Annotated in this window: 46 protein-coding genes (1 of these 46 only partly in view); 26 read left to right on the forward strand and 20 right to left on the reverse strand. The window is 69.2% G+C overall.

Annotated features, from left to right (window positions below):
• Positions 1–486: 486 nt before the first annotated feature.
• Both VGU03_RS09465 and VGU03_RS09470 read left to right on the forward strand, forming a co-directional pair.
• Entirely contained in the window at positions 487–1,521 is a 1,035-nt protein-coding gene (locus tag VGU03_RS09465) for an AI-2E family transporter (RefSeq protein WP_327480133.1), read from the forward strand.
• Between the two features lie 194 nt (positions 1,522–1,715).
• Positions 1,716–4,553: a TonB-dependent receptor domain-containing protein gene (locus VGU03_RS09470; RefSeq protein ID WP_327480134.1), complete on the forward strand. Its 2,838-nt coding sequence runs from the start codon at positions 1,716–1,718 to the stop codon at positions 4,551–4,553.
• Positions 4,554–4,605: 52 nt separating this feature from the next.
• Here the strand turns inward: VGU03_RS09470 and VGU03_RS09475 are convergent, their stop codons facing one another.
• Positions 4,606–6,180 carry a tetratricopeptide repeat-containing sulfotransferase family protein gene (locus VGU03_RS09475; RefSeq protein ID WP_327480135.1) on the reverse strand — a complete coding sequence of 525 codons (1,575 nt, stop codon included), beginning with the start codon at positions 6,178–6,180 and terminating at the stop codon, positions 4,606–4,608.
• A 24-nt stretch (positions 6,181–6,204) separates the two neighbouring features.
• Positions 6,205–8,184, reverse strand: coding sequence for a UvrD-helicase domain-containing protein (locus tag VGU03_RS09480; protein ID WP_327480136.1), 1,980 nt, complete (start codon positions 8,182–8,184; stop codon positions 6,205–6,207).
• A gap of 139 nt (positions 8,185–8,323) precedes the next feature.
• Here VGU03_RS09480 and VGU03_RS09485 point away from each other — a divergent pair, with 139 nt between their 5' ends.
• The 3 genes from VGU03_RS09485 (at position 8,324) to VGU03_RS09495 (ending at position 11,153) form a co-directional block, all read left to right on the forward strand.
• Positions 8,324–9,622, forward strand: coding sequence for an NAD(P)/FAD-dependent oxidoreductase (locus VGU03_RS09485; RefSeq protein WP_327480137.1), 1,299 nt, complete (start codon positions 8,324–8,326; stop codon positions 9,620–9,622).
• A 58-nt stretch (positions 9,623–9,680) separates the two neighbouring features.
• On the forward strand, positions 9,681–10,313 hold the full coding sequence (locus VGU03_RS09490; protein WP_327480138.1) for a thymidine kinase: 633 nt from the start codon (positions 9,681–9,683) through the stop codon (positions 10,311–10,313).
• A gap of 78 nt (positions 10,314–10,391) precedes the next feature.
• Positions 10,392–11,153: a hypothetical protein gene (locus VGU03_RS09495; RefSeq protein ID WP_327480139.1), complete on the forward strand. Its 762-nt coding sequence runs from the start codon at positions 10,392–10,394 to the stop codon at positions 11,151–11,153.
• 43 nt (positions 11,154–11,196) lie between these two features.
• On the opposite strand, the gene mutM is transcribed toward VGU03_RS09495, so the two are convergent.
• The 6 genes from mutM to VGU03_RS09525 all read right to left on the reverse strand — a co-directional run bounded on the left by mutM (position 11,197) and on the right by VGU03_RS09525 (position 16,999).
• Complete coding sequence (mutM, locus tag VGU03_RS09500) at positions 11,197–12,024, reverse strand: bifunctional DNA-formamidopyrimidine glycosylase/DNA-(apurinic or apyrimidinic site) lyase (RefSeq protein WP_327480140.1); 828 nt, start codon at positions 12,022–12,024, stop codon at positions 11,197–11,199.
• A gap of 172 nt (positions 12,025–12,196) precedes the next feature.
• Positions 12,197–13,606 (reverse strand): NADP-dependent phosphogluconate dehydrogenase, encoded by a 1,410-nt coding sequence (gene gndA / locus VGU03_RS09505; RefSeq protein ID WP_327480141.1) that lies wholly within the window; start codon positions 13,604–13,606, stop codon positions 12,197–12,199.
• 72 nt (positions 13,607–13,678) lie between these two features.
• On the reverse strand, positions 13,679–14,164 hold the full coding sequence (locus VGU03_RS09510; protein ID WP_327480142.1) for a hypothetical protein: 486 nt from the start codon (positions 14,162–14,164) through the stop codon (positions 13,679–13,681).
• A complete protein-coding gene (locus tag VGU03_RS09515; RefSeq protein ID WP_327480143.1) occupies positions 14,164–15,519 on the reverse strand; it encodes a GldG family protein in 1,356 nt (451 codons plus the stop codon). Before VGU03_RS09515 ends, VGU03_RS09510 begins: the two co-directional genes overlap by 1 nt.
• On the reverse strand, positions 15,519–16,268 hold the full coding sequence (locus tag VGU03_RS09520) for an ABC transporter permease (RefSeq protein WP_327480144.1): 750 nt from the start codon (positions 16,266–16,268) through the stop codon (positions 15,519–15,521). The genes VGU03_RS09515 and VGU03_RS09520 overlap by 1 nt, the downstream gene beginning before the upstream one ends.
• Positions 16,265–16,999, reverse strand: coding sequence for an ABC transporter ATP-binding protein (locus tag VGU03_RS09525; RefSeq protein WP_327480145.1), 735 nt, complete (start codon positions 16,997–16,999; stop codon positions 16,265–16,267). Before VGU03_RS09525 ends, VGU03_RS09520 begins: the two co-directional genes overlap by 4 nt.
• A 134-nt stretch (positions 17,000–17,133) precedes the next feature.
• Between VGU03_RS09525 and VGU03_RS09530 the strand changes: the two genes are divergently transcribed.
• Positions 17,134–18,327, forward strand: coding sequence for a DesA family fatty acid desaturase (locus VGU03_RS09530; RefSeq protein ID WP_327480146.1), 1,194 nt, complete (start codon positions 17,134–17,136; stop codon positions 18,325–18,327).
• A 73-nt stretch (positions 18,328–18,400) separates the two neighbouring features.
• On the opposite strand, the gene VGU03_RS09535 is transcribed toward VGU03_RS09530, so the two are convergent.
• From VGU03_RS09535 to rpmB, 3 genes are all read right to left on the reverse strand, one after another.
• Positions 18,401–18,913, reverse strand: coding sequence for a DUF3016 domain-containing protein (locus tag VGU03_RS09535; RefSeq protein WP_327480147.1), 513 nt, complete (start codon positions 18,911–18,913; stop codon positions 18,401–18,403).
• 300 nt (positions 18,914–19,213) lie between these two features.
• On the reverse strand, positions 19,214–19,381 hold the full coding sequence (gene rpmG, locus VGU03_RS09540; protein ID WP_017463578.1) for a 50S ribosomal protein L33: 168 nt from the start codon (positions 19,379–19,381) through the stop codon (positions 19,214–19,216).
• A gap of 10 nt (positions 19,382–19,391) precedes the next feature.
• The gene (gene rpmB / locus VGU03_RS09545) at positions 19,392–19,628 is read right to left on the reverse strand and encodes a 50S ribosomal protein L28 (RefSeq protein WP_209619039.1); all 237 of its coding nucleotides are present in this window, start codon (positions 19,626–19,628) and stop codon (positions 19,392–19,394) included.
• Between the two features lie 301 nt (positions 19,629–19,929).
• Between rpmB and secB the strand changes: the two genes are divergently transcribed.
• The 3 genes from secB (at position 19,930) to VGU03_RS09560 (ending at position 24,620) form a co-directional block, all read left to right on the forward strand.
• Positions 19,930–20,436, forward strand: coding sequence for a protein-export chaperone SecB (gene secB, locus VGU03_RS09550; RefSeq protein WP_327480148.1), 507 nt, complete (start codon positions 19,930–19,932; stop codon positions 20,434–20,436).
• A 12-nt stretch (positions 20,437–20,448) separates the two neighbouring features.
• Positions 20,449–21,474 carry an NAD(P)H-dependent glycerol-3-phosphate dehydrogenase gene (locus tag VGU03_RS09555; RefSeq protein ID WP_327480149.1) on the forward strand — a complete coding sequence of 342 codons (1,026 nt, stop codon included), beginning with the start codon at positions 20,449–20,451 and terminating at the stop codon, positions 21,472–21,474.
• Positions 21,475–21,596: 122 nt separating this feature from the next.
• Complete coding sequence (locus tag VGU03_RS09560; protein ID WP_327480150.1) at positions 21,597–24,620, forward strand: DEAD/DEAH box helicase; 3,024 nt, start codon at positions 21,597–21,599, stop codon at positions 24,618–24,620.
• A gap of 127 nt (positions 24,621–24,747) precedes the next feature.
• Here VGU03_RS09560 and VGU03_RS09565 read toward each other — a convergent pair whose 3' ends face one another.
• The 3 genes from VGU03_RS09565 to glk are packed head-to-tail and all read right to left on the reverse strand — an operon-like array spanning position 24,748 to position 26,874.
• Positions 24,748–25,431, reverse strand: coding sequence for an HAD family hydrolase (locus VGU03_RS09565; RefSeq protein WP_327480151.1), 684 nt, complete (start codon positions 25,429–25,431; stop codon positions 24,748–24,750).
• Between the two features lie 17 nt (positions 25,432–25,448).
• Complete coding sequence (locus VGU03_RS09570; RefSeq protein WP_327480152.1) at positions 25,449–25,805, reverse strand: hypothetical protein; 357 nt, start codon at positions 25,803–25,805, stop codon at positions 25,449–25,451.
• A 52-nt stretch (positions 25,806–25,857) separates the two neighbouring features.
• The gene (gene glk / locus VGU03_RS09575) at positions 25,858–26,874 is read right to left on the reverse strand and encodes a glucokinase (protein ID WP_327480153.1); all 1,017 of its coding nucleotides are present in this window, start codon (positions 26,872–26,874) and stop codon (positions 25,858–25,860) included.
• A 191-nt stretch (positions 26,875–27,065) separates the two neighbouring features.
• Here glk and hemB point away from each other — a divergent pair, with 191 nt between their 5' ends.
• Entirely contained in the window at positions 27,066–28,058 is a 993-nt protein-coding gene (gene hemB / locus VGU03_RS09580; protein WP_327480154.1) for a porphobilinogen synthase, read from the forward strand.
• Between the two features lie 109 nt (positions 28,059–28,167).
• Complete coding sequence (locus VGU03_RS09585; protein ID WP_327480155.1) at positions 28,168–29,973, forward strand: monovalent cation:proton antiporter-2 (CPA2) family protein; 1,806 nt, start codon at positions 28,168–28,170, stop codon at positions 29,971–29,973.
• Positions 29,974–30,176: 203 nt separating this feature from the next.
• Here VGU03_RS09585 and VGU03_RS09590 read toward each other — a convergent pair whose 3' ends face one another.
• Both VGU03_RS09590 and VGU03_RS09595 read right to left on the reverse strand, forming a co-directional pair.
• Positions 30,177–33,617, reverse strand: a complete 3,441-nt coding sequence (locus VGU03_RS09590; protein WP_327480156.1) for an ankyrin repeat domain-containing protein — start codon at positions 33,615–33,617, stop codon at positions 30,177–30,179.
• A 63-nt stretch (positions 33,618–33,680) separates the two neighbouring features.
• Complete coding sequence (locus tag VGU03_RS09595; RefSeq protein ID WP_327480157.1) at positions 33,681–33,968, reverse strand: YcgL domain-containing protein; 288 nt, start codon at positions 33,966–33,968, stop codon at positions 33,681–33,683.
• A 199-nt stretch (positions 33,969–34,167) separates the two neighbouring features.
• On the opposite strand from VGU03_RS09595, the gene VGU03_RS09600 reads away from it, so the two are divergent.
• Positions 34,168–35,688 (forward strand): OmpP1/FadL family transporter, encoded by a 1,521-nt coding sequence (locus VGU03_RS09600; protein ID WP_327480158.1) that lies wholly within the window; start codon positions 34,168–34,170, stop codon positions 35,686–35,688.
• 55 nt (positions 35,689–35,743) lie between these two features.
• On the opposite strand, the gene VGU03_RS09605 is transcribed toward VGU03_RS09600, so the two are convergent.
• The 3 genes from VGU03_RS09605 to putA form a co-directional block, all read right to left on the reverse strand.
• Positions 35,744–36,076, reverse strand: a complete 333-nt coding sequence (locus VGU03_RS09605; RefSeq protein ID WP_327480159.1) for a hypothetical protein — start codon at positions 36,074–36,076, stop codon at positions 35,744–35,746.
• A gap of 81 nt (positions 36,077–36,157) precedes the next feature.
• Positions 36,158–37,567 carry an aldehyde dehydrogenase family protein gene (locus VGU03_RS09610; protein WP_327480160.1) on the reverse strand — a complete coding sequence of 470 codons (1,410 nt, stop codon included), beginning with the start codon at positions 37,565–37,567 and terminating at the stop codon, positions 36,158–36,160.
• A gap of 97 nt (positions 37,568–37,664) precedes the next feature.
• Entirely contained in the window at positions 37,665–40,820 is a 3,156-nt protein-coding gene (gene putA, locus VGU03_RS09615; RefSeq protein WP_327480161.1) for a bifunctional proline dehydrogenase/L-glutamate gamma-semialdehyde dehydrogenase PutA, read from the reverse strand.
• A 349-nt stretch (positions 40,821–41,169) separates the two neighbouring features.
• Here putA and VGU03_RS09620 point away from each other — a divergent pair, with 349 nt between their 5' ends.
• From VGU03_RS09620 to VGU03_RS09640, 5 genes are all read left to right on the forward strand, one after another.
• Positions 41,170–41,610 (forward strand): DUF2244 domain-containing protein, encoded by a 441-nt coding sequence (locus VGU03_RS09620; protein WP_327480298.1) that lies wholly within the window; start codon positions 41,170–41,172, stop codon positions 41,608–41,610.
• Between the two features lie 20 nt (positions 41,611–41,630).
• Positions 41,631–42,596, forward strand: coding sequence for a cytochrome c oxidase subunit II (gene coxB, locus VGU03_RS09625; protein WP_327480162.1), 966 nt, complete (start codon positions 41,631–41,633; stop codon positions 42,594–42,596).
• A 56-nt stretch (positions 42,597–42,652) separates the two neighbouring features.
• A complete protein-coding gene (gene ctaD / locus VGU03_RS09630) occupies positions 42,653–44,269 on the forward strand; it encodes a cytochrome c oxidase subunit I (RefSeq protein ID WP_327480163.1) in 1,617 nt (538 codons plus the stop codon).
• A complete protein-coding gene (locus VGU03_RS09635) occupies positions 44,232–44,450 on the forward strand; it encodes a hypothetical protein (RefSeq protein WP_327480164.1) in 219 nt (72 codons plus the stop codon). The genes ctaD and VGU03_RS09635 overlap by 38 nt, the downstream gene beginning before the upstream one ends.
• 101 nt (positions 44,451–44,551) lie before the next feature.
• Positions 44,552–45,439, forward strand: a complete 888-nt coding sequence (locus VGU03_RS09640; protein ID WP_327480165.1) for a cytochrome c oxidase subunit 3 — start codon at positions 44,552–44,554, stop codon at positions 45,437–45,439.
• A gap of 134 nt (positions 45,440–45,573) precedes the next feature.
• On the opposite strand, the gene VGU03_RS09645 is transcribed toward VGU03_RS09640, so the two are convergent.
• On the reverse strand, positions 45,574–45,789 hold the full coding sequence (locus tag VGU03_RS09645) for a twin transmembrane helix small protein (RefSeq protein WP_327480166.1): 216 nt from the start codon (positions 45,787–45,789) through the stop codon (positions 45,574–45,576).
• A gap of 59 nt (positions 45,790–45,848) precedes the next feature.
• Here VGU03_RS09645 and VGU03_RS09650 point away from each other — a divergent pair, with 59 nt between their 5' ends.
• The 9 genes from VGU03_RS09650 to VGU03_RS09690 form a co-directional block, all read left to right on the forward strand.
• The gene (locus VGU03_RS09650) at positions 45,849–46,589 is read left to right on the forward strand and encodes an SURF1 family protein (protein ID WP_327480167.1); all 741 of its coding nucleotides are present in this window, start codon (positions 45,849–45,851) and stop codon (positions 46,587–46,589) included.
• Entirely contained in the window at positions 46,586–47,161 is a 576-nt protein-coding gene (locus VGU03_RS09655) for a hypothetical protein (protein ID WP_327480168.1), read from the forward strand. Before VGU03_RS09650 ends, VGU03_RS09655 begins: the two co-directional genes overlap by 4 nt.
• A gap of 86 nt (positions 47,162–47,247) precedes the next feature.
• Positions 47,248–48,402 carry a COX15/CtaA family protein gene (locus tag VGU03_RS09660; RefSeq protein ID WP_327480299.1) on the forward strand — a complete coding sequence of 385 codons (1,155 nt, stop codon included), beginning with the start codon at positions 47,248–47,250 and terminating at the stop codon, positions 48,400–48,402.
• A complete protein-coding gene (gene cyoE, locus VGU03_RS09665; RefSeq protein ID WP_327480169.1) occupies positions 48,399–49,304 on the forward strand; it encodes a heme o synthase in 906 nt (301 codons plus the stop codon). The genes VGU03_RS09660 and cyoE overlap by 4 nt, the downstream gene beginning before the upstream one ends.
• 270 nt (positions 49,305–49,574) lie before the next feature.
• Positions 49,575–49,766, forward strand: a complete 192-nt coding sequence (locus VGU03_RS09670) for a hypothetical protein (protein WP_327480170.1) — start codon at positions 49,575–49,577, stop codon at positions 49,764–49,766.
• Between the two features lie 135 nt (positions 49,767–49,901).
• Positions 49,902–52,553: a magnesium-translocating P-type ATPase gene (gene mgtA, locus VGU03_RS09675; protein WP_327480171.1), complete on the forward strand. Its 2,652-nt coding sequence runs from the start codon at positions 49,902–49,904 to the stop codon at positions 52,551–52,553.
• Between the two features lie 173 nt (positions 52,554–52,726).
• Positions 52,727–53,974, forward strand: a complete 1,248-nt coding sequence (locus VGU03_RS09680; protein WP_327480172.1) for an efflux RND transporter periplasmic adaptor subunit — start codon at positions 52,727–52,729, stop codon at positions 53,972–53,974.
• A complete protein-coding gene (locus VGU03_RS09685; RefSeq protein WP_327480173.1) occupies positions 53,967–57,062 on the forward strand; it encodes a CusA/CzcA family heavy metal efflux RND transporter in 3,096 nt (1,031 codons plus the stop codon). Before VGU03_RS09680 ends, VGU03_RS09685 begins: the two co-directional genes overlap by 8 nt.
• Position 57,063: 1 nt before the next feature.
• Positions 57,064–57,226, forward strand: the 5' portion of a protein-coding gene (locus VGU03_RS09690; protein ID WP_327480174.1) for an efflux transporter outer membrane subunit. It continues 1,334 nt past the right edge of the window; only the first 163 of its 1,497 coding nucleotides appear in the window; it begins with the start codon at positions 57,064–57,066; its stop codon lies off the right edge, out of view.

Genomic DNA, 57,226 nt, shown 5'->3' on the forward strand with positions numbered 1-57,226 from the left:
AGCCGCGCGGGGTAATCCGGCCGAGCCGGAAGGGAAATGGCCTTGCCCGCGGTTTGGAGGTCAGCAGGTTTCGGCGAGAGAAAGCTTAGTAGCTCTTCGTACCTAAGGCAATACTTGATATTTATATATGTAACCATTTGATTTTAATGGATGCGTAAAGCGTCTAGCTTCGCATTGCGACGCACGTCGCGGGGCGCCCGCCAGTCGTTGTCGAACAGCGCCTGCTCCCAACCTGCCGTAGGCGGGATTGGGCAGGACGAATCAGCGCACCCCGATCCAGTCCAGGTAAGGCTGGACCAGCCACGAAATCGCCCAGCTGGTCGCCCAACTGCATCAGCGCAAAGGCATGTTCCTTGGTTGGAGGTCGTCCGACAGGATCGGCCGGCTTACGACAGGCCGGTAGCAGGCCCGCCTCGTTGCCGGCCGGCTGGCGAACGGCGTGGCCTGCTGCGAGACTGGGCTCCCGTGCTTCCCCCGAGCTCCGGCATGCTTTCCGATCCTTCCCTCCTGCGTGAGCCCTCGCGCGCCGTGCGCCTGGCCAGTTACGTGCTGACAGGCATCGCCCTGCTGCTGGTGCTCAAGCTGCACCTGCTCTCGGCGCTGCTGGCCGGACTGCTGGTGTACGAACTGGTGCAGACGATCAGCCCGCTGCTGGAGCGGCGCCTGTCCGGCAGCCGTGCCCGCGTCGTCGTGGTGGCGTTGCTCGGCGCCGTGGTAGTCGCCCTGCTGATCCTGCTGGCGCTGGGCGCGATCAGCTTCTTCCGCAGCGAAATCGGTAACCCGCAGGACCTGTGGCGCCTGCAGCTGATGCCGCTGGTGGAAAAGGCGCGCGAGCAACTGCCCGCCGCACTGGTGGGCTCGCTGCCGGACAGCGTCGACGAACTGCGCGTGATGGCCGGTGAACTGACCCGCAAGCATGCGGCCAGCCTGCAGCTGGCCGGCAAGGACACCGCCCGCGGCTTCGCGCACATCATCATCGGGCTGGTGCTGGGCGCGATCGTCGCGCTCAGCCGCAGCGCCCGGCCACCGCACCAGGTCGGCCCGTTGGCGGCGGCGCTGGGCCAGCGCTGCCTGCGCCTGGCCGAGGCCTTCCACAACATCGTGTTCGCACAGATCAAGGTTTCCCTGATCAACACGACGTTCACCGCGATCTTCCTGATCGGCGTGCTGCCACTCCTGGGGATCCACGTGCCGCTGGCCAAGACACTGGTGGCGCTGACTTTCGTGATCGGCCTGCTGCCGGTGATCGGCAACCTGATCTCCAACACCGCCGTGACCATCGCCGGCCTGTCGGTGTCCCTGGGCGTGGGCATCGCGGCGCTGGTCTTCCTCATCCTGATCCACAAGCTCGAGTACTTCCTCAACGCCCGCATCGTCGGCACCCAGATCCGCGCGCGCGCGTGGGAACTGCTCATCGCCATGCTGGTGATGGAAGCGGCCTTCGGCCTGGCCGGCCTGGTCGCCGCGCCGGTCTACTACGCCTACCTCAAGAGCGAGCTGGAAGGCGAAGCGCTGCTGTGAAGCTGCAAAGCTGGTGCGCCTGGATAGCTGTTGCGGCAGGAAATTTGATTTCGGTCACGGATTGCTGTACCTATTCGTTTAGTTCGCGTTAAAGGAAGCTGCGTGGCAGGGAAGCGCAGGTCCCGCCGTTCGTACCGCTGGGGAGCGGTGGCAGCCGAACTGATTTCACATTCGACACTTTGGGGAAAAATCACATGCTTAAGACCAAACTCGCGGCCGCTGTGCTGGTCGCGTTGAGCGTCGGTCCGTCCGCCGCGTTCGCTTACGGCCAGACTGCTGCCGCCCAGCAGGACACCACCCAGTCCAGCAGCGCCGAGCAGAAGGCGAAAAAGCTTGAAACGGTCACAGTCACCGGCTCGCTAATCCCGCAGACCGAAATCGAAACCGCCACACCGATCGTCACGATCACGGCACAGGACATGAAGGTCCGCGGCTTTACCACGGTGGCCGAGGCCTTGCAGCAGTCCTCCTTCGCCACGGGCAGCGTGCAGGGCACTTCCACGTCGGGATCATTCACCCAGGGCGCGCAGACGCTCAGCATGTTCGGCCTGCCGGTGGGCTTCGTGAAGTACCTCGTCGACGGACGCCCGATGGGTAACTTCCCGGCGCTCTACAACGGCAGCGACACCTTCAACAATCTCAGCGGCATCCCGATGGAAATGGTCGACCACATCGACGTCCTGCCGGGTGGGCAGTCGTCGCTGTACGGCTCCGACGCGATCGCCGGCGTGGTCAACATCGTGCTCAAGAAGCACGTGGACGCACCGACCATCGACGTGCGCTACGGCTGGCATTCCGGCGGCGGCGGCGCAGATCGGCGCATCAGCTTCGCGGACAGCTTCGGCGCTGGCAAATTCAACCTGCTGGTGGGCGGGCAGTTCGAGAGCACCCAGCCGATCTGGACCGGTGATCGCAGCCTGACCCGCCAGTACTTCACCCAGGGCACCAGTGCCCCGGTGGCCTCGCGCGACTTCCTGGTCTACAGCCCGTTCTCTGGGCATTACTATTTCGAGGACCCGAACAACTGCTCGAACGTGACGAGCCTGTTCGGCGGCACCGAAGGCCTGCGCACCCGCACCCGTGGCCGTACCTACTGCGGCTCGTTCTACACCCCGAGCTACGCGACCGTCACAAACGACCAGAAGACGGCCAACCTCTATACGCACGCCAGCTTCGACGTCAGCGACAACCTGCAGCTTTACGGCGACCTGCTCTATAACTACGACGAACAGAAGTACTCGATCGGCTCCAACTTCACCTGGTGGGGTACCGGCGTCAAATACGGCGCTTTCTACGACCCGAACCTGCAGGATTACGTCGATCTGCAGAAGGCGTTTGCGCCGGAGGAAACCGGCGGCTTCAAGTCGATCATGAACAAGCAGTACGAGAAGTCGTACATGTTGACCCTGGGCGGCAAGGGCACCTTCGGCGAGTCGAACTGGGACTACGACCTGGGCTTCACCCACTCGGACGACAAGCTGCTGGAGCACAATTTCCAGCGCTTCGCCGGCCCGATCGACAACTACTTCCTTCAGCACGTGCTGGGCCCGCAGCAGGGCATGGACCCGAACTACGGCGCCTATCCGCAGTTCACTCCCGACTACGCGGCGTTCTACAAGCCGATCTCGCAGGCGGACTTCAAGAGCTTCACTGGCTACACCGACACCAACGCCAAGACCTGGGACAACATGCTGCGCGGCCAGCTGACCAATGCGTCGCTGTTCAAGCTGCCCGGTGGCGATGCCGGCCTGGCAGTCGTGCTGGAAGGCGGCAACCAGGGCTGGTCCTACGTGCCCGATCCGCGCCTGCTCGACGGCGAGGTGTGGGGTACCACTGACGTGCAGGGTGCGGGCCATCGTTCCCGCTATGCGGCCACTACCGAGTTGCGGCTGCCCGTCTTCAGCATGGTGACGCTGGATGCTTCGGGCCGCTACGACAATTACCGCGTGTCCGGCGAGAACGTCCACCACGCCACCTACAACCTGGGGCTGGAGTTCCGTCCGATCGAGTCGCTGCTGCTGCGTGGCCGTTACGGCACCGCCTTCAAGGCGCCGACCCTGTCCGACGAGTTCCAGGGCCTGAGCGGCTTCTACAGCTTCGTGCCCGACTACCTCAACTGCGGCCGCCTGGGCTTCGACCCGGCGCATATCGCCAACTGCCCCACGCCGTATGACAGCACGCAGTACTTCGGCCAGCAGGCAGGCAACAAGGCGCTGCAGCCGATCACCGCCAAGGTGTGGAGCTACGGTGCGGTGTGGGCGCCGACGTCCAAGCTTTCCTTCAGCGTCGACTACCTGCACTGGGACATCAACAACGAGGTCAACACCGAGAGCGCGGACCTGCTCTCGCAGGCGGAGTATCTGTGCGACATCGGCACGCTGGATAAGACGTCGCCGACCTGTACCAACGCCTTCAGCCAGATCACCCGCGGCACTTCGACCACCTCGGGTCTGCTTGGCCAGATCCAGAAGATCTACACGCCGAAGGTCAACGTGTCCAACGAACAGGTCAATGCCGTCACGGCCAGCATCAACTACGTGCAGGACATCGGCCGCTGGGGCCGGCTGGCGTTCGCGACCTCCTACAGCGACGTGCTCAAGCACACCACGCAGGCGTATCCGAACGACCCGCGCATCGACGTGCTGCGTCATCCGGCGGCTTACCCGAACGGAACGGACTTCAAGAGCAAGGTCAACGGCTCGCTGACCTGGACGCCGAATGAGCAGTGGAGCGGCACGGTGTACTTCAACCGCTATGGCCGCACGCCCAACTACCTGGCCTCGTCGCTGGACAACTACACCAGCCCCGGCACCGGCCGGCTGGGCGCGTGGATCCTCTACAACGCCAGTGTGACCTTCAATCCGACCAAGAACCTTGGCCTGTCGTTCCTGGTCAACAACCTGTTCAACAAGATGCCGCCGCTTGACCGCAGCTATCCCGGCACCTCCTCCTCGCCGTACAACGACAGCAACTACAACGTTTACGGTCGTGCGATGTACCTGGAAGCCAACTACAAGTTCGGCGCGAAGTAAGGAAAGCAACGCAGCAAGAAAAAGCCCCGCATCCGCGGGGCTTTTTTTTTCGCTACAGGACGATGCCGGCTTCCTCCAGCAGCGCCTGCAGCGGGCGCAGCTGGGCGGCGTACTTTCGCCAGCGGCCAATGGACGAGCGATTGATCGGTTCCCTGACCTGCACCGCGCTGGCAGTGGCCACCGGTGCGGGATTCTGCTCGAAGCGCAGGCATCCCTCATGCCAGGGCAGGCCGCAGTGCTCCAGCAGCCTGCGCATGCCCGACTCCGGGTCGGCCACCAGCGCCTCGTATTCGACTTCTAGGATGCGCCCGGGCAGTACGCGTCGCCAATGCGCCATCAGGCGATCGAACAAGAGATAGTAGCGTCCGGTGTCCAGCAGATCGAACGAATAGTCGTAGTAGGGCGAGGTCTGCGCGAACAACTGCCGAAAATTGCTCAGACACGTATCCATGGGGTCGCGCCGCAGACAGATGATCCTCGCCCTGGGAAGGGCACGTGCGATGAAACCCGCATAGAGGAAATTGTGCGGCAGCTTGTCGACGAAGCGTGGCCTGGCAGCCGTCGCCGGCCGGGTGCTGGCCAGGTAGTTCTGCCCGAGTCGATTCCAGTCGACATGCCGCCCACGGGCGATGGTGTCCGGGTCGAGCATATGCGGGGTGCGGCTGCCGGAGAGCCGTTTGAGCTCGACGCCGAAATTCTGCAGCTCGCCGGCGGAATACACCTGTGGATGGCTGGATAGGATGCGCTCGACCAGCGTGGTTCCGGAACGCGGCATGCCGAGCACGAAGATCGATTCCTCGCTCGGGTCGCCCGTATCGGTTGCCACCGGCTCGGGGAACGCGCGTTCCATGGCCTCGACGAGCACCTCGTCGCGTCGGATCGAGTAGTTGCGGGTGGCCCGACCTGCCGCCTTGCCACGCGTCAAATGCGCGAAGGCCACGGAATAGTCGCCCAGGTCCTCGTATTCTTTGGCGAGTGCAAGGTTCAGGTACAGCTGGGCCGGCTGATCATCGCCCGCCTGCCCGAGCAGCCGCCGCAATCGTTCGATGTGGTTGGATTCGGTGTCCTGTCGGCGCAGGCTGGCCAAGGTGAGGTGGGCTTTCCAGAAGGTCGGCGCCAGAGCGATGCACGCCTCGAGCTCCTGCCCGGCGCCCGCCAGGTCGCCATGGAAAAGCAACGCGGTCGCCAAGTTGAACCGATAGTGAGCAGCGGTCGGCATGCGCATGGCCGCCCGCCGGAACGCGATGGCCGCCTGTGCGTATGCGTTGGCCTGGTTGTAGACCACGCCCAGCGTATCGAGCGTCAGGGGATCGTCCGGTTCCAGCGCCATCGCCTGGTCGGCGACCGCCAGCGCCTCGCGCGAAAGACGGGCGATCGAAAGGGCCTTGGCGAGCTGGGCGGCGAAATCGGCCCGCATGGGATGAAGCCTGACTGCGTGCTGCAGCAGCTGGACGGCCTGCGGAAGCTGCTGCAATTCCAGGCAGGCGATCCCGGCGATGTAGTGCATGCCCGATGCCTGCGTCGGCGCCTGGGCCAGGGTGCGCAAGGCGAGATCGCGGGCGGGCAGCCAGTCGCGGCGGTTGAAGGCCGCGATGGCCTGGTCGGCAAGGCGAGAGGCGTCGGTCATGCTGGGTATCCAGAGCGTGGTCCGTCAGCCTCCAGCCAGCATCGCGGCGATCTTCGCCATATGCGACTGCGCCGTCTCGCGCACCACTTCCTTGTCCGCTTCCGGGTCCTTGCCCTGCCAGTGCAGGTCCTCTTGCGGCAGTTCGTTGAGGAAGCGGCTGGGCTGGTTGCTGTGCACTTCACCGTAGCGGCGGGTCTTGGCCGACCAGGACAGGGTGAGCAGTTCCTTGGCGCGGGTGATGCCCACGTACATCAGGCGCCGTTCCTCGTCTATGCGGCCCTCGTCGATGGCGCCCTCGTGCGGCAGCGTGCCTTCCTCGCAGCCGACGATGAAGACGAAGCGGAACTCCAGGCCCTTGGCCGCGTGCAGGGTCATCATGCGCACGGCGTTGCCGGGCTCGTCGCGGTCGGCGTGGCTGAGCAGGGCGAGCTGCGCGGCCAGATCGCCGGCGCTGTTGCCCTTCTGCATGGCGCGGAACCAGTCGCAAAGCTCCTGCAGGTTGGCCAGGCGTCGATCGCGCAGGGCGGCGTCGGGCGTGCTTGCGGCGATGTGCGCGGCGTAGCCGGTGCGCTTCAAGATGCGCTCGACCAGGTCGGCGGCGCTTTCGTGCAGCGAGGCGCTGCGCAGTTCGTCGAGCAGTTCGGCGAAGCCGGCCAGCGCAGCGGCGGGGCGCGGCGTGAGTTGGCGCAGCACCGCGTCGCTGCGGGTCGCTTCCAGCAGCGAGCAATGCCTGGACTGCGCGAGCTGGCCGAGCTTCTCCAGCGTGGTGGCGCCGACCTCGCGTTTGGGCACGTTGACCACGCGCAGGAAGGCCGCGTCGTCGCTGGGATTGGTCAGCAGGCGCAGGTAGCAGAGCAGGTCCTTCACCTCGGCGCGGTCGAGGAAGGAAAGCGCACCGGTGAGGTGGTACGGAATGCGCGCCAGGCGCAGCGCCTTTTCCAATGGACGGGCCTGGAAGTTGCCGCGGTAGAGAATGGCAATGTCGTGCCAGCGCGCCTTGTGTTTTTCCGCGAGGGTGGTGGCGATCGCCGCCACCTTCTCCGCCTCGTGCTCGGCCTCCTTGCACTCCAGCACGCGGATCGGCGCGCCCTCCGGATGCTCGCTCCAGAGCTTCTTCTCGTGCAGGTGCGGGTTGTTGGCGATCAGCCGGTTGGCCGCGCGCAGGATGCGCTTGCCGCAGCGGTAGTTCTGCTCCAGCTTGATCACGCGCAGGTTCGGCCAGTCGCGGCCGAGCTGATCGATGTTCTCCGGGTTGGCGCCGCGCCAGGCGTAGATCGACTGGTCGTCGTCGCCCACGCAGGTGATGCGGCCGCGTTCGCCGGCCAGCGCCTTGAGCAGCCGGTACTGCGCGTCGTTGGTGTCCTGGTACTCGTCCACCAGCAGGTAGCGCAAACGTTCGCGCCAGGCGTCGCGGCATTCGGCGTCCGATTCGAGGATGCGCAGCGGCAGGCGGATCAGGTCGTCGAAGTCGACCGCGTTGAAGGCGGCCAGGCGCTGCTGGTACATCTGGTAGATCGTCGCCGCCTCCAGCTCGCGCGGCGCGCGCGCGGCGGCCAGCGCTTCCTCCGGCGAGAGGCCGGCGTTCTTGGCGCGGCTCAGCAGGTTCCGCAGGCCGAACAGCACGTCCGGCTTGACGCCTTTTGGAGCCAGCTCCTTGACGATGCCCTCGCTGTCGTCGGCGTCCAGCACCGAGAAGCCGCGGCGCAGCCCGGCGCGCGCGTGCTCGATCTGCAGGAACTTCAGGCCCAGCGCGTGGAAGGTGCACACGGTGAGCGCGGCGGCGTCCTCGCTGCTGACCAGCTTGCCCACGCGCTCGCGCATCTCGCGGGCGGCCTTGTTGGTGAAGGTGATCGCCGCGATCTTGCCGGCCGCGAGCTTCCGCCGCTGGATCAGGTGGGCGATCTTCTGGGTGATCACCGAGGTCTTGCCGGAGCCCGCGCCAGCCAGCACCAGCAGCGGGCTGTCGCAGTGTTCGACGGCGGCCAATTGTTGCGGATTGAGCATGGAACGGGCGCTGGTGCGGGCGGGGGACGATGGTAGCAGAGCGCCCTCCCGGGGCCGGATGGGGGCGACGAACTTCTGCCCCCTTAAGGCTTGTCGCATCCGCCATAATCGCCGTGGTTCGGGCACGCGGGGAGCGCGCATGGAGAGGGGATCGACAATCGAGCGGTGCGACGTGGCGATCATCGGCGGCGGGCCTGCCGGCAGCACCGCGGCCGCGCTGCTGGCGCGGCGCGGCTACCGCGTGATCGCGTTGGAAAAGGAGCGCCATCCGCGCTTCCACATCGGCGAATCGCTGTTGCCTATGAACCTGCCGATCTTCGAGCGCCTGGGCGTGCTCGACAAGGTGCGCGCGCTGGGCGTGTTCAAGGCCGGCGCCGATTTCGAGGCGGCCAACGAGCGCGGCTACAACGTGTTCTCCTTCGGCCGCGCGCTCGGCGACAGCCCGCCGCACAGCTACCAGGTGTGGCGGCAGGACTTCGACAAGATGCTCTACGACCATGCGCGCGAGTGCGGCGCCGACGCGCGCGAGGGCCAGGAGGTGCTCAAGCTCGAACAGGCCGGGCCGCGCGAGAACCTGCTCGAGGTGCGCGCCGATGACGGCCGCCGCTATGGCATCGAGGCGCGCTACGTGGTCGACGCCAGCGGCCGCGACGCCTTCCTGTCGTCAAGGAAGAAGCTCAAGCGCAAGAACCCCCTGCACCAGAGCGCGGCCCTGTTCAGCCGCTTCGCCAACGCCGCGCGCCGGCCAGGCGAGGACGCGGGCAACGTCAGCATTTACCGCTTCGAGCACGGCTGGATGTGGATGATCCCGCTGCCCGACGGCAGCATGAGCGTGGGCGCGGTGTGCTGGCCCGAGTACCTCAAGCGCCGCCGCGGCGACACGCGCGAGTTCCTGCTCGACACGCTGCGCCAGAACGCCGCGCTGTGGCAGCGGCTGGAAGGCGCCGAACTGGTCGACGAGGTGCGGGCGGCCGGCAATTATTCCTACGATTCCGCGCGCATGGCCGGCCCCGGCTGGATCCTGGTCGGCGATGCCTTCGCCTTCCTCGATCCGGTCTTTTCCTCCGGCGTGTTCCTGGCGATGGATGCCGCCGAGCGGGCGGTGGAGGTGGTCGACGGCGCGCTGCGCGATCCCGCGCGCGAGGCGGCGCTGCAGGGCGCGCTGGAGAAGCGCCTGCGCGAGGGCATGGCGCGCTTCGCCTTCTTCATCTATCGCTTCAACGAACCGGTGATGCGGCAGATGTTCCGCGCGCCGCGCAACGTGTGGCAGCTGGAGCAGGGCGTGATCTCGATGCTCGCCGGCGATCTGTTCGACGCCCCCCGCGTGCTGCTGCGGCTGCGCCTGTTCAAGCTGGTCTACGCGATCATGGTGTTGCGCAACCTTCCCGGATGGTGGGCCGGGCATCGCCAGCGTCTTGCGCAGGCGCGCGCCGAATGAGGCCGGCCGCGCCTACAATGCGCCGTTTCCGCTGACCGACCGGCCCCGCCGGCGCCTCATGGCCAAGCTCTACTTCTATTACTCGGCAATGAATGCCGGCAAGACCACCACGCTGCTGCAGAGCGCGTACAACTACCAAGAGCGCGGCATGCGCACGCTGATCCTGACGCCGGCGCTGGACGACCGCTACGGCCAGGGCGTGGTGGCCTCGCGCATCGGCCTGAAGGCCCATGCGCGCCGCTTCGGCAGCGGCGAGGACCTGTTCGCGCTGATCGAGGCGGACATCGCAGAACGCGGCGCGCTGCACTGCGTGTTCGTGGACGAGGCGCAGTTCCTCTCCAAGGCGCAGGTGTGGCAGCTCACCGACGTGGTCGATCGGCTCGGTATCCCGGTGCTCGCCTATGGCTTGCGCACCGACTTCCGCGGCGAGCTGTTCGAGGGCAGCCGCTACCTGCTGGCCTGGGCCGACCACCTGGACGAGATCAAGACCATATGCCACACCGGCCGCAAGGCCACCATGGTGGTGCGAGTGGACGAACAGGGCCGCGCGGTGACCGAGGGCCCGCAGGTTGAGATCGGCGGCAACGACCGCTATGTCTCGGTCAGCCGCGCCGAGTTCAAGCACATTACCGAGGGCCGCGGCCGCATCGAGCTGCAGCAGAGCGTGCTGCCGCTGGACGACACGCGCTGACCGCTCGCTCTGCCCGAACAACGCGGGCGGGGAGAGCGAAGGCTTGCAGCTCTTGATCCTGGAATCCAAGGAATCCCCATGACCTCCACGCCGGAAGCTTGGCCGCGCCCTTACTGGCAACCGAGCGACGAGACCATCGTGCTCAACTTCCACGTCTTCGGCCGTTTCGCCGAGGACCTGGCCATTCCCGCCGCGCGCTACGCCAGCAACGGCCTGCCCGAGGGCGTGTCGCTGCAGCGTTTTGCGCATGCCGCGCTGCGCGACTGGGAGGGTTATCCGCTCAAGGGCTCGCTGGGCGAGCTCTTGAAGGAAGACGCACCGGAGGCCTTCGACCTGGCGCGCGCCGCTCCCGAAGTGCTGGTGGTGCGCGGCGAGCTGGCCGACCAGGACAGCCTGGACTACCTGCGCGACACGCTGGGCGTGCTCGCCGGCCTGCTCGACGCGGGCGGGCAGGCCGTGCTGGACCCGCAGATCCTCACCCTGTTCGACGCCGCCGCCTGGCGCCGGCACTATCTGGTCCCGGGCGGCGCGCCGCCGCGCAATCACGTGCTGATCCTGCGCAACGCCGAGGACGAAGGCCGCTCGCACGTGCACACCCGCGGCCTGCGCAAGTTCGGCCGGCCGGACCTGAGTTTCGAGCACGTGCCCGACGCGCATGCCGACCAGGCCGGCATGCTGTGCGAGCGGCTGGTCGAACTGCAGGCGCTGGGTGCGCACTTCGCCGATGGGCAGCCGCTGGAGGTGGAAGGCCTGCCCGGCGGCTTCGTCGCGCGGCGCAGCGGCAGCCTGGAGGATCCCCGCTTCAACAACAGCCACGTGGCGTTCGACTGGCCGGTCTGATGCGGCCGGACCCGGTCGCCTCGCGGTGGACCGGGCCATCGGCTCAGTGCTGGCAGCGCGGGCACCAGAAGGTCGAGCGCTGGCCCAGGGTGGCCTGCCGTATCGGCGAGCCGCAGTTCTTGCACGGTTCCCCGGCGCGGCCGTAGACATTGAGCTCGCGGAAGAAGTAGCCGGGCGCGCCGTCGGGATTGAGGAAATCGCGCAACGTGGTGCCGCCGCGCTCGATCGCCCAGCCGAGAATGCGCTTGACCTCCTGCGCCAGACGCGCATAGCGCTCGCGCGAAACCTTGCCGGCGGCGCGCCGTGGATCGACGCCCGCGGCGAACAGCGCCTCGCTGGCGTAGATGTTGCCCACGCCGACGACCACCGCGTTGTCCATCAGGAACAGCTTTACCGCCGCGCTGCGCCCGCGCGAGAGGTGCCACAGCAGGTCGCCGTCGAAGGCATCGGTCAGCGGCTCCGGGCCGAGCGCGGCGAGCAGCTCGTGCGTTTGGCCAGGCGGCTGCCACAGCAGGCAGCCGAACCGGCGCGGGTCGGTGAAGCGCAGCACACGGGCAGGCCGGCCCGGCTCCGCGGCGAGCGCGATGTCGACGTGGTCGTGGGTGCCCAGCGGCGCGTCTGGGGGCAGCACGCGCAGTACGCCGCTCATCCCCAGGTGCAGCAGGGCGCTGCCGACCTGCGTGTGCAGCAGCAGATACTTGGCGCGGCGCTCGACCGAGTCGATGCGCTGGCCCGGCAACAGCTCGCTCACCTCGCGCGGGATCGGCCAGCGCAGGTCCGGGCGGCGCAGGACCACTTCGCTCACGCGGCGGCCGACCACGTGCGGAGCGATGCCGCGGCGGGTGGTTTCGACTTCGGGGAGTTCGGGCATGGGTTGAGGGCGGAGAAGGGGGCGGGTGGCGAGCGGGCTTGGGGGAACGCTGGCTATCCGGCGAAAGGCGCACCCCATCCGCCTTCGCCACCTTCCCCGCGTTCGCGGCAGAAGGCTCGCTGCTGTTCTTGTCCCGTTACGGGGAGGCCACCAAGGGCGGACGGCCTTTGCCTCAAGCCTCCCACTCGACGTGGAAGCTGCCCGGCCGGTCGGTCCGTTCGAAGGTGTGCGCGCCGAAGTAGTCGCGCTGCGCCTGCAGCAGGTTAGCCGGCAGGCGCTCGCTGCGGTAGCCGTCGAACCAGGCGATCGCCGATGCCAGGCAGGGCGTGGCCACGCCGCAGGTGACCGCGGTGGTGACCACCTCGCGCAACGCCTGCTGGTAACGCCCGGCGATGTCGGCGAAGTAGGGGTCGAGCATCAGGTTGGAAAGGTCCGGATCGCGCGTGTAGGCGTCCATGATCCGCGCGAGGAAGCCGGCGCGGATGATGCAGCCGGCGCGGAAGATGCTGGCGATGGTGGCGTAGTCCAGGTCCCAGCCGTGCGCCCGCGAGGCGGCATGCAACTGGGCGAAGCCCTGCGCATAGGAGATCAGCTTGCCCAGGTAGAGCGCGCGGCGCACCGCTTCGACGAAGCTGGCGCGGTCGCCTGCGAACGCCGCGGCGGGGCCCGCCAGCACGCGGCTGGCGGCGATGCGCTCGTCCTTCTGCGCCGACAGGCCGCGGGCGAACACCGCCTCGGTGATCAGCGGCAGCGGCACGCGCATCTGAAGCGCGTCCTGGCAGGTCCACTGGCCGGTGCCTTTCTGGCCGGCGCGGTCCAGGATCATGTCGACCAGGTCGTGGCCGGTGCCCTCGTCCTTGCGGGTGAAGATGCGCGAGGTGATCCCGATGAGATAGCTGTCCAGCTCGCCCTGGTTCCAGTTGTCGTAGACCTGCGCGAGTTCGGCGTTGGACAGGCCCAGCACCTGGCGCAGCACCGCGTAGCTCTCGGCGATCAGCTGCATGTCGCCGTACTCGATGCCGTTGTGCACCATCTTCACGTAGTGGCCGGCGCCGTCGGGTCCCATCCAGGCCACGCAAGGCGTGCCGTCCGGCGCGCGCGCGGCGATCTGGGTAAGGATCGGCTCGACCTTGGCGTAGGCCTCGCGCGGGCCGCCGGGCATGATCGAGGCGCCGTGCAGCGCGCCTTCCTCGCCGCCGGAAATGCCGCAGCCGATGAAGTTGAAGCCGGCCGCCTGCATCTCCCGCTCGCGGCGGATGGTGTCCAGGTAATAGCTGTTGCCGCCGTCGATCACGATGTCGCCCGGCTGCAGCAGCGGCTTCATCGCCTCCAGCATGGCATCGACCGGCGCACCGGCCTTGATCATCAGCAGGATCCGCCGCGGGCGCTGCAGCGAGGCGACGAAGGCCGGCAGATCGTGGAAGGGCACCAGCCGCCGGTCCGGATGGGCGGCCATCGCCTGCTCGGTGAAAGCGTTGTCGTGGTCGTAGACCGACACGGCGTGGCCATGGCCCTCGATGTTCAGCGCCAGGCTGCGGCCCATCACGCCCATGCCGAACACACCCATCACCTGCTGGCTCATCGCGCGCTCCTTCGGAAGACTTCGACTCGCCCGATATGGGCCCGTCCGCGCGCGCCACAAGCGCAGGACACGTCAGTGGATGCGTTCGGCGTCCCTGGCCGCGGGCCGCGGCGTGTAGCGCAGCGGCACCAGCGCGATGCGCTGGCCCACGCGCACGTAGCGCAGCGGGCCGGTCACGGCGGTGGTGCCGAACTCGATCGTGCGATCGTCCAGCTGCAGCCGTGCGAGCGGCGGGACGAGGCCGATCTTGGCCAGGTCGAAGTTGCCGGCGGGACGCCAGCCGGCCACCGGCGCCGCGGCGATGCCGGCCAGGTCACCGAGCCGGCCGTCATCCGCATGCCGGCCATCTTCGGTCCACCAGTGACCGTCGCGCTTGCGGTAGCGTTCCGGCGGCCTGCCGGACATATCCAGCGTCACCGCGGTGATCGACGCCGGATCGACTCCGAGCAGGGTGCCGGGCGCCCGGGCGCGGTCGTGACGGTACTGGAGCGCAGCCAGCACCAGCAGCGCCGCGGCGATGCCCAGCACGAGCCCGCGCTGGCGTGCCGCCCGCCGCATCAGCGTCGGCGCCGGCGCCAGGCCAGCAGGCCGCCGATGGCCAGCAACACCAGCGGCAGGGCGACCATGAAGCCCAGGCTCAGCACGTTGAGCTCGGCCTGCGAGATGTCCAGCGTACGGTCCGGGGCGCCGCGCGGCGGCAGGCTCACCAGCGCGTCGTCGCCGAGCAGCCAGTCGAACACGCGCTCGCCCAGCGCACGGTTGCCGCCGTTGCCCAGGAAGGTGTTGGAGAGGAAATCGCCGTCGCCGATCACCACCACGCGCTGCTGGCTCTTGTCGGGGCTGGGCGAGAGCCGGGTGAGCGCCAGGCCGAAGTCCAGCGGGCCTTTGAGCTCGCCGGCGGCGGCGTCATAGCGGATGGTCGAGCTGGCGGCATTGGTGATCGGCTGGAATTCCGTCCAGCTCTGCGGACCCGATCGCAGGAACCCCTGCACCGTCCAGTCGTTGCGGTTGACCTGGGCCAGCGCGGCGACCTGCGGGAACAGCGTGGTCAGCACGAAGCCGCGGGTGATCGCGTGCGGCGGATAGGCGCCCAGCGCGATCATGCGCGGGTCCTTCAGGCCCAGCGCGGCGCCGCCGCCGTCGACCAGCACCCCGGGCAGCACGCGCAGGCCCAGTGCGTCGGCCAGCGGCGCGAGATTCAGGTCGCTGTCGGCCGGTTCGGTGAGCCAGAGCAGGTTGCCGCCGTTGCCGACGTAGTCGACCAGCGCACGCACCGCGCCGGGCGCGAGCGCCAGCGTAGGGCTGGCCAGCACCACCAGGTCGGTGTGTTCGGGCACCGCGGTGACCTGCGCGAAGTTGAGCGGCACCGCGCGCATGCCGCGGCTTTCCAGCTGCGCCATGAAGGTGCCCATGTCGGCGTTGGCCTGGCCGTCCGCGCGCCGCTCGCCATCGCCGGTGACGAAGGCGACGATGCGCTCGCCGCCGCGCGCCAGCCGCTCCAGCGCGTTGGTGAGGCTGCGCTCGGACAGCTCGTCCAGCCGCTGCTCGCGGCCGTGGTAGTGCACGATGATGGCGCCGTCGACGGTGATGCCGAGCTCGCGCATTTTCGCCGGATCCTGTTCGGGATCGACGAAGGTGAGCGTCAGGTCGCTCTTCAGCCGGCGGTAGCGTTCGACGAAGCCGGCGATGGTCGCGCGCAGCTCGCCCTGCGGGTTGGCGTAGCTGACGATCTCGACCGGTCCATCGAGCTTGCCCAGCACAGCGCGGCTCTCCGCCGAGAGGCTGGCGCGCCCACCCGCGGTCCAGTCGGCGACCCAGGCGTGCTGCGTCGAGAGATAGCCGATCGCGCCGGCCGCGGCCAGCACGGCCAGCGCGAACAACCAGCCGTCCAGACGTCCGAGTAGCTTGCGCATCAGTCGCGCTCCCGTTCGGTCGCCACGCGGCGGATCGCCAGAGCCAGGCAGACCGCCTCCAGCAGGACGAACCACACCACGTCGGGGCTGGCGACCAGTCCGCGCAGCATCGGCTGCAGGTGCGAGCTCATCGCCAGCCAGTTGAGCGCGCCATCGTCGACGCCGGCCACCTGCGCGCCCATGTTCACCGCCCACAGGCCCAGCGTGATCACCAGCGCGGCGGCCGCCGCCAGCGCCGGATGCGAGGCGAAGGCCGAGCAGGCCAGCCCCAGCGCGGCCAGCGTGGCCAGCAGCAGGGCCGCGCCCAGCGCCGCGGCGGCGAGCTTGCCCCAGTCGATGCTGGTGCCATGGGCAAGGGCGAGCGGCATGGCCAGGGTGAGCGCCAGCCAGGCCAGCAGCCACGTCAGCAGGGCGGCGTACTTGCCCAGCACGATACGGGTGGGCGTGAGGCCCATGCCGAGCAGCAGCGCCAGGCGGCCTTCGCGCCGCTCGCCGGCCAGCGCCGACATCGACAGCAGCGGCACCACCAGGAAGGCGAGCTGGGCGAGCTGGGCCAGCAGCGGCACGCCGACCAGGTCGGTATAGCCGGGACCGTCGGGCAGGGCGGCCAGGCGGATCTGCGCAGCCAGGAAGTTGCCCAGCAGCAGGGTGAAGTTCCACGCCAGCCAGGCCAGCGTAAGCGCGCCGAGCACCCAGGCGAGCGGGCGCATGAACAGCCGGCGCAGTTCCAGTCGTGCCATTGCGCTCATGCCGCGGCCTTGGTGGTGGCGATGGCGAAGAAGCGCCGCTCCAGCGCGGCGTGGTCGTGCTCGGCCAGCACGTCGTCGTGGCGCAGCGTGCCCTCGTGCAGGATCGCCACGCGGTCGCACACGGCGGTCACCTCGGCCAGCACGTGGGTGGACAGGATCACCGCGGTGCCGGCGGCGGCCTGCTCGCGGATCAGCGCGCGCAGCGCGGCGAGCTGCACCGGATCGAGCGCGTTGCCCGGCTCGTCCAGCACCAGCAGGGAGGGCTGGTGCACCAGCGCGCAGGCCAGGCCCAAGCGCTGGCGCTGGCCCTGCGACAGTACGCCGGCCAGACGCCGTTCCAGCGGCGCGAGTTCCAGCCGTTCGACGATGCGTGCGTGCGCCTGCTTCAGCGCCGCGCCCTTCAAGCCACGCAGGCGACCATGGGCGTCCAGATGTTCTCCCACCGTCAGTTCCTGCCACAGCGGGGCACGTTCGGGCAGCCAGCCCACCAGGCGGCGCGCGAGTGCCGGCTGCTCGGCAAGCTCCTGTCCATCCAGCAGGACGCGCCCGCTGTCCGGCGCCAAGGCGCCGGCGATCATCGCAAGCGTCGTCGATTTTCCGGCGCCGTTGATGCCCAGCAGGCCCAGCACCTGGCCGCGCCCGAGCGCGAGGTCGAGGCCCTGCACCGCAGGCCGCCCGGAGCGGCGGCGGCTCACTTGCTCAAGCTTTAACAGCGGTTGTGGCAGAGTCATTGCATGATTGTCACGGCGCCCCCACCTTTACACAACAGCGGGCGCTCACGCGCGCGTGAAATGCGACGTGCCATGCTGGCGGGTACGGAAACCCCTCCGATAGACTGCCTTTCAACTTCCCCGGTGTTTTCCTGATGCTCGACACGGTGCTGACCTTCCTTTCCAACGGCGTGACCCACGCCGGTTGGCTCGCCATGCTCGTCTACATGCTGGTGGTGACCCAGCTCACCATCTTCACGGTGACCTTGTACCTGCATCGCAGCCAGACTCATCGTGGTGTGGATTTCCACCCGGTGCTGGCGCACTTCTTCCGCTTCTGGGGCTGGCTGACCACCGGCATGGTCACCAAGGAATGGGTCGCGGTGCATCGCAAGCACCACGCCAAGGTGGAGACCGAGGAAGATCCCCACAGCCCGATGATCTACGGCATCAAGAAGGTGTTCTGGGACGGCGTTTCGCTGTATCGCGAGGCCTGCGAGTCCAAGCAGGACATGGAACAGTACGGCCGCGGCACGCCGGATGACTGGGTCGAACACAAGCTTTACGGTGCCCATCCGTATTGGGGTCCGACCCTGATGCTGCTGATCAGCCTGGCGCTGTTCGGCGTGATCGGTGCGGCGCTGTGGGCGGTGCAGATGGTCTGGATCCCGTTCTGGGCGGCCGGTTTCGTGAACGGCGTCGGCCATTGGGCCGGCTACCGCAACTTCGAGAGCGCCGATACCGCCCGCAACCTCATCCCGTGGGGCTTCTGGATCGGCGGCGAAGAACTGCACAACAACCATCACGCCTTCCCCAGCTCGGCCAAGTTCGCCCTGCGCAAGTGGGAGTTCGATATCGGCTGGGCCGCGATCTGTGGGTTGCGTGCGATGGGCCTCGCCAAGGTATTGCGAGTGGCGCCCTCGCTCGATGTGCGCCCGAACGTGCACCTGCCTGACGCGGAGACGCTCAAGGCCGTGCTTACGCATCGTTTCCAGGCCATGACCGACTACTACCGCGGCGTCATCGTGCCGACCCTGCGCGAGGAAGCGGCTCATGCCGGCGACAACCTCAAGTCGATGCCGCGTCGCTTGCGTCGCGCTCTGGCCGATGGCGGCCGTTGGCTCGACCATGACGGCAGCGCCAAGCTGCAGGCCGTGCTGGCCAAGCGCCCGACCCTGCGGACCGTGTGCGATTTCCGCACCCGCCTGGCGGCGCTGATGGAGCAGCGTGGCGCCGAGCAGGCCCTGAAGGGCTTGCAGCAGTGGATCGTCGAGGCCGAGCAGAGCGGCATCCGCTCGCTGCAGGAATTCGCCGCGCGCCTCAAGGGCTATCGCGTCACCAGCGCCTGAGTCCGTTGTTCAAACCAAGGACTCTGTCGACCTGAAGAAAAAGCCCGCCACCTCGGCGGGCTTTTTCTTTGGATCAGAGCTTCGCCGGCCCCTTGCCGAGCCAGCGATCGATCAGTCGCTTCTCGTAGCGCAGCGGATCGGTGTTGGCAAAGCCGCCGGGGCTGTCGTACATGAAGGCGGGATCGACGAGCTTGCGCTCGCCTTCGCGAATCACCTGCCCCTGGCTGTCGAGCAGGCGGAAGTGCAAGGTCATGCGCGGCGGATAGATGTCCTCGACCACGCGCACGGGGTTGAGCGCGCCCGCCGAGGGCAGGTAGGACCCGGCGCGGTCGAGGTCGGTCACCACGATGTCGAGCTTCTGGCCGGGCTGCAGCACGGCGGCCGCCTGCTTTTCCATGTAGCCCTTGAGGGTATCGAGATAGCCGGGGTCGGCACGAGAGGGCGCAAACGCCCTCACCTCGCGTGTTTCGGTGAAATTCTCCGGATGGTCGTAGCGAACGGTGACCGTACCGCCGCTTGCGGCGGCGACGAGGGTCACCAGAGCAAGGGCCAGGCCGAAGGTCGAGCGGAACGTGAGCTTGGACATGGCATGTCTCCGGTGACGAAGTGAAGCCACACTACGACGCGGGACGCCAACGCGGCGCGAGGCTTTCCGTCGTCGTCCTAACGTCCGATCGGAGTGCCGGTGGACCTGCCACAAGGATCTCCCGGTACGCACCTGATCAGGCAGACACCAGGCTGCGCTCGCTCGGGCGGGCCCGGCAGATGGCGCGCCGGGCAGGGCGGAAAACATGGCGAGGGATGCATCGATCGGCGGATGCCAAGCGGCCGCCGCCCACCACCGCCCAAAAAGAAAAACCCGCCACGTGGGCGGGTTTTCTCAAGATCACTTGATCTTGCCTTCCTTGTAGATCACGTGCTTGCGCACGACCGGATCGTACTTCTTGAACTCGAACTTCTCCGGCGTGTTCTTCTTGTTCTTCTGCGTGGTGTAGAAGTGGCCGGTGCCGGCCGAGGAGATCAGGCGGATCTTGTCTTGGGTCTTGTTAGCCATGGTTCAATCCTCAGACCTTCTCGCCGCGGGCACGCAGCTGGGCGATCACGGCCTCGATGCCATTCTTGTCGATGGTGCGCAGCGCGGCGTTGGAAACGCGCAGCTTCACCCAGCGGTTCTCGCTGGCGACCCAGAAGCGGCGCTCGTGCAGGTTGGGCAACCAGCGGCGGCGGGTCTTGTTGTTGGCGTGCGAGACGTTGTTGCCGGTCTGCACCCCCTTTCCGGTGACTTGACATACACGGGCCATGAGGGCCTCCGTAATCGGTGTTTTGACCGCCCGTTGGCCAGGGCGGCATCGGCCCAGCGACGCCTGGGGCGCCACGCGATGGCTGGAGGGTGTTGCGCTTCGAACGGTGGCCGGCAGTGTTCCGCATCGCGTCGCGGAAGGCCCGGTGAGCCGGGGCGGCCAGGAGTCGAGCCGCGTATTCTCCCGGAAAAACAGGCCCCTGCGCAAGCCTTAGGGGCTATCCCGGATGGCGGGGCCGGCGGATGTATGGAACAATCGTGCTCTTTGCTCCACTGCATTCACGATTCCGAGGGATTCGAAGATGGCCGAAGTCACGCCCGCCCCCAGCCAGGCCAACGGCCCGGCCATGCCGCAGCTGATGCTGCAGAAGATCTACGTCAAGGACGTGTCCTTCGAGGCGCCCAACGCTCCGCAGATCTTCCAGGAGATCGGCGAGGACGAGCAGGCCCAGCCGCAGGTGCAGCTGAACCTGGGCCAGCGCGCCACCGACCTCGGCAACGACCTCTACGAAGTGGTGCTGAGCCTGACCCTGACCTGCACGCTGGGCGAACGCACCGCGTACCTGGCCGAGGTGCACCAGGCCGGCGTGTTCGGCATCGCCGGCTTCGCCGAGCAGGACCATGCCGGCATCATCGGCAGCTACTGCCCGAATCTGCTGTTCCCGTACGCGCGCCAGGTGATTTCCTCGCTGGTGCTGGAGGGCGGCTTCCCGCCGTTCCTGCTGCAGCCGATCAATTTCGACGCGTTGTTCGCCGAACAGCAGCGCCGTGCGATGGGCGGCGGCGAGGCGCCGACGCTCAACAGCTGACGAAGCCGATCCATGCGGGACCAACCGACCCTCGCGGTGCTGGGCGCCGGCTCCTGGGGCACCGCGCTGGCCGCGCTGGCTGCACGCAACGGCGTGGCCACCCGGCTGTGGGGCCGCGACCGCGCGGCGCTGGCGGCGATGGCCGCCAGCCGCCGCAACCAGCGCTACCTGCCTGACCTGGAACTGCCCGCCGGGCTGAGTTACGAGCCCGAGCTGGCCGCCGCCGTCCGCGACGCGGACGTCATCCTGATCGTGGTGCCCAGCCACGCCTTCGCCTCGATGCTGGACGAGCTGGTGCCGTTGCTCGGTCCCGATACGGCGATCGCCTGGGCGACCAAGGGCTTCGAGCCGGGCACCGGCCGCTTCCTGCACGAGCTGGTGGCGCAGAAGCTGCCGGGCCGCCCGGCGGCGGTGGTCACCGGCCCCTCGTTCGCCCGCGAAGTGGCGGCTGGCCAGCCCAGCGCGGTCACCGTGCATTCGGAAGACGAGGCCTTCGCCAAGGCGCTCGCCGCGCTGCTGCACGCACCCAACTTCCGCGCCTATTCGGGCAACGACGTACTCGGTGCCGAGCTCGGCGGCGCCATGAAGAACGTGCTGGCGGTGGCCACCGGTGTGGCCGACGGCATGCTGCTGGGACTGAACGCCCGCGCCGGCCTGATCACCCGCGGCATGAACGAGATGCTGCGCCTGGGCCTGGCCCTCGGCGCGCGGCCGGAAACGCTGATGGGCCTGTCCGGCCTGGGCGACCTGGTGCTCACCTGCACCGGCGACCTCTCGCGCAACCGCCGGCTGGGCCTGGCCCTGGGCCAGGGCATCGCGCTGGACGAGGCGGTGCGCCAGATCGGCCAGGTGGTCGAGAGCGTGGTGACCGCCGACGAGGTGGCCCGCCTGGCCGAACAACACGGCCTGGACCTGCCCATCGCCAACGGCGTGCGCGCCGTGCTGCACGGCGAGGTCACCCCGGTCGAGGGCGTGCGCCAGCTGATGTCGCGCGAACAGAAGCCGGAATATCCGCAAGGCCTGTTCGGCCGCAACTGACGTCTTGCCGCCGGATGCGGCCGCGGCCCGGCGTGGCCGCACGAACTTGCGCCCTCGACGCGCACACCACCGGTCCCCTTGCTAAGCTCGCGGTTTTGGCCGGCAGGGCGGATCGCACGCGCATGCAGCAACCGGACGAAAAGCAGCCCGCCGACCGCGTCTCCCCCCCGGAAGACCAGGCTGGGGGCGGCTTGCCGCCGGCCTGGCGCCGCCTGTTCAGGCCGCCGCCCGCGGCTGCGGCCGAGACCCAGGTGCTGGGCTTCTTTTTCGAAGTGGTGCCCGAAGAGGGCGCGTCCTATGCCCACCTCGACGTGGCGCCGGTGGCGCTGGGCGTCGCCGAGCAAGGCCGCTACGTGCGTCCCGCCCCGCTGGACAGCCGGCACCTGGCGCACGCGCCGCTCGAACCGCACGAACAGCACCTCGCGGCCGCCGTGCTCGGCCTGCCGCAAAGCGTGCGCAAGGGCCGCAGCTACGTGCGGCTGGCCGGCCATATCGGCGATGCGCTGCTGGCGCAGATGCTCGATACCGCGCCGTGTTTCCTGGGCGGCCTGGCCGGACTGCGGCTCTCGCGCGGCAAGGCCCATCCGCTCGCCTGGCAATGGCAGCTCGAGCAGGACGGCAGCCAGCGCCTGCTGCCCCGGCTGGGCCACAATCAGCGCCTGCTGCGGCTGGACAACCTGTGGTACCTCGACGCCGAACATGCCTGCGTCGGCCTGCTCGAGGCCGAGCCGCGCGAGTCGCACTGGCTCGACCTGCCGCCGCTGCAGCACGAATACAGCCGGCCGCTGCTTAAGTCGCTGAAGAACAGCGCACTCGGCCAGCGCCTGCCGCCGCCGCAGGTGTTCGACCAGCTGCGCCGCGCCGAACTGGCGCCCAAGCCGGTGCTGACCCTGCACGCGCTGACCCGCCACGCGCGCCTGGCCGCCGGCACGCCGCCGCTGGCCTACGCGCGGCTGGCCTTCGACTACGCCGGCGAGCGCCTGCCCGGCCGCGGCGGCGAGCCGCTGGTGCGCCGCGTGCGCAACGGCCACCTGGTCGAGATCGCGCGCCGCCGCGCCGAGGAACTCTCGGCCATGGAGCAGCTCGAACGCGCCGGCCTGACCCCCGGCGTGGACACCGAGGGCCTGCCCTGGGACCTGGCCGATACCCTGCCCGAGGACGCCTGGCTGTTCCCCGGCAAGGGCTACGCCGGCGCGCTGGAGGTGAACACGCCCGCGCGCTGGCTGGCCTTGCGCGCCAAGCTCGAGGCCGAAGGCTTCCTGCTCGAATACGCGCCCAGCTTCCCCTTCGAAGTGCTCGAAGGTCCGGTGCGCTGGTACGGCAACGCCACCGAGGATGCCGACGACCATGCCTTCGACCTGGAAATCGGCATCGAGGTCGAGGGCAAGCGCCACAACCTGCTGCCCGCCGTGGCGCAGGCACTGGCCGAGCACCAGTTGAACCTGAGCCCGGCGCCGAACGAGCCGGACGACGCGGTGTGGTACGCGCCGGTGGACGAGCGCCGCCGCGTGCCGGTCCGGCTGAAGGAGCTGCGGGGCCTGCTGGCGCCGCTGGCCGAGTACCTGGAGCGCCCCAGGAAGAAGCTGCACCTGCCGCGCGTGCAGGCCGGCCGCCTGGAAGAACTGGTCGAGGCGCTGCCCAGCGGCGGCGAACTGCGCGCGCCCGAGGCGTTGCGCGGCTTCACCGCGCGCCTGCGCGATGCCGCCGAACGCGCCAGCGACGCGATCCCGGACGGCCTCACCGTCGAGCTGCGCCCGTACCAGCGCGAAGGCCTGCGCTGGCTGAACGCGCTGGCCGAGGCCGGCGTCGGCGGCGTGCTTGCAGACGACATGGGACTGGGCAAGACGCTGCAGTTGATCACCCACCTGCTCGCGCTGAAGGCACGCGGCGCGCTGGCGCAGCCCGCGCTGGTGGTGGTGCCGACCAGCCTGATCCCCAACTGGCAGGTCGAGATCGCGCGCTTCGCGCCCGGCCTGAAAGTGCTCGCGCTGCACGGCCCGCAGCGCAGCGGCGACTTCTCGCAACTGGGTGCGCAGGACATCGTGCTGACCAGCTATGCGCTGTTGCCGCGCGACGTGGTCACGCTGAGGAAACAGCCGTTCGCGCTGATCGTGCTGGACGAGGCGCAGCAAGTGAAGAACCCGCGCACGCAGGCCCGCCGCGCCGTGCTCAGCCTGCGCGCGCCGCGCTGCATCTGCCTGACCGGCACGCCGCTGGAAAACCACCTGGGCGAGCTGTGGTCGCAGGTCGACCTGGCCGTGCCCGGCCTGCTCGGCGACGAAGGCGCGTTCCGCCGCCATTACCGCGTGCCGATCGAGAAACAGCGCGACGAGGATTGCCAGGCGCGCCTCAACCATCGTCTCGCCCCCTTCATCCTGCGCCGGACCAAGGCGCAGGTCGCCGCCGAGCTGCCGCCCAAGACCGAAATCACCCGGCGCGTCGTGCTCGACGGACGCCAGCGCGAGCTCTACGAGAGCCTGCGCCTGACCCTCGCCGACGAGCTGCGCGAGGTGATCGCCCAGCGCGGCATCGCCCATTCGGGCATCGTCGTGCTCGACGCGCTGCTCAAGCTGCGCCAAGTCTGCTGCGATCCGCGCCTGGTCAAGCTGGAGGCTGCGCGCGGCGTGCGCGAGTCGGCCAAGTTCGAATTGCTGATGGACATGCTGCCGGCGCTGCTCGCCGAAGGGCGCAAGATGCTGCTGTTCTCGCAGTTCACCGAAATGCTCAAGCTGATCGCGGCCGAGCTGGACCGCCGGCGCATCCGCTACGTCATGCTCACCGGCGAGACGCGCGACCGGGCCGAGCCGGTGCAGCGGTTCCAGGACGGCGACGTGCCGTTGTTCCTGCTCTCGCTCAAGGCTGGCGGCGTGGGTCTGAACCTCACCGCCGCCGACACGGTGATCCACTACGACCCGTGGTGGAACCCCGCCGCCGAGGCACAGGCCTCCGACCGCGCCCACCGCATCGGCCAGGACAAGCCGGTGTTCGTGTTCCGCCTGATCACCGCCAACACCGTCGAGGAACGCATCGAGGAACTCAAGGCGCGCAAGGCCGAGCTGGCGGAAGCCGTGCTCGAAGGCGGCGGCGCGCGCGAGAAGCTGAGCTTCGACCAGGACGACCTGGACGCGCTGCTGGCGCCGGGCTAGCGCCCCGGCGCACGGGCGGCGCTACCGCGGGCGAGGGTGCGGCCTCCCGCGGCGCGTGGTTCACCTGGACGTGCCACGGCGGTGGGAGGCCGGCTCGTTGCAATAGGCAAAGCGGGTGCGCGCGCGATCAATCCCGCGCGGCGACTTCGTCGATGTGCCGCAGCAGGTCGGCCGGATCCTCGTAGACGCGGAAGGCGCCCGCACGCTCCAGCTCTTCCTGGCCGTAGCCGCCGGAGAGCAGGCCCACGCCCAGCGCATGGCAGCGGCGCGCCGCGAGCATGTCCCAGATGCTGTCGCCAAGCACCAGCGCATGGCGGATGTCCGCGCCGAGCCGTTCGGCGGCGGCCACGAACAGGTCCGGGTCGGGCTTGGCGTGGCGTACGTCGTCGCGCGTGACCACCGGCACCTTCGAGGGGTCCACGCCGAGCGCCTCCAGGTTGTGCGCTGCCGTCTGCATGCGGCCGCTGGTGGCGATCGCCCACGGCAGGCCGGCCTCGGTGAGCCATGCCAGCAGCTCGCGCGCGCCGGGCAGCGGCCGCACGCCGCCGGCTTCGGCGCGCCGGGCGTACGCCTCGGCGTGCCAGCGGCGCAGCCGCGCCACGCGCTCCTCGGTGATCTCGATGCCGGTCTCGCGCAGCAGGATCTGCGTGAACAGGCCGCCGCTCATGCCGATCTTGCGGTGGATGCGCCACACCGAGAGCTCGACGCCCTCGCGGTCCAGCGCCTCTTTCCATGCCAGCACGTGCTGATAGACGCTGTCCACCAGCGTGCCGTCGAGGTCGAAAAGGAAGGCGGTTTTGGGAAGGCTCATCGGATGTCCGTGGAGGGTCAAGACCGGGAACGCCCGGACGGGTGCGGCAGGCCGACCTCGGCCAGCCGTCGGCGCCATGCGCCGCATGGTTGCGCGCCGGTCCCGCCGGCCACGGTCGCGGCCAGGCCTTGGCCAGTGGACGTCAGGCTGGCCAGGAAGCGTTGCCGGCCGGCGGCCGTCAGCGCGTCGAGCGGTGAGGCGGAGGCGGGCGTGTCGCGCAGGCAGGCATCGAGCTGGGCGCGCGAGGCGATTGGCCTGGCCGGATGACGCAAGGTCGGGGCCGACGCCGCCTGCACCGGCGCTGGCGGTGCGGCCGATGCCTGCATCGCCGCGGCAAGGCACGGCGCGAGGCAGATGGCGCGTGGTCGGTTCATCGGCATCCTGGGTGAGTCCCCCAAGAATACCGGCCGGGTGCGCAGCCTGCGTCTACACCTGCGGCAGCAACGAGCGGCCGGAATCCATCACCGCCAGCGCCGCGGCGCCGAGCAGGCCCGGTTCCGGGTGAAGCACGGCGACGGTGGGCACCTGGCGCATGGTGTCGCTGAAGCGGCCCTTGGCCTCGAAGCGCTGGCGGAAGCCGCCGCGCTGCAGCCAGGGCAGCAGGATCGGCAGCAGGCCGCCGGTAAGGAAGACGCCGTCCCAGCCGCCCAGGGTCAGTACCAGGTCGCCGGCGACCGAGCCGAAGATGCCGGCGAGCGTCTCGACGGTCCGCACGCACAGGGGGTCGGTGCCTGCGCTGGCGTGCGCGGTGATGTCCTCGGGCGCGTACTCCTGCGCTCGCGCGCCGGCGATGTCGGCCAAGGCGGTGTAGAGGTTCACCAGGCCGGCACCGCAGATCAGCCGCTCGTTGGAGACGCGCCCGAAGCGCTCGTTGAGCCGGTGCAGGATCTCGATGTCCTCGCGGCTGTGCGCGGCGAAGCCGGCGTGTCCGCCCTCGCTTTCCAGCACGCTGCAATGGCCGTCGCGGCGCAGCAGGCCGCCGACGCCCAGGCCCGTGCCCGGCCCCATCACCACGAAGGTCTGGTGGTCGCAGCGGTCCAGCCGCGGCAGCGGCGGCTCGCCGACCGCCTGCAGGTGCTCCGGCCGCAGCAGCGGCACGGCCATGCTCTGCGCGGCGAAATCGTTGACCAGCCGCACCGAATCCATGCCCAGCTCCGCCTGCAACGCGTGCGCGGCGACCGCCCACGGGTTGTTGGTGATCTTCACCGTCTCGCCGTCGGCGATGCGCCCGGCGGCGGCGATCACCGCGCACGGCGCGGTCAGGCCGGTGTCGGCGAAGTACTGGCGGATCGCGTCGGCCAGCGTGGCGAAGTCGCGGACGCGGTAGCGGCGCACGCTGTCGGTCAGCAGGGGCTCTGCGCGTGTGACGTCGGCCAGGGCGAAGCGCACGTTGGTGCCGCCGAGGTCGGCGAGGAGGACGGGTGATGGGGTGTCGAAGCTCATGCGGTCGTTGTGCGGTGGGCGCAGCGTCGCGGGCGCGGCGGCAATCGTGGGAAGGTATCGGAAACCGGCTGGGCTGGCTACTTGCGCCCGCGCCCGGAAGCCCGGCCCGCCCCCGATCGGAACGCCGCAGCGGCCGGAGCTCGCAATGGCGCGGCGTACACTAGGGGTTTCCGCAGCACCGGACACCGTCCATGACCTTCCCCGCCATCCGCATGCGCCGCATGCGCCGCGATGCCTTCTCCCGCGCGCTGATGCGCGAGCACACCTTGCTGCCGAGCGACCTCATCATGGTCGCGTTCGTGATCGAGGGCGAAGGCCGGCGCCAGAGCGTGCCGTCGATGCCGGGTGTGGCGCGGCTGTCGATCGACCAGTTGCTCGAGCTCGCCGGCGAGTGCGTGCGGCTGGGCATCCCGGCGCTGGCGCTGTTCCCTTCGCCGGATCCCTCGGTCAAGAGCGAGGGTGCGGCCGAGGCGTGGAACCCGGACAACCTGATGCATCGCGCCACCCGTGCGCTGAAGGCCAAGTACCCCGAGCTCGGCCTGATCGGCGACGTGGCGCTGGACCCCTACACCACGCACGGCCAGGACGGCCTGATCGACGCGCACGGCTACGTGATGAACGAGCCCACCGTCGATGCGCTGGTGAAGATGTCGCTGGCCCAGGCCGAGGCAGGCATGGATTTCGTGGCGCCCTCGGACATGATGGACGGCCGCATCGGCACCATTCGGGATGCGCTGGAAACCGCCGGGCACATCCACACGCGCATCCTGGCCTACTCGGCCAAGTACGCCTCCGGCTTCTACGGCCCCTTCCGCGACGCGGTCGGCTCGGCGGCGAACCTGGGCAAGGGCAACAAACACACCTACCAGATGGACGTGGCCAACTCCGACGAGGCGCTGCGCGAGGTGGAGCTGGACCTGGCCGAGGGCGCCGACGCGGTGATGGTCAAGCCCGGCATGCCTTACCTGGACGTGCTGCGCCGCGTGAAGGACGCCTTCGGCGCGCCGACCTTCGTCTACCAGGTGAGCGGCGAGTACGCGATGCTCAAGGCCGCCGCGCAGAACGGCTGGCTGGACGAGAAGGCGGTGGTGCTCGAATCGCTCACCGCGTTCAAGCGCGCCGGCGCCGACGCCATCCTCACCTACTACGCGATCGACGCCGCGCGCTGGCTGCGCGGCGATTGAACGCTCGCGGGCGCCACGCCAACCCTCCCCGCGGTATGTCTGGCCGCGCGGGGGCGATGAGCTTCCGGCGCATGGAATAATCGGCTCTCCCCCTCGGCCGAGAGCGCGCATGGACAGCCACCACTTCCTGCAGACCGCGCTGGTGTTCCTGCTGGCGACGGTGATCGCCGTACCCCTGACCAAGCGCTTCCGCCTGGGCTCGGTGCTGGGCTACCTGCTGGCCGGCGTGGTGATCGGGCCGCAGGTGCTGAGGCTGGTCAGCGACACCGCCGGCGTGGCGACCATCTCCGAGTTCGGCGTGGTGCTGATGCTGTTCGTGATCGGGCTGGAGCTCTCGCCGCAGCGCCTGTGGGTGATGCGCCGCGCGGTGTTCGGCACCGGCCTGATGCAGGTGCTGGCCTGCGGCGCGGCGATCGGTGCGGTCGGCTTCGCCTGGTTCGGGCTGAGCGGGGCGGCGGCGGTGATCGTGGGCGGCAGCCTGGCGCTGTCTTCCACCGCGTTCGGCCTGCAGATCCTGGCCGAGCGCAAGGAGGCCGGCTGGGCCTACGGGCGGCAGGCCTTCGCGATCCTGCTGTTCCAGGACCTGGCGGCGATCCCGCTGATCGCCGCGGTGCCGCTGCTGGCCAGCAGCGGCGGGCAGGGCGTGGACCTGGCCGGCGTGGCGCGCACGCTGGGCGCGATCGTGGCGGTGGTGGTCGGTGGTCGCTACCTGCTGCGGCCGGTGTTCCGCTTCGTCGCCAGGGCCGATGCGGTGGAGGTGTCCACCGCCACCGCGCTGCTGGTGGTGATGGGCACCGCCTGGCTGATGGAGTTGGTCGGGCTGTCCTCCACGCTGGGCGCGTTCCTGGCCGGCGTGCTGCTGGCCGATTCGGAGTACCGGCACGAACTCGAATCGCATCTGGAGCCGTTCAAGGGGCTGCTGCTGGGCTTGTTCTTCATCAGCGTGGGCATGTCGATGGACCTCTCGCTGCTGCTGAGCGAGCCGCTGCGCGTGCTGGCGCTGGTCGCCGGACTGCTGCTGGTCAAGGGCGTGCTGCTGTGGCCGCTGGGACGGCTGGCCGGCCGGCTCGACCGCGGCGAGGCTCTGCGGCTGGCCGTGCTGCTGGCCTCCGGCGGCGAGTTCGCCTTCGTGGTGCTTAACCTGGCCGCCGGGCAGCGCGTGCTCGGCGGCGTACTGCACAACCGGCTGGTGCTGGCGATCACCCTGTCGATGGCGCTGACGCCGTTGCTGGTGGCGTTCACCGGGCGGTTGCTCGGCGCGCGGCCGAAGAAGGCCGTGCGCGAGTACGACACCATCGTGACCGAGACCCCCAAGGTCATCATCGCCGGCTACGGCCGCATGGGCCAGATCGTGGCGCGCGTGCTGCGCGCGCAGGGTATCCGCTTCGTCGCGCTGGACCATTCGGTGGAGCAGATCGACCTGGTGCAGCGCTTCGGCGGCTGGAACGACATCTTCTACGGCGACCCGGCGCGGCCGGAGCTGCTGCGCGCCGCGCAGGCGGACAAGGCCGAGGTGTTCGTGCTGGCCAGCGACGATCCGGAATCGAGCCTGCGCGTGGCGCGGCTGGTGCGCCGGCAGTATCCGCATCTGAAGGTCATCGCCCGGGCGCGCAACCGCCAGCACGTGTGGCGCCTGATGGACCTGGGCATCGACGAGCCGGTGCGCGAAACCCTGTGCGCCAGCCTGCAGATGACCCGGATGACGCTGGAGGCCCTGGGCACGCCGGCGGACGTGGCCGCCGCGCGGGTCGAACGCTTCCGCCAGCAGGATGCCGAACTGCTCAGGCGGCAGTACCTAGTCTACGACGACGACGCGCGCATCGTGCAGACCACGCGCGAGGCGCTGGCCGACCTGGAGCGGCTGTTCGAGGCGGACGCCGAGCGCGAAGGACCGGAGCCCTCTACGCCCGGCTGACGCTCGCGTCATGCCGCGGCCTGGCATGGGTCCTTCCCCCGCGAACGCGGGGGCAGGACCGACATGCGGATGAGGCGCTCATGGGTGGAACGCCGGGCAGCCTCTCGCTTCCCCATCGCCCAGCGGGCACCTTGCCGTAACGGGCAAGGATCGAAGCCGGTGCAGCGGCGCAGTTCAGGCGTGGCTGGCCTGGCGTGCGCCGCTCACTCCGCCGGTTGCGCCGGCTGCCGCAGCATCTGCCGCACGCTGGGCACGGCGTTGCTGCGCGCGGCCAGTTCATGGGCGATGTCGACCAGGCCCAGATGGCGGGCGACGTCGGCCGGCGTGCGGCCGAAAGCGTCGCCAGCCTGGCGATCCGCGCCGCGCGCCAGCAGCACGCGTGCGGCCGGCAGCAGGGCATGCATGGCGCAGGCGTGCAGAGCGGTGACGCCGCGCTGGTCGGCGTGTTCCAGCCGCGCGCCGGCGTCCAGCAGCACCGGCAGCAACGCGGCCAGGTGAGTGGGGTCGCAGGCGGCGCCCGGCTTGAGCTGCGCGCCGAGCAGGAGCAGCAACGGCGTCTTGCCTTCGGCGTCGGCGTGGTTGACCTCGGCACCGTGCTTGAGCAGCGCATCAAACAGGCGCCGCACGCGCAGGCTGTCGTTGTGCTCGAAGCCGAATTGCGCGGCCGCGTGCAAGGCGTTGCGGCCGCGTGCGTCCAGCGCGTGGATGTCGGCACCGTGGGCCAGCAGACGCTCGACAATCTCCGGATAGCCGAGCGCCGCGGCGACCATCAATGCGGTGGTCTCGCCCGGCAGGCGCTGGTCGACCGCCACGCCGCGCTCGAGCAGCAGGTCCACCAGGGCATCGCGGCGCGCGCCCACCGCAGCGGCGAGCGGCGTGACGCCGGTGTCCGCAGCCAGCGAGGCGTCCGCGCCGGCATCGAGCAGGCGTTCGGCGATCTCGCGGTGGCCGGCGCCGCAGGCATGCAGCAGCGCGGTGGCGCCCTGCGCGTCGCGCGTGTCCACGGCGAAGCCCAGTTCCAGCAGGCGCTCGACGGCGGTCAGGGCGCCGCTGCGGGTGGCCGCGGGCAGGTCCGTGGCGGCGAGGGCGCGGCGCGGGCGTGGCCACTCGCCCCAGTCGAGCCAGTGCTGGATCGCGTGGTGTTCCAGCGCCAAGCCCAGCGGCGTTTCGCCGTTGGCATCCGCTGCCTCGGCGTCGGCACCGTGGGCGATCAGCGCGCGTACCAGCCCCAGCCCGCTTTCGCCGTGTTCGATGGCCGCGAACAGCGGCGTGCGGCCGCAGCCGTCGCGCGCATCGGGGTTGCAGCCGCGGGCCAGCAGGGCGTCGAGCAGCGCGGCATGGCGGTGGCTGGCGGCCAGATGCAGCGGCGTGCGCTCGCGTGCGTCGACGCCGAACGGGTCGGCGCCGCCTTCCAGCAACTTCAACGGCAAGGCGGCCCCCTGCGCGCTGTCGCCCAGGGCGGCCAGCGCCTGCGCCAGCAGGCCGCATCCGGCCGGCGAGGCGCCGGCCTTGAGCAGGTCGTCGACGGCCTCGGTCGCGGCGGGAAGCTGCGCCAGCAAAGCATCGAACAGGCGCTGCCCAAGCGCCTGCGGCGCGCTCCCGGCAGCGGCTTCGGCCGAAGCCGGCAGGCGCGCCTCGGATGGCAATCCGTGTTCGAGCAGCCAATGCCGTGCGGCGCCCAGGCCGGGCGCGGACAGGTCCAGATAGAGCTGCGCCAGTTGCGCCTGCGGCCATTGGCGGGCGCGTTCGGCGAACGTGGCGACGATGGCCCACTGGCCCTGGCGCAGCGCCTCGAGCAGGCGCACGGGCGTGTCGGCGTCTTCCTCGCCGTCGTTGTCCAGGCTCGAGGGCAGGGGCGACTGCGGATCGAGCAGTGCGACCAAGTCCCAGCGCCCGGCCGCGGCGGCGTGGTCGAGCGCGCTGCGGCCGTCGCCGCCGGTGCGCTTCGGATCGGCGCCCAGCGCGAGCAGCGCGCGCACGGTGCCGGCATGCGCACGCGGGGACTGGCAGGCGAGCGTCAGCGCGTCGCGGTCGTGGTTGTCGCGCGCCATGGCATCGGCGTGGGCATCGGCCAAGGCCTGCACCAGCGAGCCGGCGCCGCTGCGCGCCGCTTCCATCAGCGCGGTGGAGCCGTGGCGGTCGGCCAGGTTCGGGTCCGCGCCGGCGGCGAGCAGGGCGCGGGCGATCTGCTCGTGGCCTTCGGCCGCAGCGGCCATCAGTGCGCTGCGCTGGTGCGCGTCGGCGCCGTCCACCGGCGCGCGATGCTTGAGCAGCAGCTTGACGCCGGCCGGATCGTCATCGGCGATGCCGGCGGCGGCGACCAGCGCGGGCTCGCCTTCGGCGGGCGCGGGCTTGGCGCCGTGTTCCAGCAGGAACTTCGCCAGCGGCCAGTTGGCCGCGCGGCAGGCGGCGGCGAGCGGGCTGACGCCGGCCTTGTTGAGGGCGTTCACCGGCGCGGCGGCATCCAGCAGCATCGCCGCGACGATCGGCTCCTCGCTCAGCGCCGCGCCATGCAGCGCCGTGTTGCCTTCGCCGTCGGCGGCGAGCGGGCTGGCGCCGTTGGCGAGCAGGGTCATCACCGCTTCGGCGCGGCCATGCCAGCTGTCTCGGGTGGCCGCGAGCAACGCGGTGAGGCCGCCGCTGGCGTGGTTGACGTCGGCACCCTTGGCGATCAGCGCGCGCAGCAGGCGCGTGTCCGGCAGCAGCGCGGCCAGGATGAGCACCGGGCGCTGGTCACGTTCGCCTGCGGCGGGCGCGGCGTTGGGATCGGCGCCGGCTTCGAGCAGGGCCAGTGCGCGTTCGATGTCGCCTTCGCGCGCTGCCGCCAGCAAGGCCGCGTCCTGCCCCGGCGCGCCGGCGACGCGCTCTTCCTCGTTGAGCGTGACCGGTGGGGTTGCCGCCGGGAAGTCGGCCGGCAGGTGCGCGTCCTCGGCGCGGCGGCGCGGGCGCGTGTGCTCGCACAGCAGGGCGCGCAGCGTGCGGTTGGCGATCAGCAGGCAGCCCAGCGGCAGCACCGCCAGCCCGTAGACCACCAGCGCAGCGGTGCGCAGCTCGGTCGGCAATACGCCGTAGAGGCCGGTGAGCGCGATGGCGCCGAAGGCCAGCACCAGCAGCATGAGGGAGGCGGGGAGGAAGTGGCTGAAGAAGCGCTCCTCGCGCGCCAGGTGGCGCCCGAAGGCGAGGCTGCGCGCGGTCGCGGTGAAGATCCAGGAGCCGTCGCTCTGTGCGGGATAGGCATCGTCCCAGACGAACACCAGCCCGAATGCCGGCCACACGCGCCACAGCGCCACCAGCGCCACCACCAGCGCGGCAGCCAGCAGCAGCGCGCCGCCGAGGCTGGGCTGCTGGTGCAGCAGCAGCATCGGCCAGGCGATCAGCAGGAACACCAGCGCCACGTAGCCGGTGAACATCACCAGATGCGCGGCGCCCCGGCGCAGCACGGTGCGGCCGAAGCGCGGTTCGGGGTCGAAGCCGATCGCATGGCAGACCGCCGCCATCGTCAGCGCATTGGCCAGCAGCAGCGGAATCAGCGCCAGCGGGTGGACCCCGAGCGCGGCGATCGCCACGGCGACCCATCCGGGCAGGAACCAGGCCGCTCCGCGGAGCAGGGAGGGCGGGCGGTGGCGCGATCGGGGCTCAGTCATTGCGCGAGTATAGGAAGCGTCGAAGCGCCAGACGGTAACGTCGCGTTAACCACGAGGCCGCAATCAGGCGTCGCGGTCGTCCGGCGTGGCGCGTTGCGCCTGGTTGGCCACGGCGAGCGTTTCCTGCGGTGGCAGCTGCAGGTGCCAGCCCTGCGTGCGCAAATGGTCGAGCACGACGCGGCTGTCCTCGTGCGGCAACCGGCGCTGCTCGTCCAGTTGCACTTCGAGCACGAAGCGCAGGTCGCCCAGCAGCATCGAGAGCGATTCGGGAATCACGCCGAATTCGTCGCGCGCCGCGAGCCATACGTAGGTATCGGGTTTGCGCTGGCTGGAGTAGACGAAGCAATGCATGGGTGGCTCCGATGGCGGCGGCGAGAGCGGGGCGCGAAGGGTAGCAGCGTGTCCGGCAAATGCTGCGGTCGCACTTGCAAGCCCTTGGATGGCTGGGCAGAGTGTCGCGCGGGGGCGTCAAACGCGCGTATGAAAATGCCGACGACGATCCCGTGCCACCCCGAGCCGCGTCCAAGATAAGCAGGAGCAAGCAATGCCTATGTCTTTTCGTTCCGTCCCGGGCGTAGCCCGGCCCCTCGCGCTGGCCGCACTGAGCCTTGCCGTCGCCGGTGCGCTTGCGCTGCCCGAGGGCGCGCACGCCAGTGCCTTCCAGCTGAAGGAAAACAGCGCCAAGGGTCTGGGCCGCGCCTATGCCGGCTCGGCGACCGCGGGCGGCGACGTCTCGGTGGTGGCGAACAACCCTGCCGCGATGAGCGATCTGGACGGCACCTACTTCCAGGCCGACGTCACCGCGGTCAACTTTGGCGCCAAGTTCAATGGCAGCGCGTATGACGCGCTCGGCCGCCCGATCAGCGGCGGCAACGGCGGCGATGCCGGCACCACGCTGCCGGTGCCGGCGCTGAGCTTCGCCACCAAGGTGAGCGACCGCGTCAACGTGGGTATCGCCCTGGACGTGCCGTTCGGCTTCCAGACCGAATACGACCATGATTGGATGGGTCGCTACGACGCGATCAAGACCAAGCTGCAGTCGTTCGACAGCACGCTGTCGGCCTCCTTCAAGATCAACGACCAGTGGAGCGTGGGCGCGAGCGCCATCGCCGAACGCACCAATGCCGACCTGACGAACGCCGTCAACGTCAACGCCATCGGCCTGAAGCTCCAGCAGGGCATAGCGGCGCAGGCCGCCGCGCAGGCCGCCGCGGCCATCGCGCAGGTCCAGGCCGCCGTGGCGGCCGGGCAGATCTCGCCGGCGCAGGCCGCCGCGATGATCCAGCAGATCCAGCAGCAGGCGCAGCAGGGCGCCGCGGCCGCCGCCGGCGGCGTGGCGGCCGCGACCCCCGTGGGCGCCGACGGTTCGGCCGAGGTCAAGGGCAACAGCTGGGCCTGGGGTTGGCAGGCCGGCGCCTACTGGAAGCCCACCGCGAACGACCGCGTGGCGCTGGACTACCGCTCGCGCATCACGCACGACATCGACGGCACCGCGAACTTCACCACGACGCCTGGCTATGGCCTGCTGCTGACCAATCCGGCGCTGGCGGCCAACCTCCCGCCGTTCCAGCGCACCGCCGGCAAAGCCCGCCTTACCAACCCGGCTGTCGCCACCCTGAGCTACTGGCACCAGGAGGAGAAGTTCGGCCTGGGCTTCGATCTGGCCTGGACGCAGTGGAGCGTGATGCGCCAGCTCACGCTCACCTACGCCAACCCGGCGCAGCCGACCACCGTGCTGCCGTTCAACTGGCGTGACACCTGGTACGCCTCGGTGGGCGGCGAGTACTACGCCACCGACAAGCTGACCCTGCGCGCCGGCGTGGCGGTCGATCAGGCGCCGATGAACGCCTCCAACCGCGATCCGCGGGTGCCGGACGCGGCCCGCCGCATGGCGACCTTCGGCATCGGCTACAAGGCGAGCGACCGTTTCGAGATCAACGCCTCGTACGCGCACATCTTCGTCAGCCACGCCGGCGTGAATGGCGCGACCAGCAGCACCGGCGACGTGCTCACCGGCAGCTACGACGATTACGGCAACCTGCTGAGCCTGTCGGCGCAGTACAAGTTCTGATCGGCTGCAACACGAACCTCCCCGCGCGAGCGGGGAGGTTTTTTTTCGTCCCTGGTCAGCCGTTGCGCAGCGGCTTGTCGCCGCGATCGGTAGCGACGTAGTTGCCCTCGCCCTGCGGCTCGCGCAGCGGCGAGGGGCGATCGGGCTGCTCGCCGATGCCGCTCTGGCCGGCCGGGCGGGCGCGATAGCCCGGCTGCGCCTTGTCCGAGGAGTGCTCGCGGCGCAGGTGATCGGCTTGCTCACCGGGCGCCGATGAGGCGTTGCTGCGTGGTTTCAGTTGCGCGCCCTTGGGCTCGCCGCCGGCACCACCTGCGCCGCCCTGCGGGCCGGCTTCGACGCCCGCCGGACTTGCGGCGGACTCGTCGCTGGGAAGATGCGATCTGGACATGGCGGGCTCCTGCAATGATCCGCGTGCAGTGTCGCCAGCGCGCCGTCGCCGGCGCGTGCAAGCACGGTTGCGGGCGCGCTGTTAGCCGTGGCGCAGCAACAATTCCAGCATGCGCCGGAAGCGCGGACCGTACGGCGGGCGCAGCAGCCCTGCGCCGTTCCAGCGCGATTGCGCGAACACCGGCTTGATGTGCGAGAACGTGTCGAAGCCCGCCTTGCCGTGGTAGCCGCCCATGCCCGAGGCGCCCACGCCGCCGAAGGGCAGGCCGTGCTGGGCGATGTGATAGAGCGTGTCGTTGAGCGTGACGCCGCCGGCCTGGGTAGCCTGCAATACCCGCTCGATCGCCGCGCGGTCGCGCTCGAACAGGTACAGCGCCAGCGGGTGCGGCCGGGCGGCGACGTAGCCGATCGCCTGCTCCAGCGTGTCGTAGGCGACGAGCGGCAGCAGCGGCCCGAAGATCTCCTCGCGCATCACGGCCGCGTCCTGCGGCACGTCCAGCAACAGCTGCGGCGGAAACAGGCGGCGCGCGGGATCCTCGCTCGCCGCGCCCAGCGCTTCGACGCGGGCGCCGGCGGCGGCCGCCTCCTCGCGCAATTGCACCATCCGCGCGAAGTGGCGCTCGGAAACCAGGCTGGCGTACTGGCGGTTGCGCGCCAGGTCGGGATAGAGCCGGGCCGTCGCCGCGCGCGCGGCGGCGACGAAGTCCTCCACCCGCGCGCGCGGCAACAGCACGTAGTCCGGCGCGATGCAGGTCTGCCCGGCGTTGACCAGCTTGCCGACCAGGATGCGTTCGACCGCCTGCGCAAGATCGGCGCCGGGCCCCACGATCGCCGGCGACTTGCCGCCCAGTTCCAGCGTCACCGGCGTGAGGTTGGCCGAAGCCGCGCGCATCACCTGGTGGCCCACCGCGGTCGAGCCGGTGAACAGCAGGTGGTCGAACGGCAAGGCGGTGAACGCCTGCGCCACGGCGGCATCGCCGGTGACCACCACCACCTCGTCGTCGGCGAAGCTGCGCGCCACCTGCTCGGCAAACAGCGCCGAGAAGCGCGGCGTGTACTCGCTCATCTTGACCATCGCGCGATTGCCGGCCACCAGCGCGTCCACCAGCGGACCGACGGCCAGGAACAGCGGATAGTTCCACGGCACCACGATGCCGACCACGCCGCGCGGCTGCGGCAGCAGTCGATTCCGTCCCGGCAGGAACGCCAGCCCGGTCGGCGCATGACGCGGGCGCATCCAGCGATGGCCGTGGCGCAGTGCGTGGCGGACCGCCGAAAGCGAGGGGAACAGCTCGAGCAGTTCGGTTTCCTCCACCGGGCGCTGGCCGAAATCGGCACCGATGGCCTCGGCGAACGCGGTCCGCTGTTCGCGGAGCATGCGCGCGAGCCGGCGTAGCCGGTCGGCGCGGGTTCGCCAGGACGGCAGCGGATCGCGCGCCTGCGCGGCCCGCAGGCGATCCAGGAGGGCGTTCAGCGCGGCGGTGTCGGCCATGGGCGTGCGTTCGGCGAGGTGGGGGACCTCATCGTCGCACGCGGGCAAGGAATCTGAGCGCCTTCTCCCTGGCGGGGGGAGAGGGCGCTGGCGCTGCCTATTCGCCGATGGTCAGCAGCGAGGCGTTGCCGCCGGCGGCGGTGGTGTTGATGGTGAGCGTGCGTTCGCCGGCAAAGCGCAGCAGGTAGTGCGGGCCGCCCGCCTTCGGGCCGGTACCCGACAGCGCCTCGCCGCCGAAGGGCTGCACGCCGACCACCGCGCCGATCTGGTTGCGGTTGACGTAGCAGTTGCCCACGCGCGCGCGGCTCTGGATGAACTGCACGGTGTCGTCGATGCGGCTGTGGATGCCCAGGGTGAGGCCGTAGCCGGTGGCGTTGATCTGGTCGATCACGTTGGGGAGCTCGCTGGCCTTCCAGCGGATCACGTGCAGCACGGGGCCGAAGATTTCGCGCTGCAGGGTCTGCAGTGAAGGAATTTCGTAGGCGCGCGGGGCGAAGAAGGTGCCGTGGCCGGTGGTCGCCGGATCGAGCGGAACCTCGGCGATTTTCTTCGCCTCCTTGTCCATGCGCGCGGCGTGCTCGACGAGGATCTTCAGCGCGTCGGCATCGATCACCGGGCCGACGTCGGTGGAGAGCAGGCCCGGGTCGCCGACCTTGAGCTCGGCCATGGCGCCGGCGAGCATGCCGATCACCTTGTCGGCGATGTCCTCCTGCACGAACAGCACGCGCGCGGCCGAGCAGCGCTGGCCGGCGGACTGGAAGGCGGCGGAGATGACGTCCTTGACGATCTGCTCGGGCAGGGCGGAGGAGTCGGCGATCATCGCGTTCTGTCCGCCGGTCTCGGCGATCAGCGCGGCGATCGGCGCGTTGCGCGAGGCGAGCGCGCGGTTGATCGCCCAGGCGGTCTCGGTGGAGCCGGTGAAGGCCACGCCGGCCACGCGCGGGTCCTTGGTGAGCGCGGCGCCGACCACGGCGCCGTCGCCCGGCAGGTACTGCAGCACGCCGGCAGGGATCCCGGCCTCGTGCAGCAGCTTGACCGCCATGTAGCCGATCAGCGAGGTCTGTTCCGCGGGCTTGGCGATGACGGCGTTGCCGGCGGCGAGCGCGGCGGAGACCTGGCCGATGAAGATCGCCAGCGGGAAGTTCCACGGGCTGATGCAGACGAACACGCCGCGGCCGTTCAAGAACAGCTGGTTGCTCTCGCCGGTCGGGCCGGGCAGCTGTTCCGGCTGGCCGAACAACCGGCGCGCCATGGTGGCGTAGTAGCGCAGGAAGTCGGCCGCCTCGCGGATCTCGGCGATCGCGTCGGGCAGGCTCTTGCCGGCCTCGCGCACGCACAGCGCGATGAACTCGCCACGGCGTGCCTCGAGCTGGTCGGCGGCGTGCTCCAGGATGGCGGCGCGGCTGGCGGCCGGCAGGCGATCCCAGCCGGGCTGCGCGGCGGCCGCGTTGGCCAGCGCTTGGTCGGCCATGGCGGCATCGCCGGCGACGTAGCTGCCGATCACCTGGCGGCGGTCGGCCGGATTGGTGACCTGTACGCTCGCACCGGCGGCGTTCGCGCCCGGCACCAGCGGCGTGGCCTGCCACGGACCGGCGTGGCCGTTGACCGCTGCGGCGAGGGAGCGGAGTTCGTTGTCGTTGGAGAAGTTCACGCCCATGGAGTTCTTCCGAAGTTCGCCGTACAGGTTGACGGGCAGGGGGATGCGCGGGTGGGGGATGGAGGCGAAGCTGCGCACCGTTTCGCAAGGATCGGCCACCAGTTCGCGCACCGGCAGGCTCTCGTCCACCACGCGGTTGACGAAACTGGTGTTGGCGCCGTTCTCGAGCAGGCGGCGTACCAGGTAGGGCAGCAGGTCCTCGTGCGTGCCGACCGGCGCATAGACGCGGCAGGGCACGTCCAAGTTCTGCGGGCCGATCACCTCGGCGTAGAGGTCGGTGCCCATGCCGTGCAGGCGCTGGTACTCGAACGGCCTGCCCTTGGAGAGGTGGTGCACGGCCGCGATGGTGTGCGCGTTGTGCGTGGCGAACTGCGGGTAGATCAGCTCCACGCCGGCGTCGAACAGCTTGCGCGCGCAAGCCAGATACGAGACGTCGGTGTTCGGCTTGCGCGTGTAGACCGGGTAGCCGGCGAGGCCGTTCTCCTGCGCGCGCTTGATCTCGGCGTCCCAGTAGGCGCCCTTGACCAGGCGCACGTACCAGCGCCGGCCGGTCGCGCGTGCGGTCTCGATCAGCCAGTCGATCACGAACGGGGTGCGCTTCGAATACGCCTGCACCACTATCCCCAAGCCGTTCCAGCCCTGCAGCGAGGGATGCGCGAAGACGTCGCCGATGATGTCCAGCGACAGCTCCAGGCGATCGGCCTCCTCGGCGTCCACCGACAGCGCGATGCCCTGCTTCATCGCGAGCTGGCACAACTCGAGCAGCTTGGCGGTGAGGTCGCGCCGCGCGCTCGCGCGGTTGGCCACCTCGTAGCGCGGGTGCAGCGCCGAGAGCTTGACCGAGATCGACGGCGCGTCGGTATGGTTGGCGAACGGGCCGCGCGCGCCGATGCGGGTGATCGCGCGGCGGTAGTCCTCCTGGTAGCGCTCGGCCGTCTCGGCGGTGAGCGCGGACTCGCCCAGCATGTCGTAGGAATAGCGGTACATCGCGTATTCCTTCTTCGCGCAGCGGTCCAGCGCCTCGTCGATGCTGCGGCCCATCACGAACTGGTGGCCCATGATGCGCATCGCCTGGCGCACGGCCAGGCGGATCGCCGGCTCGCCGGCACGCGCGACCAGACGCTTGAGCGCGCCGGTGAAGTCGTGGCGGGTTTCCTCGGCCAGGTTGACCAGCTTGCCGGTGAGCATCAGGCCCCAGGTGCTGGCGTTGACGAACAGCGACTCGCTCTGGCCCAGGTGCCTCTTCCAGTCGGCATCGCCGAGCTTGTCGCGGATCAGTTTGTCGGCGGTGATCTTGTCCGGGATGCGCAGCAGCGCCTCGGCCACGCACATCAGCAGCACGCCCTCCTCGGAGGAGAGGTCGTACTGGCGCATGAAGGACTCGACCGCGCTCTGGTCCTTGGCGCGGGCGCGCACGCGGCTGACCAGGTCGGCGGCCAGGTCGATCACCTGCTCGCGCTCGACGGCGGGCAGCGTGGCCTGGGTCAGCAGGTCGTTGACCGCCTCGGTCTCGTCGCGCAGCCAGGCCGCGGTGATGCGCGCGCGGGCCGGCTCGGCGCCGGCGGGGAGTTCGGGGCTGAGAATGGGTTCGATCACGGGATGTTTCGTCGGGAACCGCAGGCGCGGCGGGGAGCCCGCGATTGTACGCCCCGCATGCAGGCGCACGCATCCGTGTGTGGCGGCACGCCCCGGAGCGATGCGCTTCCGCCGCGGCTGGTCCGGCCGGAAACGACCGGTGGCCGCAGCGGCAACCATGCATTGCGCACCGCGCGGTTGGGCGTCCACCGGCCGCTGCCGCGCGTTTCCCCGCGCCACGATCCAGGTCAGCCGAGTGCGACATTCTTGCCACTTTGCGATGCGGCGGCCTATCATTCCGCTGTTCCAGGCACGCCGGATCCCCATGATCGTGCTTCGACCAGCCGCCGCCGGCCTGCCGTGCGTGACGATGTGGCTACGGCCCAATCGCGCACTCAGCCGACGCGGACTGCGTCGCTTGATCGTGGTTCTGGCGGCCTTGGCGCTGACGACGGCCGGGCTGGGCGCGTGGCAGGGGAATGTGTTCGCTCCGCTGTTTGCCCTGGTCGAGTCCTGCGCGATGGCCCTTGCCCTGAGGCAGGCCTGGCGCGCGGGTGACCGCAGCGAACGCATCACCCTCGACGCCTCGTCGCTGGAAGTGCGCTCGCTGCCCGGGCGACGCCGCGCCTGCTTCCAGTCCTACTGGGTGCGCGTGCGGCTGGCGCCAGGCAATGGGCACGACCGTCTGCTGCTGGGGTCGCATGGACGCGAACTGGAGATCGGGGCCTTCCTCGCCGAGGAGGAACGCGCCGAGGTGGCTGGGAAACTCAAGGTGCTGCTGGCCGACGTGCAAGGCCAGCCGTGCAGGTAGCTACAACAAAGGTGCAGGACATGACATCTGGCGGCATCAGGTTCAAGGCATGGGCGGCAGCGGCCTGTGCGCTGTTCGGCGGGACGGCGTGGGTCAGTACGGCTTTGGCCAATCCCCAGCCGGGCCAGCTCAACATGACCCGCGGCGTGACCGAGTGGTCGTCCGAGCCTTACTTCCTCAACAACGTCGCACTCGGCGTTTGCATCGTGATCGGCGTCCTGGTGTTCGGCGCGATGTTCATCGCCATGTTCCGCTTCCGCAAATCGCGGGGCGCGGTGGCGGAGAAGTGGTCGCACAACACCATGCTCGAAGTGGTGTGGACCACCATCCCGGTGATCATCCTGATCATCCTGGCGTGGATGGCCACCGGCGGCCTGACCTCCTTCGCCGACACCACCGGCTCGCAGATGACCGTCAAGGTCACCGGCTACCAGTGGAAGTGGCGCTACGACTACGTCGACTACCAAGGCAAGGCGATCGACAAGGTCGGCTTCATGTCCAAGCTCGACGAGCAGAGCAACGAGACCCGCCAGCTCGATTCGGGTCTGGATCCGCGCGCGGTCAAGGTCGGTGACGAGAACACCTACCTGCTCAACGTGGACAAGCCGCTGGTGGTTCCGGTCGACACCAAGATCCGCTTCGTCATCACCGCCAGCGACGTGATCCACTCCTGGTGGGTGCCGGCGCTGGGCTGGAAGATGGACGCCATCCCGGGCATCGTCAACGCGGCCTGGACCAACATCAAGGTGCCCGGCACCTACCGCGGCCAGTGCGCCGAGCTCTGCGGCCAGGACCACGGCTTCATGCCGATCGTGGTGAAGGCGCTGCCGAAGGCCGAGTTCGCCCGCTGGCTGGCGCAGCAGGAGGCCGCCACCAAGGCGCCGCCGGCCACGCCCGCGACGCCGGCCTCGCCGACGCCCGCGAAGGCGTCGACCGCCGCGGCGCCGGCCATCCCGGCTGCAAAGACCGCGGGCAAGCAGGGCTAAGGCTCCGCACGTCCATCCGCTTTCCAAGTATTCGCATTAGGTAGAGGTGCAAGGCCATGGCCCACGCAGCCACCCACGATCACCACGACGAGCACCACGGTGCGCCGTCGAACTTCTTCACGCGCTGGTTCATGTCCACGAACCACAAGGACATCGGCACGCTGTACCTGATCTTCTCGCTGACGATGTTCTTCATCGGCGGCAGCTTCGCGATGGTGATCCGCGCCGAGCTGTTCAAGCCGGGCATGCAGCTGGTGCAGCCGTACTTCTTCAACGAGATGACCACCATGCATGCGCTGGTGATGATCTTCGGCGCGATCATGCCGGCCTTCGTGGGCCTGGGTAACTGGATGATCCCGTTGATGGTCGGCGCGCCGGACATGGCGCTGCCGCGCATGAACAACCTCTCGTTCTGGATCCTGCCGTTCGCCTTCGCGCTGATGCTGTCCACGCTGTTCATGCCGGGTGGCGGCCCGGCCGGCGGCTGGACCATGTATCCGCCGCTGTCGCTGCAGAGCGATTCGCTGCCCTACGTGGTGTTCGCCATCCACCTGATGGGCATCAGCTCGATCATGGGTGCGATCAACATCATCGCGACCATCCTCAACATGCGCGCCCCGGGCATGGACCTGCTGAAGATGCCGGTGTTCGTGTGGAGCTGGCTGATCACCGCGTTCCTGCTGATCGCGGTGATGCCGGTGCTGGCCGGTGCGGTCACCATGCTGTTGACCGACAAGTTCTTCGGCACCAGCTTCTTCAACGCCGCCGGCGGCGGCGATCCGGTGCTGTACCAGCACGTGTTCTGGTTCTTCGGCCACCCCGAGGTGTACATCATGATCCTGCCGGCGTTCGGGATCATCTCGGAAGTGATCCCGACGTTCTCGCGCAAGCCGATCTTCGGCTATAAGGCGATGGTGTTCGCGATCGCCTCGATCGCCTTCCTGTCGTTCATCGTGTGGGCGCACCACATGTTCGCGGTGGGCCTGCCGCTGGGCGCCGAGATCTTCTTCATGTACGCCACCATGCTGATCGCGGTGCCTACCGGCGTGAAGGTGTTCAACTGGGTGTCCACGATGTGGGGCGGCTCGCTGACGTTCGAGACGCCGATGCTGTTCGCCATCGCGTTCGTCATCCTGTTCACCATCGGCGGCTTCTCCGGCCTGATGCTGGCGCTGGTGCCGGCGGACTTCCAGTACCACGACACCTACTTCGTGGTGGCGCATTTCCACTATGTGCTGGTGACCGGCGCCGCGTTCGCGATCATATCCGGCACCTATTACTGGCTGCCCAAGTGGTGCGGCCACATGTACTCGGAGTTCTGGGGCAAGATGCACTTCTGGAACTCGGTGGTGTGGGTGAACGTGCTGTTCTTCCCGCAGCACTTCCTGGGCCTGGCCGGCATGCCGCGCCGCATCCCGGACTACAACGTGGCCTTCGCCAACTTCAACATGATCAGTTCGATCGGCGGCTTCCTGTTCGGCGCCTCGCAGCTGATCTTCCTCGGCGTGATCATCCACGCGGTGTTCTTCTCCAAGAAGAAGGCGTCCGACCGGGTGTGGGAAGGCGCGCGCGGCCTGGAGTGGACGGTGCCTTCGCCGGCCCCGCACCACACCTTCGCGCTGCCGCCGGTGATCCATGATGAAGAACTGGCCCACGGCCACGTCGATGACTGATGCAACGGGCACACCCGTCCTGGCGGCGGGTGTGTCGGGCGGACGCGAAACGATGAACGGGCAGGCAAGAGGCCGGGAGCCGTCGTACCGGACAGGCGTGCGGCGCACGCTCTGGATCGCCGGAACGATCGCGGTGGCGTTTTTCCTGCTCTCGATCCTGAGCATGCTCAAGATCGGCTAGTTAAGAGTTTTCCCCGGCGCGTCGCGGCGCGCCGGTCAGCAGTTCCCCGTGTGGCATGACGGGGATGGAAGCAAATCAAGAGATATCCACGGGGATCACTCATGGGTCAGCAGCAAGGCGCTTACTTCGTACCGGCCAAGAGCCAGTGGCCGATCGTGGCCGCGGTGGTCATGTTCATCACCGTACTCGGTGCCGCGCATTGGTTGAATGCCGCGCCAGGCGAAGCGGGCTTCGGCAAGACGGTCATCACCATCGGTTTCATCGGCATCCTGCTGATGTTCTTCGGCTGGTTCCGTTCGGTGATCCATGAATCGCTGGCCGGCCGCTACGACGCCCAGGTGGACCGCTCCTTCCGCATGGGCATGATGTGGTTCATCTTCTCCGAGGTGATGTTCTTCGCGGCCTTCTTCGGCGCGCTGTTCTACACCCGCATGTTCTCGGTGCCGTGGCTGGGCGGCGAGGGCCATGGCGTGCTGACCCACCAGTTCCTGTGGAACGACTACGCCGCGGCGTGGGGCGCCGGCGGCGGCAACGGCCCGGCCAACATCGGCGGCAACTTCCAGACGGTGACGCCGTGGGGCCTGCCGCTGCTGAACACGCTGATCCTGCTCACCTCCAGCGTCACCGTGACCATCGCCCACCATGCGCTCAAGGCCGGCCATCGCGGCAAGGTTCTGGTGTTCCTTGGGCTGACCGTGCTGCTGGGTGCCACCTTCGTGTATGCCCAGGCGCACGAGTACATCGAGGCCTACAAGGAGCTCAACCTCACCCTGCACACCGGCGTGTACGGCTCGACCTTCTTCATGCTGACCGGCTTCCACGGCCTGCACGTGACGCTGGGCACGATCATGCTGGCGGTCATCTGGCTGCGCGTGCTCAAGGGCCACTTCACGCCGGAGCATCACTTCGGTTTCGAGGCGGTGGCGTGGTACTGGCACTTCGTGGACGTGGTCTGGCTGGGCCTGTTCATGTTCGTCTACATCCTCTGAGCGACACCAGGCTCCGCAGAACAAAAAGCCCGCCGAATGGCGGGCTTTTTATTTGGACGCCGGATCAGGGGCGATGTGGGCGGCCGTGCACTAAATGTCGCGCTCGCGACCCCGGCCGGCGCCGCCGGCTACAATTAGCGGCCGACGCCGTGGGGCTGCAGCCAGCCCATCCAGATGCCCAGCATGATCATGGCGATCAGCACGATCGACAGGCCGATGCGCCGGGTCAGCGCCCAGGCGGTGCGTTTGCTGCCGCCCTTGTCGGTCATCATGAAATAGAGCGCCTGGCCGAGGTTGAACACCACGATCAGGAACATGATCACCAGCGCGATTTTGTAGATGGTTTCCACGTGAGCGGTCCGAACGACTTCCGAGCCGGCAGTATAGCCATGGCCGCCGAGGCCTCCGCGTGACACGTTGGCGCAGGCCGTCCTGGTGGAGCGTGCTGCTGAGCGTGGCTGCGGCCGCGCTGTTCGTGCGTCTGGGCGTGTGGCAGTTGCACCGGGCCGACTACAAGGAGAGCCTGGTGCGGCGTTATGCCGGCGCGGCGGCCGCCGCGCCGGCGCCCTTCGGGCAGGTGGCCGCGGCGCCGCCGGCCGACGCCTTTCCGCGGGTGTCGGTGACGGGCCGCTATCTGGGCGACCGTATCTACCTGCTGGACAATCCCCGCCACGACGCGCGGGGCGGGGTCGAGGCCTATGTGCCGCTGGAACTGGCGGGACAGCCCCGACTGCTGCTGGTGGATCTGGGCTTCCTGCCTGGCACCGGCAACGACAAGGCGCCGCAACTGCCGCCGTTGCCGCAGGGCGACGTGCGCCTGCACGGACTCTATCTGCCGCCACCGGGCGTCGGCCTGGAACTGGGCGGCGACGCGCTGGCCAGCCAGCCGCACTGGCCCAAGACCACCATCTACCTCGACCTGGCGCAGGTGGCCAGGGATCTGGGACGTCCGCTCTATCCGCGTGTGCTCGCGCTCGATGCCGATCCGGCGTCGATCTACCAGCGCGCGCATGCGTTCGATTTCTCCTCGATGCCGCCGGCGCGGCATCGGGCCTACGCCTTTCAATGGTTCAGCTTTGCGGTGGCGGTGTGGGTGATCTTCGCGATCCTGCACCGCAAGCGCCGCCCCCGACGCACGGACAACCGATGAGTACACCTGCGCCATCCGCGCCCAAGGCCGCCCGCCTCAAGCTCCTGGCCATCGCGGCCGTCTTCGCCGCGCCGATGATCGCCGCCGGCCTGCTCACCTTCGCCGGGTGGCAGCCCGGCGGGAAGGGCTACGGTCGGCCGGTCCAGCCCCAGCGCAACTTCGTCGACGAGCATCTGCGCGTGAGCCTGGCCGGCGGCGGCGACTACTCCTGGCGCGATCCGGGCCAGCCGCGCATGACGCTGGTCGCGCTGGCCGGACCCGGCTGCGCTGCGCGCTGCTTCGATGCGCTGAGCGGCATGGCCAAGGCCTGGGTCATGCTCAACCGCAACCAGCAGCGCCTGCGGCTCCTGTATCTGGGCGAGCCGCCGGCCGATGCTTCGCAGCTGGCGGCGGTGAAGACGTACTGGACGTTCGGGCGCGACGACGCGGGCAAGCTGGCGGCCTTCCGCCCGGCCAAGGCCGACAGCGTGAGCGCGCTGCTGGTCGAATCCGACGGAACGGCCCTGGCTTTCTATCCGGCAGGCTTCGACGGCACCGGCCTGATGCGGGACGTGATCAAGGTGGTCAAATGAGCGCGCACGACAAGACGATGCAGGCGAACGTGGGTGCCCATGCCGGCGCTTCCAGCGAGGCGGGTGCGCGCAAGCTGCGCCGGATCATGCGCTGGCTGGCGCTGGGCGCGGCGGTGTTCGCCTTCGGCGTGGTTATGTTCGGCGCGTTCGTGCGGCTGTCCAATGCGGGGCTGTCCTGTCCGGACTGGCCCACCTGCTACGGACAGGTGACCTGGCCGCATCACGAGCAGGCGGTGGCACGCGCCGATGCGGCTTTCCCGGACCGGCCGTACGAGGCCACCAAGGCCTGGCGCGAGCAAGTGCATCGCTTCCTCGCGGGCACGCTGGGCGTCCTGGTGCTGGCCCTGGCCTTGCTTGCCGCCTGGCGACCACGCCGGGCGCGACTGGCCGTGGTGCTGGGCGCCGTGTTCGCGGCCGGCGGGGTGAGCCTGTACATGCACGGCGAGCATGCATGGTCCTCGCTGCTGGCGGTGATCGCCATCGCGCTGCCGCTGGCGGCGGCGGCCGGTCTTCCGCGTCCCGGCGCCTGGCGGCTGGCCGTGCTGGCGCTTGCGGTGATCATCTTCCAGGCCATGCTGGGCATGTGGACGGTGACGCTGCTGCTCAAGCCCATCGTGGTGATGGGCCACCTCCTGGGCGGCATCACCACCTTCGCGCTGCTTGCCTACGTCGCGCTGCGGCTGGCCGGCGTCGGCGCGCCGGACGCACGCCATGCGTCCCTGCGCCGATGGATCGCGCTGGGCATCGTGCTGCTGGCGTGCCAGATCGCGCTCGGCGGCTGGACTTCGTCCAACTATGCCGCGCTCGCCTGCGGCACCGGTCCCGACGCGTTCCCCAAATGCCTCGGGCAATGGGCGCCGCCGACCGACTTCAAGCAAGGCTTCGTGCTCTGGCGTGGCATCGGCGTGAACTACGAGGGCGGCGTGCTGGACATGGCGGCGCGCAGCGCGATCCAGATCGCGCACCGCATCGGTGCGCTGGTGGTGTTCGCCTATCTCCTGTGGCTGGGACATCGCCTTGCCCGGCGCGGCTTGCGCCTGGCAGGCGTGGCGATCGGCGTGGTGCTCCTCGCGCAGGTCCTGCTTGGCATCAGCAATGTGCACTTCGGCCTGCCGTTGCCGGTCGCCACGGCCCACAACGGCGTGGCCGCATTGCTGCTGTTCACGCTGCTGGCGACACTGGCACGCACGCAGCCGCGCACGGATGATGCGGCATCGGCATCCGTGGAGCTCCCGCGATGAGCGCGCATCTGCGCGAATACCTGCAACTGACCAAGCCGCGCGTGGTCGCGCTGCTGGTGTTCTGTTCGGTGATCGGCATGTTCCTGGCGGTGCCGGGCATCCCGCCGTGGCGCGCGCTGGTATTCGGCACGCTCGGCATCTGGATGGCGTCCGGCTCGGCCGCCGCGTTCAATCATCTGATCGACGAGCGCATCGACAAGCTCATGGCCCGCACCGCGCGCAGGCCGCTGGCCACCGGTGCGCTGAAGCCTCGCCAGGTACTGGTTTTCGCCATCGCACTGGGGGTCGTCTCGATGCTGGTGCTGGCGCTGCTGGTCAATCCGCTGACCGCGTGGCTCACCTTCGGCGGGCTGATCGGCTACGCGCTGGTGTACACCGCCTATCTCAAGCGCGCCACGCCGCAGAACATCGTGATCGGCGGCCTGGCCGGCGCGATCCCGCCGGTGCTGGGCTGGACCGCGGTGACCGGGCAGCTGCACGCCTTCGCGTTGCAACTGTGCCTGATCATCTTCGTCTGGACCCCGCCCCATTTCTGGGCGCTGGCGATCTTCCGGCGGGACGACTACGCGCGTGCGCAGATCCCGATGCTGCCGGTCACCCACGGCGTCGCCTACACGCGCTGGCACGTGCTGTTCTACACGGTGCTGCTGGTGCTGGTGACGCTGCTGCCCGCGCTGACCGGCTTCAGCGGCGCGGTCTATCTGGGCGGCGCCATGGTGCTCGGCGGCGGCTTCCTCTACTACGCCGTGCGCCTGCTCAATCCGCCGGACGAGTTTTTCGCCATGCGCGTGTTCAAGTACTCGATCGTGTACCTGATGGCGCTGTTCGCCTTCCTGCTGGCCGACCACTGGCTGCTCGCGCCCGTGCAGGATGCGGGCTTCGTACTGCAGCACACGACGTGAAGCCGCTGCGCGCTTGACACGAGCCCGCTCCATGACCACAATGCGCGCGCCCACCGGCGCGCTTGCGCCGCGGCATTCCCCAAGACCTTCCAAGGCATATGGACGTCTACCCTAGTCGCAACGTCGACATCCGCGAGCATCGGGTGCCGGCGTCGCATTACAAGCTGATCGTCTGCGGCGACCGCCTGCGGTCGGCCGGCGCTTTCCTCGACTAGGGAAGCCCGGCCTGATCCCGAAGGGTGCCGCGGGCACCGTTTCGAGGAGCAGGCCATGAAACTCCTTCGCAATCCTTTCTGGTGGCGCGCGCTGCGCCGACTGGCCGCCGGCCGTGGGCGCCGCGTGCCGCAGGCCTACACCGTCACCGTGCCGGCGCCACTGCCGGCGAGCAACGTGGTCGAGTTGCGCCGCCCGGTCGTGCAGGCGCCGGCCGGCCCGTCGCTGCCGCGGGTGGCCAACGCATGATTCTTCGTCCACTGTGCAAGGGCTGGCCTCCGCCAGCCGCAAAGCCCGTCGGCCGCACTCGCGGCCACGCCCACGGGCGGTAGAGCGCGCGCGTTCGTCCGCACCGGCACCAAGCGATCAACGGGAAGCGGACAGATGATCAGGAAAACTCTCCAGAACACCGCCAAGGCGGTCGGCAAGGCCGCGGCGGTACCGGCGCGCGTGGTGGCCGCCGAGCAGGCCCTGCGCGGCAACGACGAGCTGCTGGCGGCATTGTCGACCTCGACCGCCGGATTGGACGAGGCGCAGATCACCGAGCGCCTGCACCGCGACGGACCGAACGAGGTGGCGCACGAGAAGCCGCCGCACTGGTCGCGCCAGCTGCTGCGCGCGTTCAAGAACCCCTTCATCGTGGTGCTGCTGGTACTGGCCGGCGTGCAATTGGGCACCGACAGCAGCGACCTGGCCGGGCCGCTGATCATCGGCGCCATGGTGTCGATCAGCGTGCTGCTGAGCTTCATCCAGGAATACCGCTCCAGCCGTGCCGCCGAGAAACTCAAGGCGATGGTGCGCAACACCGCCACGGTCACCCGCCGCGCCAGCGACGGCCACAGCGAGCGGATCGAGGTGCCGGTGGCCGAGCTGGTCGCCGGCGACATCGTGCACCTGGGCGCGGGCGACATGGTGCCGGCGGACCTGCGCCTGCTCAGCGCCAAGGACCTGTTCATCAGCCAGGCCATCCTCACCGGCGAGTCGCTGCCGGTGGAGAAGGCCGCGCCGAGCGCGCACGGCATGGTCGTGGCCGAGGCCGCCAACCCGCTGGACCTCTCCAGCGTCTGCTACATGGGCACCAACGTGATCAGCGGCACCGCCACCGCCGCGGTGGTGGCGACCGGCGCGCGCAGCTACCTGGGCTCCATCGCGCATACGCTCTCCGGCGAGCGCGTGCAGACCAGCTTCGACCGCGGCGTGCGCTCGGTGAGCTGGCTGCTGATCCGCTTCATGGCGGTGATGGTGCCGGTGGTGTTCCTGATCAACGGCCTGGACAAGCACGACTGGCTGCAGGCGTTCCTGTTCGCGCTGTCGGTGGCGGTGGGCCTCACCCCCGAGATGCTTCCGCTGATCGTCACCGCGAACCTGGCCAAGGGCGCGTTGGCGATGTCCAAGCGCAAGGTGGTGGTCAAGCGCCTGAACGCGATCCAGAACTTCGGCGCGATGGACGTACTGTGCACCGACAAGACCGGCACGCTGACGCTCGACAGGATCGTGCTGGAGCGCCACCTGGACCTGGACGGCGAGGCCTCCGGCGAGGCGCTGGAGTTCGGCTATCTCAACAGCCGCTTCCAGACGGGCCTGAAGAACCTGATGGACAAGGCGGTGCTGGCGCACCGGAATCTTGAGCCGATGGCTGCGCGCTTCCAGCTCGTCGATGAGATCCCGTTCGATTTCCAGCGCCGGCGCATGTCGGTGGTGCTTTCCGGCGGCGACGGCCAGCACCTGCTGGTGTGCAAGGGCGCGGTGGAGGAGATGCTCGCCATCTGCACCGCCGCACGCCAGGACGGCATCGACGTGCCGCTCACCGATGCCCGCCGCGCCGAGATCCGCGCGATGACCCGGCATCTCAACGAGGATGGCCTGCGCGTGCTTGTGGTGGCGGTCAAGCGAGAGAACCCGAGCGGGCGCACCTACGGCCTGGCCGACGAGGCAGGGCTGACTGCGATCGGTTGCCTGGCTTTCCTCGATCCGCCCAAGGACTCGGCGGCCACCGCGATCGCCGCGTTGCGCCAGCACGGCGTGGCGGTGAAGGTGGTCACCGGCGACAACGAGGCGGTGACGCGCAAGATCTGCCGCGAGGTGGGGCTGGACGTCAGCCACTCGGTGCAAGGCCGCGACATCGATGCGCTGGACGAGGCCGCGCTCGATGGCGTCGTGGCGCGCACCACCGTGTTCGCCAAGATGTCGCCGCTGCAGAAGGCGCGCGTGGTCGAGGCGTTGCAGCGCCAGGGCCACACGGTCGGTTTCCTCGGCGACGGCATCAACGACGCGCCGGCGCTGCGTGCGGCGGACGTGGGCATCTCGGTGGACAGCGCCACCGACATCGCCAAGGAGTCGGCCGACATCATCCTCTTGGAGAAGAACCTGATGGTGCTGGAGGAGGGCGTGCTCGAGGGCCGCGTAACCTTCGGCAACATCATCAAGTACATCAAGATGACGGCCAGCTCCAACTTCGGCAACGTGTTCAGCGTGCTGGTGGCCAGCGCCTTCCTGCCGTTCCTGCCGCTGCTGCCGCTGCAGGTGCTGGTGCTCAACCTGCTCTACGACATCTCCCAGCTGACCATTCCGTTCGACCGCATGGACGAGGAATATCTCACCAAGCCGCGCAAGTGGGACGCCAGCGACATCGGCCGCTTCATGATCTGGATCGGCCCGGTCAGTTCGATCTTCGACGTCACCACCTTCCTGCTGCTGTGGCACGTGTTCGGCGCCAATTCGGCGGCGCACCAGTCGTTCTTCCAGAGCGGCTGGTTCATCGAGAGCCTGCTGACGCAGACGCTGGTGGTGCACATGATCCGCACGCGCCGCATCCCGTTCCTGCAAAGCGTGGCGTCGGCGCCGGTACTGGCGCTCACGGGCGCGATCATCACCATCGGCCTGGCGGTCCCGTTCGTCGCCTTCGGCACGAAGATCGGCATGGTGCCCTTGCCGACGGCTTACTTCGGCTGGGTGGCACTCACCGTGCTCACCTACTGCGCGCTCACGCAGCTGGTCAAGCTGCTCTACATCCGTCGCTACGGCCGCTGGCTCTGACGGAAGCAGGAGAGCCGCAATGTCCCTGGACGACGCAGTCCGCCGGCCTCGTCCATCACCGGAGAACGACGAGCTTGGATCCAGACCCTAGTACCTCTGCAGCTTCGCACCATTTCTCGCACTGACGTCGCTCTTGCGTCGGCTCGCCCGAGCCGCCCCTGACGCGGCGGACGGTGTCGCTCCGACGCGGACGGGATCGGCGGCAGCACTGCGGCTGCCGTGTTTCCCCCTCGCTTGTCCGGTGCCGCGGCCACGCCCGCGGCACCGGCGCATGCCCATCACAGGGGAAACTCATGCTGTTCCGTACACCGAAAAACCTGTCGGTCCTGATCTTCGCCATTGCGGTGCCCGTGCTGATGGCGGCCTGTTCCCATGCTGACCACGTGCAGGCGGCCGCCCCGTCGATCACCGACGACCACGGCCTGCTGCACATTCCGGCGGGATCGCCGTTGCGCAGGCGCGTCAAGGTGCAGCCGGTCGAATCGGGCGGGCTGCCCCGTGCGCTTTCGGTCCCGGCCGTGATCGAAGCGGACCCCGCACACACGTTGAACGTGCAGGCCCCGGTGACGGGGCGCGTGATCGAGCTCAAGGTCGGGCTGGGCGACCGCGTCAAGCGAGGGCAGGTGCTGGCGTTGATCGCCTCGGGCGATTATGCGCAGGCGCAGGCGGACCGCGCCCGGGCGGCCGATGCGCTGGCCCTGGCGAAAAGCGGGCTTGCGCGCGCCGAAGGCGTGCAGCGCGCCGGCGGTGCCGCACAGAAGGACCTCGAAGCCGCGCGCAGCGGCTACCAGCAGGCGCAGGCCGAAGACATCCGCGCGCAGGCGCGCTTGGCCTCGCTCGGCTCCCCGGCTCCCGGATCGCGCGGGGCGGGGCGCATGGCCCTGCTCTCGCCGACCGACGGCAGCATCACTTCGCTGTCCACTGCCGCGGGCGCGTTCGTCAACGACCCGAATGCGGTTCTGATGACGGTGACCGACATAGGCCATGTCTGGGCGACCGCCAACGTGGCGGAAAACGAGTCGTCGCTGGTGGCACCGGGCCAGCTCGCCGAGGTGACGCTGCCGGCGCTGCCGGGCCGCCGTTTCCGGGGCGCGGTGCAGTCGGTCAGCGACGTGGTGGATCCCGATTCGCGGCGCGTCAAGGCGCGCATCGCGCTGGCCAATCCCGATGGGGCGATGAAGGCCAATATGTTCGCCACGGCCGTCCTGATGGTGCCGCAGCCCGGCGCGCTGCTGGTTCCGCAGTCCGCGCTGCTGATGAACAACGACAGTGTCACCGTGTTCGTCGAGGTGTCTCCCTGGACGTTCGCCCGCCGCACGGTGGAGCTGGGCCCGGACGAAGGTGGACTGGCGCGCATCGCCAAGGGCCTGCGGCCCGGCGATCGCGTGGTCGTGGCCGGTGGGGTGCTGATCAATGATTGAGAAGCTCATTGCGTGGTGCCTGCGCAAGCGCACGCTGGTCTTCGGCGTGGCGGCGCTGGTCATGGTCTACGGCTACTACGCCTGGACCCAGCTGGCCGTCGAGGCCTATCCCGAACTCAGCGACGTCACGGCGCAGGTCACCACCCAGGTCCCCGGCCTGGCGGCGGAGGAAATCGAGCAGCAGATCACCACCCCGCTGGAGCGCGCCCTGGCCGGGACGCCGGGCATGGTATCGATGCGTTCCAGCAGCACCTTCGGGCTGTCGCTGATCACGCTGGTATTCCGCGACGGCGCGGAGGACTACTGGTCGCGCCAGCGCGTCATGGAGCGCATCGCCGGCGTCACCCTGCCGGGTGGCGCCGTGCCCTCGCTCGACCCGGTCTCCGGCCCGGCCGGGGAGATCTATCGCTACACGCTGGAGTCCGATACCCGCAACCTGATGGAGCTCTCGGAAATCCAGCGCTGGGAGGTCATCCCCGCACTGGAGCAGGTGCCGGGAGTGGCCAACGTCGACAACTTCGGCGGCTTCACCAAGGAGTTCCAGCTGGAGGTGGACCCGCAGAAGCTGCTGCAGTACGGCGTGGGCATCACCGACGTGGCGAACGCCATCGGCGCCAACAACGCCAATGCCGGCGGCGGCCGCATCAGCCGCGGCGAGCAGTCGTACGTGATCCGCGGCGAAGGCCTGCTGCGCACGCTGAAGAACCTGGGCGACGTCGTAGTGGCGCAGCACAACGGCAGCCCGGTCCAGGTTCGCGACCTGGGCACGCTCCGCTACGGCCACCAGGTCCGCGAGGGCATCCTGGGCAAGAACAACAATCCGGACACGATCGAGGGCATCGTCGACCTGCTGAAGTACGAAAACCCGTCCCGCGTGCTCGACAGCATCCACGCCAAGGTGGACGAGCTCAACCGCCGGCTCGCCGCACAAGACGTACGCATCGTGCCGTACATCGACCGCGACGACCTGGTGAAGGCCACGGTCAGCAAGGTGTCGCACACCGTCGTGGAGGGCGTCGGCCTGGTTTGCATCGTGCTGATCCTGTTCCTCGGCAGCCCGCGCAGCGCGCTGGTGGCGGCGGTGACCATTCCGTTCGCGTTGGTCGCCGCGTTCATCGTGATGCACTTCACCGGCATGCCGGCCAACCTCTTTTCGCTGGGCGCCATCGACTTCGGGGTGATCGTGGATGGCGCGATCGTGGTGACCGAGGCGATCCTGCGCCAGCGTGAGGGGCGGCCACAGGCGTACCTGCACGAGGCCGACGTACTGGATGCCACCCGGCAGGTGGCGCGGCCAATCTTCTTCGCCACCCTGATCATCGTCACCGCCTACGCCCCCCTGCTGGCGTTCGAGCGCGCCGAAGGCAAGCTGTTCTCGCCGATGGCGCACACCGTGGGCTACGCCCTGCTCGGCGCGCTGCTGTGTGCGATCACGCTGGTGCCGGCGCTGGCCTGGCTGGCGCTGCGCAAGCCGCGCAAGGTGCTCCACAACAAGCCGCTGGAGCGTCTGCAGGCAGGCTATCGGCGTGCGCTGGAATGGCTCCTGGCCAGGCCCCGCGTGACCTGCGCCGCGGCCGGCATGGCGCTGGTCGCCGTGCTCGTGCTGGGCTCGACCATCGGCCGCGAATTCCTGCCCGAACTGGACGAAGGTTCCCTGTGGCTGCAGGTGCAGTTGCCGAGCGGCCTGTCGCTGGAGAAGGCGAGCGAGATGGCGAGCGAGTATCGCCGCGTGGTCGGCGCGTTCCCCGAGGTCAGCTATGTGGTGACCCAGCTGGGCCGCAACGACACCGGCACGGACCCGTGGACGCCCTCCCACATCGAGTCCGGCGTGGGACTCAAGCCGTATGACACCTGGCCCTCCGGTGAGACCAAGGCGCAGTTCGTGCGCCGCCTCAACGAGCGTCTGCAGCAGATCCCCGGCATCAGCGTGGGCATCAGCCAGCCGATCATCGACGGCGAGAATGACATGATCGGCGGTGCGCACAGCCCGCTGGTGCTGCGCATCTACGGCGACGACTTCAGGGAATTGCGCCGCATCGGCGGCGAGATCGTACAGGTGCTCAAGGGCATACCGGGCACGGCCGACGCGTCCATTTTCCAGGAGCCGCCGATCCCGCAGGTGGTGGTGAACGTGGACCGCGATGACGCTGCGCGCTATGGCATCAACGTGGCCGACATCAATACGCTGGTCCAGACCGGCGTGGGTGGTGCGCCGATCACCCAGGCCTACGTGGGGGATCGCGTGTACAACGTCACCGCGCGCCTGCCGCACCAGGTGGCCGCCAATCCGCAGGCGCTGGGACAGCTCGTGCTGACCGCGCCGTCGGGCGCACGCGTTCCGCTGGCGATGGTGGCCCACATCAGCCTGCGGAGCGGCGAGAGCACCATCGCGCACCAGGGCGGCGAGCGTCAGCTCACCGTGCGCATCGACAACCGCGATCGCGCCCTGTCCGATTACCTGGCCGAGGCGCGGCAGAAGATCGCGGCCAAGGTCAGCTTCGACCCGCAGCACTATCGGCTGGAATGGGCCGGCCAGTTCGAGAACCAGCAGCGTGCGCAGGCGCGCCTGGTGCTGGTGATGGGCCTGGTGCTGGCGGTGATGGCGGTGCTGCTGTTCGCCGAATTCGGCAGCCTGCGGCAGGCGCTGCTGGTGCTGGGCGTGGTGCCGCTGGCCACGCTGGGCGGCCTGATCTCCCTGCACTTGAAGGGCGAAACGCTGAACATCGCCACGGCAGTCGGCTTCATCGCGCTGTTCGGCGTCGCGGTGCAGAACGGCATCATCATGGTCGCCAACTTCAATCGCATGCGGCGCGAAGGCCACGGCGTGCGCGAGGCGGTAGTGCTCGGCGCCTGCGAACGCTTTCGTCCGGTGCTGATGACCGCATCGGTGGCAAGCGTGGGCATGTTGCCGGCGATGCTGGCCACCGGCATCGGCACCGACGTGCAGCGTGGCCTCGCCACCGTGGTGGTGGGCGGCCTGGCGATAGCCACCCTGCTCACCCTGTTCATTCTGCCGGCGCTCTACGACACCCTCGAGCAATTCGTGGAGCGCCGTCGCCGCCACGCGCGGCCGGCCGAGGAGATCTGACATGCGTATCCATGCCAAGCATTACCTGCGCGGCACTCTGGCTGGCGGCCTTGCGTTGGCCCTGGCAGCCTGCGCCGTCGGCCCCGATTACCGCCGGCCGCCGGCGCCCACGGCCCTGCGCTACACAGCCGAGGTCCAATCCGACACCACGGCTTCCGCCCCGG

It is taken from the genome of Frateuria sp., from assembly GCF_035944355.1.
Taxonomy (GTDB): domain Bacteria; phylum Pseudomonadota; class Gammaproteobacteria; order Xanthomonadales; family Rhodanobacteraceae; genus Frateuria_A.

Coding starts and splice junctions, on each gene's coding strand:
- VGU03_RS09530 (WP_327480146.1), top strand. CDS start 17,134: ATGCTCGACACGGTGCTGACCTTCCTTTCCAACGGCGTGACCCACGCC.
- VGU03_RS09655 (WP_327480168.1), top strand. CDS start 46,586: ATGAGTACACCTGCGCCATCCGCGCCCAAGGCCGCCCGCCTCAAGCTC.
- VGU03_RS09560 (WP_327480150.1), top strand. CDS start 21,597: ATGCAGCAACCGGACGAAAAGCAGCCCGCCGACCGCGTCTCCCCCCCG.
- VGU03_RS09485 (WP_327480137.1), top strand. CDS start 8,324: ATGGAGAGGGGATCGACAATCGAGCGGTGCGACGTGGCGATCATCGGC.
- VGU03_RS09590 (WP_327480156.1), bottom strand. CDS start 33,617: ATGACTGAGCCCCGATCGCGCCACCGCCCGCCCTCCCTGCTCCGCGGA.
- VGU03_RS09565 (WP_327480151.1), bottom strand. CDS start 25,431: ATGAGCCTTCCCAAAACCGCCTTCCTTTTCGACCTCGACGGCACGCTG.
- VGU03_RS09605 (WP_327480159.1), bottom strand. CDS start 36,076: ATGTCCAGATCGCATCTTCCCAGCGACGAGTCCGCCGCAAGTCCGGCG.
- VGU03_RS09490 (WP_327480138.1), top strand. CDS start 9,681: ATGGCCAAGCTCTACTTCTATTACTCGGCAATGAATGCCGGCAAGACC.
- cyoE (WP_327480169.1), top strand. CDS start 48,399: ATGAGCGCGCATCTGCGCGAATACCTGCAACTGACCAAGCCGCGCGTG.
- VGU03_RS09510 (WP_327480142.1), bottom strand. CDS start 14,164: ATGCGGCGGGCGGCACGCCAGCGCGGGCTCGTGCTGGGCATCGCCGCG.
- mgtA (WP_327480171.1), top strand. CDS start 49,902: ATGATCAGGAAAACTCTCCAGAACACCGCCAAGGCGGTCGGCAAGGCC.
- VGU03_RS09525 (WP_327480145.1), bottom strand. CDS start 16,999: ATGACTCTGCCACAACCGCTGTTAAAGCTTGAGCAAGTGAGCCGCCGC.
- VGU03_RS09570 (WP_327480152.1), bottom strand. CDS start 25,805: ATGAACCGACCACGCGCCATCTGCCTCGCGCCGTGCCTTGCCGCGGCG.
- VGU03_RS09515 (WP_327480143.1), bottom strand. CDS start 15,519: ATGCGCAAGCTACTCGGACGTCTGGACGGCTGGTTGTTCGCGCTGGCC.
- VGU03_RS09495 (WP_327480139.1), top strand. CDS start 10,392: ATGACCTCCACGCCGGAAGCTTGGCCGCGCCCTTACTGGCAACCGAGC.
- VGU03_RS09670 (WP_327480170.1), top strand. CDS start 49,575: ATGAAACTCCTTCGCAATCCTTTCTGGTGGCGCGCGCTGCGCCGACTG.
- VGU03_RS09480 (WP_327480136.1), bottom strand. CDS start 8,184: ATGCTCAATCCGCAACAATTGGCCGCCGTCGAACACTGCGACAGCCCG.
- rpmB (WP_209619039.1), bottom strand. CDS start 19,628: ATGGCCCGTGTATGTCAAGTCACCGGAAAGGGGGTGCAGACCGGCAAC.
- VGU03_RS09475 (WP_327480135.1), bottom strand. CDS start 6,180: ATGACCGACGCCTCTCGCCTTGCCGACCAGGCCATCGCGGCCTTCAAC.
- VGU03_RS09585 (WP_327480155.1), top strand. CDS start 28,168: ATGGACAGCCACCACTTCCTGCAGACCGCGCTGGTGTTCCTGCTGGCG.
- rpmG (WP_017463578.1), bottom strand. CDS start 19,381: ATGGCTAACAAGACCCAAGACAAGATCCGCCTGATCTCCTCGGCCGGC.
- VGU03_RS09535 (WP_327480147.1), bottom strand. CDS start 18,913: ATGTCCAAGCTCACGTTCCGCTCGACCTTCGGCCTGGCCCTTGCTCTG.
- hemB (WP_327480154.1), top strand. CDS start 27,066: ATGACCTTCCCCGCCATCCGCATGCGCCGCATGCGCCGCGATGCCTTC.
- VGU03_RS09660 (WP_327480299.1), top strand. CDS start 47,248: ATGCGCTGGCTGGCGCTGGGCGCGGCGGTGTTCGCCTTCGGCGTGGTT.
- VGU03_RS09635 (WP_327480164.1), top strand. CDS start 44,232: ATGATGAAGAACTGGCCCACGGCCACGTCGATGACTGATGCAACGGGC.
- ctaD (WP_327480163.1), top strand. CDS start 42,653: ATGGCCCACGCAGCCACCCACGATCACCACGACGAGCACCACGGTGCG.
- VGU03_RS09600 (WP_327480158.1), top strand. CDS start 34,168: ATGTCTTTTCGTTCCGTCCCGGGCGTAGCCCGGCCCCTCGCGCTGGCC.
- gndA (WP_327480141.1), bottom strand. CDS start 13,606: ATGAGCCAGCAGGTGATGGGTGTGTTCGGCATGGGCGTGATGGGCCGC.
- VGU03_RS09595 (WP_327480157.1), bottom strand. CDS start 33,968: ATGCATTGCTTCGTCTACTCCAGCCAGCGCAAACCCGATACCTACGTA.
- glk (WP_327480153.1), bottom strand. CDS start 26,874: ATGAGCTTCGACACCCCATCACCCGTCCTCCTCGCCGACCTCGGCGGC.
- coxB (WP_327480162.1), top strand. CDS start 41,631: ATGACATCTGGCGGCATCAGGTTCAAGGCATGGGCGGCAGCGGCCTGT.
- VGU03_RS09465 (WP_327480133.1), top strand. CDS start 487: ATGCTTTCCGATCCTTCCCTCCTGCGTGAGCCCTCGCGCGCCGTGCGC.
- VGU03_RS09685 (WP_327480173.1), top strand. CDS start 53,967: ATGATTGAGAAGCTCATTGCGTGGTGCCTGCGCAAGCGCACGCTGGTC.
- VGU03_RS09470 (WP_327480134.1), top strand. CDS start 1,716: ATGCTTAAGACCAAACTCGCGGCCGCTGTGCTGGTCGCGTTGAGCGTC.
- VGU03_RS09620 (WP_327480298.1), top strand. CDS start 41,170: ATGTGGCTACGGCCCAATCGCGCACTCAGCCGACGCGGACTGCGTCGC.
- VGU03_RS09555 (WP_327480149.1), top strand. CDS start 20,449: ATGCGGGACCAACCGACCCTCGCGGTGCTGGGCGCCGGCTCCTGGGGC.
- secB (WP_327480148.1), top strand. CDS start 19,930: ATGGCCGAAGTCACGCCCGCCCCCAGCCAGGCCAACGGCCCGGCCATG.
- VGU03_RS09610 (WP_327480160.1), bottom strand. CDS start 37,567: ATGGCCGACACCGCCGCGCTGAACGCCCTCCTGGATCGCCTGCGGGCC.
- VGU03_RS09520 (WP_327480144.1), bottom strand. CDS start 16,268: ATGAGCGCAATGGCACGACTGGAACTGCGCCGGCTGTTCATGCGCCCG.
- mutM (WP_327480140.1), bottom strand. CDS start 12,024: ATGCCCGAACTCCCCGAAGTCGAAACCACCCGCCGCGGCATCGCTCCG.
- VGU03_RS09640 (WP_327480165.1), top strand. CDS start 44,552: ATGGGTCAGCAGCAAGGCGCTTACTTCGTACCGGCCAAGAGCCAGTGG.